The organism is Psychrobacillus sp. FSL K6-2843, from assembly GCF_038626375.1.
GTDB classification, from domain to species: Bacteria; Bacillota; Bacilli; order Bacillales_A; family Planococcaceae; genus Psychrobacillus; species Psychrobacillus faecigallinarum.
On sequence record NZ_CP152021.1, the window covers coordinates 3,056,206 to 3,113,876 of the forward strand.

Here is a 57,671-nt window from a genome sequence, read left to right on the forward strand (position 1 = left end):
CTTTAACGTTTGTCCTGTAGATACAATGTCGACGATACGATCGGCAAGGCCAATCATTGGAGCTAGCTCAATAGAACCGTTCAGTTCAATGATCTCCACCTGCTCCCCTTTTTCCTTATAAAAATTGGTCGCAATCGTTGGATATTTAGTAGCAACACGAGGAGCTATCTCATTCATAACAGTATTCGGCAACCCTGCTGTCGCAATATAGCATTTACTAATATGCAAATCTAATAGTTCATGCACGTCCCGATGCTGCTCTAGCAAAACGTCCTTCCCCGCTATTCCAATGTCGGCAACCCCATGCTCCACATAAACCGGAACATCCATGGGCTTTGCCAGAATAAATTGTATCCTCTCATCCGGTGCCTCTACGATCAACTTACGAGAATCACTAATTTCGGCTGGTAAGTTAAATCCTGCGTCGATAAATAATTGATATGCTTCTTCAAAAATACGACCTTTAGGCATTGCAATCGTTAATTCATTCACTTGCAGAACCACCTTCTACTACCTTAATTATTTCATGAAAACTATCTTGATAGGCTTCTATGTCATGGACACTGTCCTTATATTGAAGGGTGACACGCTCTCCATTATTTCTTCTTGCCTCCGCTAGCACATTAGCCTTCAGGAATGAGCCCTTATCAAATAAAAGAAGCGTATGCTTTTCATCAGTTGCCTTTTTAGGCAATACTTCTAACAAGCGATCAACCCGTATTCCAAAGCCCGTAGCTCCCACGCTTTGTTCAAATTGCCTAAACAGCTCGTCATATCTTCCCCCATTGCCAATTGGAAAACCACTTCCTTCTGCATGAATTTCAAATAACATACCTGTGTAATAGCTCATATGACTCGCCAATGAAAAATCAAACGAGTAAATAGCAGGATCACTCAGTTGTACTTCTAAAAGCTTCTTTAGTTGTTCAATCTGATCCAATAAATACTGTTGTTCGTCTGTCAAAAGCTGTCTAAAATCTTCCCATGATTTAGACTCTAGCGTATAATCTACAAGCTTTGTCAAATTCTCCTTTTGTGTGTCTGTCAGCTTCAAGTCATCTAGCATTTGTACAAATCCTACAAAGTTCTTTTCTACTAGGAGCAGTCTAAGTGTTTCGACTTGCTCTAGCTTGCTAGTATTGTTAGAAAGAATTGCTGTCAGTATTCCAGCATGACCAATAGTAATTTGGAAGTTCTCCACGCCTAACGCTTTAATGAGTTCTACTGCGGTATAGATAATTTCACTGTCTCCATAAGCACTAAAATCACCAATCAGCTCTAGGCCCAGCTGTTCAAATTCCGCTGGTCTTCCGCCTTCACGTTGCTGTGCACGAAAGACGTTAGCATAATAAGCTAAACGTAATGGATTTTTTTCCTTTAAAAGCTTTGATGCTGCAATTCTAGCAATCGGTGTTGTCATATCAGGTCTAAGAACAAGCATCTCACCTTGATTGTCCACCAACTTAAATAATGAGGATCCATCGATTGCAGATGCTTTCCCAATGGTTTCAAAATACTCTACCGATGGCGTTTTGATAAAGTCATATCCTTTGTTTCGAATAAATTCTCTCGCTATAGATCTTATGTATTCTTTTTGCTCATTAACCTCTGGAAATGAGTCTCGCATCCCAAGCGGCTTTTCAAACATTTGAATTTTACTCAATGGTTTCACCTCTTATTTTAAATACTTTACTATGCTAGAGTGCTAATATAATAAATTAAGTAAATTTTATACTATTTCATACTATTCGTCAACTTCAGAACGTTATCGAAATCAGTAGGATTTTGAACAAGCTTACAGCTTCATTCAATAAGTAATAAAAAGCTTGAGATTGGAGGACAATCTACTATTTATATTATTTGTACTAATGCTTTGTGAATCGCTTCCGAAGACTGATTTGTAGTGTAGAGATACTAAGAGCTTGCTCAACTCAGCTAAAATATTTGAAAAAGAAAAAAAGTACCTGCTTAATGATTAAGCAGATACTTCTTAGATTTTATATTTCCAATACTTCTATTAAATATACCTAACGATTTGTTCAAGAGGAAGGCGTGAAGATCCGTATGCAGGAGCAGCTGCTTCTCCTATAGCAATAAGTAAAATTGGTACTTCATTTGGAAGTAAGTTAAATTTTTCAGCGAATTTGACTTTATCAAAGCCACCCATTGGGACTGTGTCGTAGCCCATATCTTTAGCTAATAACATAATTTGCATGGATATAAGTCCTGCATCAAAATGTACAATATTTTTCATTGTTTCTTGAGGTAAGTTTCCGTACAAGGCAAGAGAATTTTTTATCATTAAATCAGCTAATTCTCTCGGCATAAATTTTTGTTCATAGTTAGCGTCATATATTTTTTCTGCATTTTTGTACATTTCTAAATCTCCGAGTACAGCTATTATTGCTGATGAAGTCTCCACTTGTTCCTGATTATTAGCAATCACACGTAACTCTTTTTTTACCTGTTGATCTTCAATTACTATAAAACGCCATGGCTGCATATTACTTGAAGAAGGCGCTGTAATCGCTTTTTGTAACAAAGTTTGTATTTCTTCATGAGGAATAACGACATTTTCTTTATATTTACGAACTGACTTTCTTTCGTGGATTAATCGGTCGATTGTTGTTTGTGTTTTTGGCATCTTAGATACCCCTTTCAAATGAATTATTTCGAAGTTTCAAGGAATGTCGTGTATTTTTCCTTTTAACTATTTAGCATTTCTGTGTTATCAATTAACTTTTTCACTAATATTTGAAGTTGCTTTATCTCTTGATCTGTAAATCCATTAAATAATTCATCAATAAATTGATTTTTATCTAAATCACAGTTCTCTAAAGTGCTTATACCGGCATCTGTAATCTCTACAATCACTTCTCTATTATTTTGCTTATTTCGATTGCGAACAACAAAGTTCTTCTCTTCCAGTATTTTCAAGTGTCTTGTAATTGCTGCTTGATCAATTTTCAACGTTTGCTGTAACTCTATTTGGGAAAGCTGTGCTCGTTCGAATAATGTGTGTAACATTTCATACCTGGTGAAACTAATACCAGTTCTTTTTTCAAAGTTTTGCGCTACTCGTCTATCAATACTTTGAAGCATAAGCAATGTTTGTTTTATTTCTTTAAAGGATTTAGTCATCGTTCCCCTCCTTACCCCTTGACGAATCAACTCTTGACTAATCAATCATTGACTCGTCAATTATATCTCAGTAAAAATATTAATCAAGTATTTTGCTTGAGAGAATTAGTTGGTAGTTTTTATCATATAAAAACTACACCTCCCCTTGTTAGTAAAAATCTAACAGTGGAGGTGCAGCTCTTTTCTAACATTAAATAGTTTTTTACTTTGCATTACGCTCTAGCATTTGTTCCTTCGTATAAATAATACTCATTGGGTTGCCTCCTACGAAGCAGCCCTCTGGCACGTCAGCATTTACTAGTGTTGCCGCAGAGATAATAGCGTCATTTCCTATTGTTATCCCAGGTAAAATAGTGGAGTTAGCGCCTATTAATACGCGATCTCCGATAATAACATCGCCAATTCGGTATTCATCAATTAAATATTCATGTGCCAATATCGTTGTGTTGTATCCTATAATCGTATTATTCCCTACTTTAATTCTTTCAGGAAACATAACATCTACCATAACCATTAAAGCAAAAGAAGTTTCCTTTCCAACTTCCATTCTTAAAAAAGTACGATAAAAAAAGTTTTTCCAGCTTAAAAAAGGTGAATATCTCGCTGCCTGGATAAAAATAAAATTTTTTATCACCTTCCAAAAAGGTACCGTATCGTATACATGCCACAGGGAATTAGCTCCCTTTACAGGGTATCTCTCCGTTTTTCTCATAAGAGCTGCCCTTTTTTTATTGAAAGTAAATCACTGATATGCTGTAGCATATAGGTTGGATCAAATGTTGCCAAGAATTCCTCACCCTTTATAGACCAAGCTACAGCGGCAGTATCTACCCCAGCTCGTTGCCCACCAACTATGTCATGAAAATTGTCACCAATCATGAGGGCGTCTTCCTTACTAACATTCAATCGTTCTAGGGCAAGCAGAATAGGTTCAGGATCAGGCTTAGTATTTGATACGTCTTCATATCCCACGATCGTGTCAAATAATGACTGACATCCAATAAGCCGAAGCCCTCTATCAATCATGGATCTTCTCTTAGTAGAAACGATTGCTAACTTATAGCCCTGATTCTTTAATTTTTGAAGGGTTTCGACAACCCCATCGAATGCTGTAACCATTTGATCGTGCTGTTCCTCATTCCACGCCCTGTATGACAAAATAAGTGACTCAGTTTGCACTGGATCAATTCCATCAAAGGTTTCCCGAAGTGATGGCCCTAAAAAAGGTATTACACTTTCTCTATCATATTTCCCAGGAAATTTATCTCCTAAAATATGTAAAAAACTTTCAATTATGAGCTCATTAGTATTTAACAACGTTCCATCAAGATCAAAAAGCAACGCTTTATAGGTTGTTCCGTTCATGTTGTAAGCACTTCCTTGGTTCTTTTCTGTTCTGATTTCCGCCAAATATAGGCGACAATAATCGTCAAGACAAAAGCCGTAATCAATCGAATGAGCAAGAGAGGTAAAATTGGAATTCCTAATGGAACAAAAATTAACGTATCCTCTACAACGGCGTGACATGCCACTAAAAAGATGAATGCTAAAGTTGCGTCCTTCTTACTTACTCCGTCCTCCTGAACCGCTTGAATCATTACTCCTGCTCCATAAGCAAGACCAATCACTAGACCAGCGACTAGAGTCATGGAAGCATTCGGCTGCACACCAATTACTTTGGTGAAAGGTGCCAGTTTATCTGAAAACTTTTGTAAGTAATTTCGGTCCTTTAAAAATTGGATGATTACCATAAGTGGAATAACAATTAGAGCAAGCTGCAAAACACCAAATGTAGCTTTTTGAAGACCGAGTAAAATAATTTCCAACCAGCCATCCGGTATGTTTTGTGTTGCAGTAACTACCCCATACTTTGCTACCTCGCCACCACCTTGCCATACTAGGTTAATAACAACCGCTGAAACTATAGCGAGTCCGAATCGGACAACTAATACGATCCATAGCTTCACTCCAACCTTTAAAGCAACTCCTGTTTCAATAAAGATATTATGGGAGAACGATAGCATGGTTGCTAATATAAATACTTCCTTCACGGATAACTCTAGAGACAATATTCCTGCTATACCTGCATAAAGATTTAATGCATTTCCTAGGACAAGTGGAATAGCTGCTTCTCCACGTAAGCCTATTAACCCCATAAAAGGCTCTATAAATTGTATTATCCATGGCAAAACAGGAGTGTGTTGCAAAATCACTACTATTAATGTTATTGGAAAGATAACCTTACTTAACGTCCACGTTGTTTTTAGACCGGCAGACAATCCCCTTTTAAGAGTCCCCATTTCCATACCCAATCCCATCTTTCTTACTTGTCTTGATAACGCACAACTGGCTTAACCATTATTCTTCTATAAACAAATATAATAATTGCTACTGCAATAGTCACTAGTGATACAACCTGTGCAGTACGCAAATCACCTATTAAATATAAACTATCTGTACGCATTCCCTCGATAAAGAAACGTCCAACTGAATACCATGTTAAATAGAAGAGGAACATTTCTCCGCGACGCAAGTTCACCTTACGAAGGAACAGCATAATAATGACTCCAATCAAGTTCCAAATAGACTCATAAAGGAATGTCGGGTGATAATATTTTCCCTCAATATACATTTGCTCTATAATCCAGTTTGGAAGGAATAGGTTTTCTAAGAAAGTTCTCGTTACCTCTCCACCATGTGCTTCCTGGTTCATAAAGTTACCCCAACGGCCAACTAACTGACCAATCAAAATACTTGGTGCCAATATGTCTGTAACCTTCCAGAAAGAACTCCGACGTTTTCTCGTAAAGAAGTAAGCAGTTAAGAACGATCCTATTAAAGCACCGTGAATCGCTATACCACCCTCCCATATTTTAATAATATTCTCTGGGTGCTGACTATAGATATCCCACTTAAATATTACGTAGTAAATACGTGCACTAATAATAGCGATTGGAACAGCCCAAAGAAGTAAATCGGTTAAATAATCCGGATGAAATCCTCTTTTTACCATTTCACGCTGTCCAACTATAAATGCAAGTACGATTCCAAATGCAATAATTATACCGTACCATCTTACTTCTAGCGGTCCTAATGAAAAAGCGACCGGATCAATTGCCTGTAGAATATTCATAAAAGCTCCTCTCAACCAAATATATTATTTAAAATTCTCCATTTTGGTTTATAACATCGTCTAATCGCTTTGCAAAATCCTCTGCTGCATTAACACCCATTTTTTTCAATCGGTGATTCATGGCAGCAACTTCTATGATGACCGCTAAATTTCGACCTGGTCGAACTGGGACCGTTAGCTTAGTCACTGCAGTATTAATAATCTCCATTTTCTCTTCCTCAAGACCTAGTCTGTCGTAAGTTTTCTTTTCATCCCAGATTTCTAGCTCGATTACAAGAGTGATTCGTTTATAGCTTCGAATGGCGCTAGCACCAAACAGTGTCATAATATCTATTATACCTAATCCACGAATCTCCAAAAGATGCTCAATCAATTTTGGGGCGCTTCCTACTAAAGTGTCCTCGCCCTCCTGTCTGATTTCCACGCAATCATCCGCAACTAACCGATGTCCCCTTTTCACTAATTCTAGGGCTGTCTCACTTTTACCTACACCGCTTTTTCCAGTGATCAATACACCTACACCATATATATCTACCAATACTCCGTGAACAGCAGTAGTAGGTGCTAGCATACTTTCCAAATAATTCGTAAGCATACTAGAAAATCTAGTGGTCGGCATGCTAGTAGTTAGAACAGGCACCGAGTTCTCGTTAGATGCTATAATTAACTCACTGGGAACCTCCATGCCATGAGCAACAATAATAACAGGTGTGTCCTGTGCACAAAGCTTCATCATCCGGTCAGATCTTTCTTTAGGTTTGAGTAATTCAAAAAAGGAAACTTCCGTTTTTCCCATTAACTGAATGCGATCGGAAGGATAGTGCATAAAGTAACCAGCCATTTCTATACCAGGTCTTGAAATATCACTTATAGAAATGTGTCGTCCAATACCCTCTTGTCCGCTAACTAAGGACAAATTAAATTTCTCTTGTATATCTTTTGTCGTAACATGAGACACATTTTCCACTCCTTTTACCCTCTGATAAACTTAGTTCTTATTTTAGCATGAATAAACATTGAATTAGTATCCATTTATCTTTTCTCTTCCTATTTATTAGTTAAAAGGAGTGAAGCGTATTGAGGATTATATTAGATGCAGGTCATGGCCCAGAAACAGCAGGAAAAAGAACCCCCGATGGTAAGATGAAGGAATTTGAGTTTAACAGTGCGGTCACAAGATTAGTTAAGAAAGAGTTAGATAACACCGGAATCGTAGTTATTTTTAGTCATTCTGATGATGTCGATGTACCATTACGAGAGCGAACTTCCCTTGCGAACAAATTAAAAGTACAAGCTTTTATTTCCATCCACGCCAATGCATATGGGAGCAATTGGAATGAAGTGAACGGTATAGAAACCTTCACGTATTTGAAGCCTTCCGCCGATTCTATTTTACTAGCAAAACATATTCATGAATCCCTCTGTATCTCTGTGGAACGGAAAAATCGGGGGGTTAAACAGAAGGATCTAGCTGTTGTACGAGATACTATCATGCCAGCTATTCTAGTGGAATGTGGTTTTATGACGAACAAAGAGGAAGCAAGGCTTCTGCAATCCGAAGAATATCGTTTAAAATGTGCACAAGGAATTGCCACTGGAATAAAGATTTGGGTAAAAAATAAAAACTAAAAAAAGTAGAAGGGTGTTTGTGAACATCCCCTTCTACCTTTTTCCTACCTATTGCACTTTCTTAAGCGAACCAACTCTATATAATTTTGAAGGACTTTATAAAGAAAAGACCAAGTCAACAAATGACTTGGTCTTAGTTGTTTATTATGCTTCCGTTGTATATCTAACTAAAACTGATCCTGTTTTAGCATCTCCATATACTCTTAACGGCTCTCCCTCAGAGTCTACTACTTTTGTGAAGCCTACTTTTTTATTGAGAAGCTGCTCAGATTGGTTTAACTGAGTTACATCAGAAAGCTGCACATCTATACGCCCTAACTGTGTAGAAGTTTCGCCTTTTAAAGAAACGTTTTTAGGTACATAAATTTCAACAGTACCTGCTACCGCTGTTCCTTCGATTTTACGTGCTTCTTTGTCTTTCGTTGTCAGAATTACATGTCCACTAACCGAAGAGCCTTCTATGTCCTTCAATTTTCCATCTACGTAAATGCGGCCATTCATCGTTTCTACCTCAACGGTGTCACCTTCAACATTTTGAACCTGGACTGAGCCATTTACAGTTTCTATGTCTGCTCTATGGAACTTACTATCTTCCAATTCCACCTTACCGTTTGTTGTCTTAATCTTAAAGGTTTTAGATTCTAGGTTTTTCGCAATGAAATCACCGTTAAACAAACGCGCAGAAATATGATTATATTCTTTTTCTGGTATATAAAGTGCTACTTGTACGGCTACCGTTTTCATATCACTATAAACACGTAATTTATTTCCTTCAGTAGTAAAGATAAACTCATTTTGGAATCTTGTTCTTGCTTCTTCCTCTGTAGAATTTTTAAAGGATTTTACCTTCACTGTTGCGTGGGTAAAAGGCTCCTCAGATGGATGAATTTCCACTTTACCATTTGCAAGATTAATCGCGATATCCTCAAATTGTATATCTTCTTTTACAAATTTTTCTTCAAACGTAACCGGATCACTTAATTTAACTTCAAACTCGAAATCCTTCATCTTATCTACAGTTCCTTGCATGAACTGCATGAAGCGATCTCCTACCATAGTAAAATCACGTTTCAGTTCTTCGATAAAATCAGTATTTCCTTGTCTCGTTTGATGCGTTTTTTCTTTTTCTTTTTCTTCAAACTTCTGTTCATTTACTTGGGGAGTGACTATTGTTGCTTGCTTACCGAGCTCTTCTAAAAGTGCTAGTGCTTCCTGTGCAGTAATCGTGCCGTTTTCAACCATATCTAAAATACGTTTACGTTCCTCTTGCATAGTGAAAGGCCTCCTCATAAATTAAAAGTGTATTGCAAATTTCTTCCTATTAGTTATACGTTCTATGAGTCAAAAAGTTTCATTGAAGCTTTTTGAGTTTTTTAACTTTTTGTAGTTGCTTTGTTAATGCCTTCTTCCATTCTTTTACGATCACGCTCTAATATAGTTTTTAAATACTTACCAGTATAGGAATTCTTGGCTTCTGCAATTTTTTCTGGTGTTCCAGATGCTAGGATTGTTCCACCTTTATCGCCACCCTCTGGTCCCAAATCAATTAAGTAATCAGCTGTTTTAATGACGTCCAAATTATGTTCAATGACTAGAACAGTATCTCCATTTTCAACTAAGCGCTGTAAAACAATAAGTAATCTTGCAATGTCATCGACATGTAATCCTGTAGTTGGCTCATCCAAAATATAAAATGACTTACCATTCGAGCGCTTATGTAACTCTGAAGCCAGTTTCACACGTTGCGCTTCTCCACCAGAAAGAGTGGTTGCAGGCTGACCAAGTTCCATATAACCTAGCCCCACATCAAAAAGGGTTTGTATTTTACGACTGATTTTCGGATGGTTTTCAAAGAAAGCAACCCCTTCTTCTACTGTCATCTTCAAAATGTCCGAAATGCTTTTTCCTTTATATAAAACTTCCAGTGTCTCTCGATTATAGCGTTTACCATGACATATCTCGCAAGGTACATAAACATCCGGTAAAAAGTGCATCTCGATTTTGATAATTCCATCGCCTCGACAAGCCTCACAGCGTCCACCTTTTACATTAAAGCTGAAGCGTCCTTTTTTATATCCTCTAATCTTAGCCTCATTAGTCGTTGCAAAGAGATCTCTTATATCATCAAAAACGCCAGTATAAGTGGCAGGATTTGAGCGAGGTGTGCGTCCAATCGGCGACTGATCGATATCAATCACCTTATCTAGCATTTCAATTCCCTCTATTGCTTTATGTGCACCTGGCAACGTTCTAGCTCGGTTAATGTTGTGTGCTAATGATTTATACAGAATTTCGTTGACCAATGTACTTTTCCCAGAGCCAGATACACCTGTCACAGCTGTAAATACCCCTAGTGGAATATCGACATTAACATTTTTCAGGTTATTTTCCTTAGCACCTTTAATCTTAATAAAACGACCATCCGGTTTTCTTCTTTCTAGAGGAAGAGGGATAAACTTTTTCCCGCTTAAATATTGTCCTGTAAGAGAATTTTTATCTTTCATTACCTCTTCAGGAGTTCCGGCAGCTACTATTTGTCCACCATGTACTCCTGCTCCTGGACCTACATCAATCAAATAATCAGCAGCCATCATCGTATCTTCATCATGTTCTACAACGATTAAAGTGTTTCCTATATCTCGCATATCCTTCAGAGTTGCTACTAAACGGTCATTGTCTCTTTGGTGTAGACCGATAGAAGGTTCATCAAGAATATAAAGCACACCCGTAAGACGAGAGCCTATTTGGGTCGCTAAACGAATTCGTTGAGCCTCTCCTCCAGATAACGTCCCAGATGCCCGATTCAGAGTCAAATAATTTAGTCCCACATTATCTAGAAAGCTAAGTCGTTCATCAATTTCTCTTAAAACTAATCGAGCGATTTGCATATCCTTCTCTGACAATGTCAGTTCACTGAAAAATTTATTTGCTTCCTCAATCGAAAATCTAGAAACTTGGCCAATATGCAATGAATCTATTTTCACCGCCATCGTTTCTTCCTTTAAACGGTAGCCCTTACAAGTAGGACAATCATGCTCTGCCATATACTTTTCCATTTGCTCACGAATATAATCAGAGGACGTATCTTTATAACGTCTTTCAATGTTAGCAAGTACACCTTCGAATTGAATCGAATTGTCCCTTACTTGGCCATATTCGTTTTGATAACGGAAACGAATTTTGTCCTTTCCTGAACCGTACATAATTTTGTTCCACTGATCAATAGGTAATTTCTCAACTGGAACATTCATTTTTATTTTGTAATGCTTACACACTGCCTCTAATAGTTTCGGATAGTATTGAGAGCTCGTAGGCTGCCATGCTACAATGGCTCCCTCTTCCAAAGTTAATGATTTATCTGGAACAACTAAATCTGGATTGACCTCTAACTTGGTGCCTAACCCATCACAATCTGTACACGCACCAAATGGACTGTTAAACGAAAACATTCTCGGCTCTAGCTCGCCAATGGAAAAGCCACATATTGGACATGCATGATGCTCGCTAAATAGTAGCTCCTCTTGTTCCATCACATCTATTAGAACTCGTCCATCTCCGAGTCGCAACGCAGATTCTAAGGAATCGCTTAATCGTGCAGCTATACCTTCTTTTAATACAACTCGGTCGATGACTACTTCAATATTATGTTTTTTATTTTTATCTAAGTTTATATCGTCATCTAAGTCTATTAAATCTCCATTAATGCGAACGCGTACATATCCTTGCTTTTTCATGTCTTCTAGTAATTTCACATGAGTTCCTTTACGACCAGAAACAATCGGAGCAAGAATCTGCATTTTAGTTCTTTCTGGATACTCGCTTAATCGGTCAACCATTTGCTCAATTGTTTGCGAGGATATTTCAATTCCATGGTTTGGACAAATTGGCTTCCCTACCCGAGCATATAACAATCGCATATAATCATAAATTTCTGTAACAGTTGCTACTGTAGATCTTGGATTTTTACTTGTCGTCTTTTGATCAATCGAAATGGCCGGTGATAGCCCTTCTATTGAATCAACGTCTGGTTTATCCATTTGGCCTAGAAACTGTCTTGCGTATGCCGATAAGGATTCTACATAACGTCGTTGTCCTTCAGCATAAATAGTGTCAAAGGCTAAGGAAGACTTACCAGAACCAGATAAACCTGTCATAACGACAAGCTTATCTCTTGGTATTTTGATACTTATATCTTTTAAATTATTTGTACGAGCACCTTGAATATTAATCTCTTGGTTTTTCACCAATCATCATCCTTCCAGCTTGAGCTCCAAAATTGCATCACGTAATTCAGCAGCCCGTTCAAAGTTAAGCGCCTTTGCAGCATCTTTCATTTCTTTTTCTAGCTTTTCTAGTAGTTTACCCTTTTCCTCTTTAGTTAAGACTTTTCCACTAGTTAATTGCTGTGCATAGCTTTCCTCTTCTTCAGCCACTTGAGAGGCTCTAATTACTTCTCTTATTTTCTTCACAATTGTTTTAGGTGTAATGCCATGCTTTTCGTTATATTCCATTTGAATTGTACGACGACGCTTTGTTTCATCGATTGCTTTTTTCATGGAATCTGTCATTTTATCTGCATACATAATAACTTCTCCGTTGGAGTTTCGGGCTGCTCGACCAATCGTTTGAATCAATGAACGTTCCGAACGTAGGAATCCTTCCTTATCGGCATCCAAAATAGCAACTAGTGAAACCTCTGGCAAGTCTAACCCCTCTCTCAACAGGTTAATGCCGATTAAAACATCATAAGTACCTAATCGAAGCTCTCGAATAATCTCAATTCGTTCTAAGGTTTTTACCTCAGAATGTAAATATTGCACCTTAATGCCTATTTCTTTTAAATAATCCGTTAAATCCTCGGACATCTTTTTCGTCAAAGTAGTTATCAGTACTCGTTCATTTTTTGCCGATCTTTCATAAATCTCATTGATTAAATCATCTATTTGACCTTCAATAGGTTTTACGGTAATGACTGGATCCAATAAACCAGTTGGGCGAATAATTTGTTCAACCATTTCTGGTGTATGCTCCAATTCATATGGTCCCGGTGTTGCTGATACATAGATTGCTTGTTTTACATGTCCCTCAAATTCCTGGAATGTTAGAGGTCTATTATCTAAAGCTGATGGCAAACGGAAGCCGTAATTCACTAATACTGATTTACGAGCCTGATCCCCATTATACATTCCTCTAACCTGAGGTAACGAAACGTGACTTTCATCTATTACGAGCAAGAAATCCTCTGGAAAATAATCTAATAATGTATAGGGGGTCGCTCCTGCTTCCCTTAATGTTAAGTGACGAGAATAGTTTTCTATTCCAGAGCAGAATCCCATTTCCTCCATCATTTCTAAATCATAATTGGTCCGTTGCTCCAATCTCTGAGCTTCTAACAACTTATCCTCGCTGCGAAGGATGGTTAGTTGTTCTTCTAGTTCTTGACGAATGTTGTTAATCGCTATTTTCATTTTTTCTTCTCTAGTTACGAAGTGGGATGCAGGGAAAATAGCTACATGGTCACGCTCTCCTAATATTTCTCCTGTTAATGCGTTTACTTCACGAATTCTATCTATTTCATCACCAAAAAATTCTACCCTTAGGCATCTCTCATCTCGGGAAGCAGGGAATATCTCCACCACATCTCCACGGACACGGAATGTTCCACGAGTAAAATTAATATCATTACGTTCATATTGAACATCTACAAGCTTTCTTAATAGCTGATTCCTATCGATTTCCATACCTGTTCTTAAAGACACAACCATCTCTCTATATTCTTCTGGATTCCCTAAACCATAAATGCAGGAAACTGAAGCGATGATAATGACATCCTTACGCTCAAATAATGAGGAAGTGGCAGAATGTCGTAATTTATCTATTTCTTCATTTATACTTGAATCTTTCTCTATATAAGTATCTGTTTGTGGTACGTATGCCTCTGGTTGAAAGTAGTCATAATAACTAACAAAGTATTCTACTGCATTGTTAGGAAAGAATTCCTTGAACTCACTATATAGTTGTCCTGCCAGTGTTTTGTTATGGGCCATTACAAGGGTTGGCTTATCGATTTGTTGAATTACATTAGAAATAGTAAAGGTCTTACCGGTACCTGTGGCCCCTAGTAATGTTTGATGCTTTTTACCTTTCTTTACTCCTTTAACTAGTTCTTTAATCGCTTCTACTTGATCCCCTGCCGGCTCATACGGAGATTGTAAATCAAAGATTTGTTCCATATGTTTGCCTCCCGTGTGCTTAATAAATTTAGTGTAACATAATCATTTTTCTAACACTATTAAAACGAACATACGTTTTAAAACTTTTTATTTTGAGTATGTTGGACTATTGATGTAGCAACGTTTGAATAAAATATTACTCCTTGTATTACTACCCTCTTTTCAAGAAAAAGCTACATAAGATTCTAATTTGTCAAAGAGTAAAGGAATAATTTTTATTTTTGTTTCTACACGAAGCCCTTACTATCTTAGAAAAATTGAAGTCCACTTATTTGAAGAAATCGTTTTAAACGATGAATCTTACTGCCTACATTGATTTACGCATTCTGCGCGATGACCATCATCCAAACAACTAAGTGAAACTTGTTCATTTTTAATGGCAAGGCTCTATTTATGAAATTAACTCATTTTTAAATTCAACTCCATAAATAGAAAAAAGCCGCTCTGCATAAGCGGCTTTTGTTTAACTCTTTAGTTGGAGCAAAACATTTGTATATTCGTTAAATGCTTTTCTGTCCTTACGATCCAACGCCTCATCTATCAACTCTAGTAATCGATAACTCCTTTGCTCCCGGTGGACAACATTTAAAAACATATCAAGATAAATTTCGTTTAACAATTTTTCTGCGGAGCTTTCTTTCCCTGTTTGTCCCATTGCTTTCATAAAATCTGTATATGAATATTGTTTGTCCATTATAATCACCCCGATGCCTTTTTTATATTATATAAAAGCTAAAGGCTACTTGCAATCATTTTAAGAAAATTTAGATTATATAGTAAACATCAAATATTTTAATAATTAGATATATTAACTTGATTTATTTCCAAATTTAACTATAATTTAAATTATATTATACTAAGGAGTGAAATTTTCTGGCAAAAAAATATGAGAATAAATCCCATCTTATTTCCTTTGAAACAGCGTCCCTTCAACCTTTAGTAGTAAATAACAAAGTTTACACGAAAGTTATTAATTTTTCTGGCGAGTCTTTCATTGTAAGTAAAAAGCCATATGAAATTGTTCGCTACTCCTGTGCTTTCTACGGTTCTTCCTTTCAACATGCTGTAAATTTGTCTCGAGAAACCATTGGTAACTACTTTAAGCTTCCAATTGTACTTGCGCATGACTATGGTTCGCCTTGTATTTTGCTTCCTATCCTTTCTCCTAAATCTGATTTAAATATCTGGTTTTCCTTTCAAGCAATTGAAGCATTCTACCCTACTCAAAAAGGCTCTACTATCGTCTTACCGAACGGTGACACAATTGATGTTCCTGTTTCTACGAATACTATCAGCCGTCAGATTGCCTATTCCAATATTTTAAGTACCCATTTTCTTAAAAGAATGAGCCATCTTTTAAACCACGGTTTTATAACTTCCAGACATGCAGTTCGAAAAACATTACCAATCGATTAGGAAATGGTTAAGTACATTGTAAGTAGTTCTTCTACGCGGTTACGAAGACGGACATTCAAATAACGTCGATGCTCCTCGTAGCCACCATGAAAAAATACATATTCTGTGAACATATCATCTCCTTCTCCTCGGAGCACTTTCATACTATGCCTCCTCATGTAAATATGTGTGTCTTTTAACTCTTTTTGTACCTGCTTCACTGCTTCTTCGACAATGTTTATATATGGTCTGTTTAATTTGAAGGGAGCCTTTTCAAAAATCGTCCGATCCTTTTCCAAGATGGTAAATACCATAGGAAGATAAATCATATTTTCAAAATAAGGAATCGCCTCTTCAGGTATTAATGGCATCTTAATCACCTTTCTTTTTAAGAACACTTGTTCTTATTATATTACAACTTATCAAAGAAAATGCAATGGAAAGAAAAGAAATTCAATAAAAAAACTGCCAATCCGAAAATTGGCAGTAGTATTATTGAGTAACTATTTCAGAAGCCCACCGACGGGCCTCCTTATAAAAGTTATTAAGTGAGGGGAAATCAATACCGATTGTCTCAGCACCTTCAAACATATCAGTCCAGCGTACCTCGTCATAAGCAATTGTTAAGTCTAAGAAAGCCGTCAGGTCTGTTTTAGTACCAGACAGAGTCGCTGCTACTTCATCTGAAAGAGGTAATTCTCTTACTAGTTGCTCCATTTCTCTATGCAATAATGTATCCATTAAGGAGAACATCCCTACCAATAAATATTCAGAGGAATTATGTAGACGCTTTTCTTTCGCTAACAGCTCACAAAATTTCGCTCTAAACAAGGATGCCTCTATAATAGCTAGTCCGTCTCCGTTATGTGTGTTATGTGCTTCACGTAGCATTAATACATGAATCCAATGATTGATTTCCTCAAGCCCGAGCATCAATACACCCTGCTTGATCGAGCGAACCTTGGAGCGAGTTTTAATAGCTGATGAATTAATCAATTTAAGCACCTTAAAGGTCAAAGAAACATCACGTTCAATTTCAATAGCTATTTCATCCAAAGTGGCTTCCTCATTGCGCAAAAGACTAATCAGTCTCAAATACTGCATTATATTACCTGGAATCTCCGTGGACTTAATGATTTCAGGTTTGGCAAAAAAGTAGCCTTGAAACAATTTATAGCCTGCTGCCTTTGCCTCATAGAAATCGATACGGGTTTCAATCTTCTCTGCAAGCAAAACTATATGAGGATAATTAGTTTGAACAATCTTTTCAACAGCATTTCGCTCCTCTATTGAGCTAGAAAGAAAGTCTATTTTGATGAAGTTAACAATACTAAATAATTCTTCATAGTAAAGAACATTATTTTTTAGTACAAAATCATCTAATGCCAAGAGAAAGCCCATTGCTTTTATCTGTCTAATATTTTGTATAATACTTGGCGTAATTATAATGTCCTCTAAAATCTCCACCACAATTCTGTTGGAAGGAAATCTTTTTAAAACTTCCTTATCGAGAAGACTTTCAGTAAAGTTGATAAAGCATAGCTTATCACCTGCAAGCTCATTTATACCTATAGTAAGAAATGAATGCGTTAGCACATCAATCGTAGCCATATCTGCATCCACTTCTGGGAAAGAATTGTCTTCGTTGTTTCTATATAACAATTCAAAACCGAATAACGATTCGTTTATATTAAAAATTGGCTGTCTTGCAATAAAGATATCCATTTTAATTCCTCTTGTTCTAAGAAATGTAATTTATAACTATTGTATCAAAAAAAGTAAGGAAAAACGACCTATTTTTTCCTTTAGTGACAGAATAATCATAAAATGATATGTTAAGATATGAGGAACTTATCGTATTTTAGGGGGAGATATAGTGGAAACCATTGCTTATGAACAACAAGGTAATATTGGATATGTGACATTAAATAGACCCGAGGCATTGAATGCATTCAATTACGACATGCTACGCGAGCTTGGTGAAATAGCCGAATCCATTCGCATTAATCCTGACATTAGACTAGTAATCTTTACAGGCTCTGGCGAAAAGTCCTTTAGTGTTGGGGCTGACTTAAAAGAGCGTCGAACATTAACAGAGCAACGAGTAAAGCGAAATATATATAAAATAGGTGAAGTATTTTCTATGATTGAAAACCTGCCACAGCCAACCATTGCCATGTTAAATGGTTATGCTTTTGGAGGTGGTACTGAGCTGGCACTCGCATGTGATTTCCGGATTGCAGCAGATGACATTCTAATGGGACTAACGGAAACAAGCTTGGCCATCATTCCTGGGGCTGGTGGGACACAGCGTTTGCCACGTTTAATTGGAGAGTCGAAGGCGCTGGAGCTTATCTTAACAGCTAAGAGATTAACAGCACATGAAGCATTCACATATGGACTTTTAACTAAAGTTGCTAGTCGTGAAACGTTAAAGCAGGAAACCGAGAGCTTCGCAGCCCTTATCCTTGCAAATGGCCCTGTAGCACTTCAGCAAGCGAAATTTGCCGTAAAAAAAGGAATGAACGTAGATTTACAAACCGGCTTACAAATTGAACGTAAGGCTTATGAGGTCACTATTCCAACCGAGGATCGTGTAGAGGCATTAAATGCATTTAACGAAAAAAGAAAGCCTGTTTTTAAGGGGAAATAATACAACTCCAAAAATCAAAATAAGATAATAATCAACTAAATTTTCCTTATAATTACTGATGAAAAACCACAGCAAAACAGCCAAAGAGATTTACTCCTTGGCTGTTTTATAAATCATTTTGACAAATTCATAGCTTCCTCCGTTAGTATCCTGTGAAAAATTACTAACCTTTTCAAAGCCTATTTTCTTATAGGTAGCTATAGCTCGCTTGTTAAAGGCAGCGACAGATAAAGTAATGATTGTCGGTTGAAATCTATTTAGTGCAAACTGCATGCCTGCTTGCAAAAAATCTAACCCTCTTCCCCTACCCGTTAAATCTGGACGCATGCCTAGTCCAATATCAATTTCCCCAGGGGATACGGAAGTAAAGCCAAAGAAGCCGATGATTTCATCATGCTCCAAAACGACAAAATAAGAATCACCGCGGCTTATCGGATTTAGAAATTCTTCCAAATCTTCTTTATCAGCCTCCATATTATAAAAGGAATATGGTTCCTCATAATGCCAGCTATAGGCAATAACATTTGCCTGATTTTGAGTCATTGGTTGAAGTGTATAGCTCAAGCACTTTTTCCTCCCCTCTTACCCTGTCTTAGAAAATAAATAATAGGGTTTAATAAACTCAACAAAGTTATAGCGAGGAACATAAAGGTTGAAACTATATCTCCTCCTAAATTAAGCTCATCTACTATAATTCCTTCTATATAAAGCATTTGGGCACACGCAACTATAGAAACAATAGAAATGCTAGAAATAGTGAAGCTCGTTAACCATTTTCTTTGTATAGGGAGAACTACTATTATAAATAACATCACAGCCAAAAGTAGAAACGTGATAAAGACAGGTCTCATTAATGTAAACGTGCTAAAAGCTTCAAAACTGTACATAAGCACTCCCCATTAGGAAATAGATAAGGAACAGCAACAAAAAGAATGTACATACTGCTCCCAACAATTTTTGATTTTGATAGTTTTTTCCTGCCTTCAATTTCTCAAGTAACACTATTAAATTTAAAAACCACCAAACCCCGAGCAACGGAATGATTATAAGGAGCCACATCATACCTTAATAATTAATCTTCCGTTTTCTTCTTGTGTAAAATTTCTTTTAAAGTGTTGTGGATGTTAGTGAGACTGATTATTATAAACCCTAGCATAACAAATGTAACAATTTCTCCTGTAAAAAATGAAACAACCCCTAACACAATAAAATACAAAATATATGTCCAATTATTCATCAAAACTATCTCCTTTTAACACTTTCCCCATAATGACATATGGTTCATCAGCTGGAGAAGGAATAAAATTTTCTTTTACCACTACCCAGCCTAAGCTTGTGTACAATGTCTGAGCGGCTAAATTACTTACCTGAGTAGTCAATATAGACGTTTTCCTATGAGAATTGTTTACCAATTTATCGGCCATTTTCCTACCGAAACCATTTTTCCGATAAGAGGGATGAACCGCTAACTCTACAAATTCAAAGCAATCACTTAACCACATTTCTATTTCATCAGAAGTTAACTCCTTTTCTAGAAGCTCACGGTAATATTGCCCCTTCTCCGACTTGTAGCCATAGGCAAATCCCACACACTCGTTTGTATCATTGTAAGCTACGATTCCTAAAAAACCTTCGTAATCTGCATGCCTTTGAATACGTTCGAAAAAGTCATCCTCTTCTTTTTTCCATATTGCTTGATAAAGCATAGCCATTTCCTCTGCGGTATGCACGCTATGATCAAATTGCTTAAAAATAATCATTTATTGTTCACTCCTTTAAACTCTTCATCACACTATCGCCAAAGGACCTTATATCCGCTAGAAAATCATGGTTTTCTGGAGAACCGTAGCTATTAACCATTCGGACTGCCACTATATCGCGATCGGGTATCACAAGCACTGCAACTCCTGTAAACCCTAAAATTTGATAGGAGCCACACGGGACCATTTCCCCAATCTCCGTCTGTTTCGCCAATAATTCCTTCACAAACCAAAGGAATCCGTGCTGAGGCAGATTCTTATCTATTGTACTTGGACTTATAAGGGAAGTGGATAGTTGAATAATTTCTTTTGGTATAACCTGCTCACCGTCTATAAATCCTAGCTTTAGATGAAGGTACCCCCAATAAGATAGGTTTCTTGCTGAAATGAACATATTGATTTGATCACCTTCTGCACTGCTTGTAGCTACTTTTTTTGGTTGACCGGTTTCACTAATTACTTCGGCGATTTTTGGACCGATTTCCGTATACCAGCCAGTCTCGTTTAACTGTAAAGGCTGAAATACCTGCTCCGTTAGTAAATCGGCTACTGTTTGCCCCGTCGTTATTTTTACTAATTCGGCAAGTAATTTAATATTAATCTGTCGATATGCCCAGCTTTCCCCGGATAAAAACTCTCGCACGATTTTCCCGTCCTGCTCAGTTAACCCATGCGTGTGTGTCAATAGGTGTCTAATCGTCGTTCCACGAAAAATCTCTTCCTCTAGATTTGCAATATACTTTGTCACTTCGTCATCAATCGAAGCGATATAGCCATGATGTACGGCATATGCTACCGCGAAACCTATGTAGCTCTTTCGAACAGAAGCTACATGGAATTGTGTATCTGCTTGAATATTTCTGGAATTAGTTCTAGTCGATTGAGTACCCCAATATTTTTCTAATACAATTTCATCCTTATAAATGACGATAGCAGCTGCTCCAGATGCAAAAACCGATTCATATGTATGCTGAACATGCTCCTCTACTAAACTGAATTGATTAGTTAGGTTATTTATTAGTTGCATTCCTCTATCCTCATTTCCATTTCAATGTATCTAATAGCTCTACATCTAAGTTGTGACTATCCTTCCAGCTAGTAAATATCTCTAAATGCCATTTTTCCTTTGCTCTCTCATATTCTGTTTCTTCTATTCTATTATGGAGTACGTTATAGGAATTAAATATTTCATGATTCGGTCCTCTATGTCTATATGATCCATATCTTTGAGGAGGAATTGTTAAAGCCATCATATCTTCTGGAACATTCACAAAATCCGTTACTTCTACACATACCCAATAACCATCCTCCTCCTCAGATTGAGCATCTACTATGAATGCCCCTATTTGGACTGATGGGTTCTTAACCAGTCGAATTTCTCCTATTCTTCGGTCTAGCTCTAGAGAAACTTTTGGGATTTCTTTACCAAATTCTTCTCCAGGACACAATACGCGAAGTCCGATTAACTTCAGCTCTCCTAAATCCTTAACCCATTCATGTACTATTGTCATCTAGATCCTCCTTTGAAAGCCCATATATTATCCCTATTCTATATACCTCGTACAAAGTCCTTTATGATATTCTAAAGGAGAGGTGGTAATATGAAAAATAAACCAATTTATGTAGAGACTACAATTTACACAGATATGGACAGATTATGGGAGGCATCTCAAGATCCCTCACTACATGAGCAATGGGATTTGCGTTTTTCCTCTATCACTTATTTACCTAAAGAAGATGATGAACCACAATTGTTTGAATATAAAACGAATATTGGATTTGGATTAGCCGTTGCCGGTTGGGGAAAAAGTGTGGGTACCTTTCATGCTAATGATGATTCTCGAACATCCTCCCTCCATTTCGGTACCGATCAATGGATCTCTCCTATTAGCGAGGGAAAGGGTTATTGGAAGTACATTCCAGAGAAACAGGGGATTACCTTTCTGACTCAATATGATTATGATGTGCGGTTTGGAGGACTAGGAAAAGTAATCGATCGGCTGCTTTTTCGACCAATGATGGGATGGGCAACAGCACTTAGCTTCGATGTACTAAAGAGGTGGCTAGAAAAGGGTGATGCACCATCTGGACAGTTTATACGATTTTTCAGTCACTGGATTATCACCATCTTGTTCTTTTTTGTGTGGGTATATCATGGTCTAATTCCTAAGCTAATCCTAATGCACCCTGAAGAAGTATCGATGACCCAAGGCTTGCTTCCCTTTACCTTCAATGAAGCGCAAAATATAGTAGCAACAGCTGGGGTAATAGAAATTGTATTTGGTCTCCTATGGTTACTATATAAAAATAAAAGAAGATTATTAAAAATCCAGTTAATCATTTTTCCTTTACTCACGCTTACTACAATAATAGGAGACGCTACAGTTTTCGGAGATCCATTTAACCCATTAACGTTTAACCTATCATTATTTGCGTTAACGATTATCGGTTTGTTCGTTAGCAACGATATACCTACAGCAAAAAACTGTAAACGTTCAAGACGAGGAGCTTAAAAATGTCCATCTACAAAGAAATGCTAGGAGAACAATTTCATAGACTCCATCCTATGCTTAAAAGTCGATATACTATTGCACCCCATACAATCTTTAAGGCTACAGGAGTGATGACGAAGATAAAGGGTGGGCCTAGATGGCTATCCCCCTTCTTTCTTTTAGCTACTCGCTGGAAGTTTTTATTTCCCGAGCAAGGAAAAAACATACCATTTCGAATTGTAAACAAAGGTCAAATTGGTCCAAATGGAGAGCAACAGGTCGTCTGGGAAAGAACATTTTTTTTCCCGAAAAAAACAAGATATTTTAATGCATTGATGAGCCTAGATCCAAATGGACTTGTAAAGGATTATCTAGGCGAGCCTAGCTTGTTCTACTCTGAACTTTTTTTCCTTGTAACAGAGGAAGGAAGTATGCAAATAGAATCTAGGAAACAACGCTTGGTTATTGGAAAACTAGAAGTTTCTTTACCTGAACTATTAAAAGGGAATGTTCTTGTGAAAGAAAGCTATCTAGAAAAACTAGATGCGTTTTCCATCCATGTTTTAATTACCAATCCTATACTAGGCACCTTGTTTGAGTATGAAGGAGTGTTTCAGGCAGATGACCTATAAATGGATCGCCATTCTACATACTATTTTATTTCTATTTGTCGCCATCTTTAGTGTAACTCCATGGTATTTTCTAATGTTGACCGTGGCACAAATTTTATTTGTACCACTTGTATTGAGATTAGTTTTAAGAACAGAGCAGAGAATTTATTTTTTAGTCATACCTGCTATTATTGCAGTTTCTTTGTTACAAATGACAGGTGAAACAAAGTTTGATATTCTACTAGCATTTATATATTTACTTTTTACTCTTGTAGTAGCTACCTATGGATTTAAACGCTTTGTTCAAAGAGGATTTTCCCACTTAGAAGAGTTTGCTATTGATATGGGGTTCATGTATTTATTTATCGGAGGCCTTTGGTTTTTTGCCTCTATAGTCGAGTTAGATACAGGATTTTCACCAATTTTGACTTGGCTGACAGGCATCCACTTTCATTATTCCTCCTTTCTTTTGCCTATTTTCATCGGGTTTTTAGGAAGAATATATAAACCAATTGGCTATAAACTACTCACTACGATTATTTTAATATCACCGATGGTAGTGGCGATTGGCATTACTTTTTCCACCTTAATAGAATTTGTCTCTGTCATTCTTTATATCATTGGAATTTACGGATTCATAATTTTGTCCTTAAAGACAACATATAAAAATAGCTTACAGAAACGTTGTGTCGTGACATCATTCGGAGCTTTAGGAATTACTATTATTTTTTCTCTTCTCTATACAATGGGAAATGCCTTTGGGTTATTTGGAGTCACGATTGACTTCATGTTGAAGTTTCACGGATTTCTCAACTGTGTGGTCTTTGCTGGGGTTGGAATCTTCGGATGGTCTATGTGGACTCCTCCTACCAAGCATTTAGGCTGGTGCTTTCCAGTAAGCAATATTAGGGGGAAATGGAATGTCGGAGAAAAAATACTATCCAACCATAAAGGAAACTCCAGCTATAGTGGCCTAGTAGACGATATGAATGTATATGTGGACAGCAAAGCACTACCTTCAAGGATTATCGACTTTTATGAAAACACTCAGCGCTATCGTTTGTTTTCTGAAGTCAGTTGGCATACATGGTTTAAGCCTTTTGCAGTTATTTACAAAGTCTTTAGTAAAAAAATGCAACAACTGAATCTACCGATTTCCTCTAAACAAATGGAAATGACAGGTAACATTGTAGCTATAGAAGATGGTCGTATGAAGACGAGAGCTTGGATTCGCAAAGTTGAACAGGATGTCATCTTTGTCGCTTTATATTCCTTACACCAAAAAGGCGACAAAAGCTATATGAATATTGCCTTACCACTCCCTTGGTCGACTATGATTGGCATATTGGAATTACATGAAAAGAATGGGAAGCTGCTGTTAACTAGTAAGAGAGCATCAACCTCTGATGCTGGAATTTACCTCGCCTTTGGCAATAATGTCTTTAAGCTTCCTCTGGAGGAACAATTTCTTTTAGAAGAAAAGAGTGATGTACTAACTGCAAGACATCAGATGCGAATCTTTTCAGTTCCCTTTCTGACAATCAAATATAAAATTATTTGGAAATAGTTAAAAGCGCAAGCTCCCTTTGACGGGTCAATACATGCTTAATTTCCACTTTATACGGACACTTTCCGTGGGGAGAGCGATAAGTCATCTCCGTCGCTATACGCGTTGTATGGTGATGTCTTATCTGCCTCACTCATCACATTGGAGTCGCCTGTCGCTTCAATTAATAAATAATAGAAGGTTGAGAATGAAAGACTATCTTTCTATATATTAACTTACTACTTTTCAAGTTCTTCATCGAATTGTAATTTGCTACATTTAATAATGAGAGTAGTCGGTATAAGCTGTGCTTTTTCAAATGAGTACCATCTATTCACATGGCGTTGTAAATCTGCCTCCTCCGAATACACCTCTTCTATAACTTCTTCGATTTTAAAACCAACGTTTATAAGCTTATTGATTATATGTACTAACTTTAAATTGTTGCATGATTGCTTGAGTATCCCAAAATTCATGGTCATACGGACCTTCCTCTTGATAGGATTTGTTGAAAATAAAGCTTCCTTCTTCATGTTTTACTCTACTATGTAAAGGATGCTCCCAGCTAAAAACAAAAATACCTCCTGGTTTTAAATAGGAATGGATATTCTCTAATGTTTTTTCTAAGTCTGTAGTCCAACCAATTGCAAAAATAGAATATACTACATCAAAATAGTTTAGTGGCAATCCAGGATTCGTTTCCATTGGTGACTGGAATAATCTCACTAAAAATCCTTGTGTCTTTAACAATGTTTTTGCAGCGTTAATTTGGTTTTCCGATAGATCTATACCCCAAAGTTCTCCAGCGCCTCTCTCTCCCATATACAGCAAGGAATGGCCACTTCCACAGCCAATATCCAATACTTTGAGATTTGCTACTTCTCCAAAAAGATTCATTTGCTCCTCACGCGGAGCCATTGGTCCATACTCTGGAAGAGGGTTTCTTCCATAAAAATGTTCTGCTGATTTTTCCCAGCTTTCTTTATTTATCTTCAATGACTCAATATTCATCTTGTTCCTCCATATAATCCAAGTTTTTTCTTTTAATATTCGCTATTTGCTCCTATTATCCTTTTGTTTGCATATAAAAAAACTGACGAACGTTAAAACGTTCGTCAGTTTTCCTAGTTCTCATACAGAATTATTTCTTCTTTTTCTTAGAAGTTTTTTTATAATAATTCGTTTGAGGGTTTGTTGTTGAATTACCAGTCGAAGCTTTAGTTTGTGGATCTGCTGCAACAATAATTTCCTCTTCTTCTGCAAATTCCGTATCATAGCTTAGATTTCTGTAAGCTTGACGATTACCGTCTTTGGAAGAACTCGTACTGTTTTGTTCGTCCTCTTGGGCAAATAGAAGTGGTATACATGCTATTCCGCTCAAGCCAACAAGTGCGTACACTACTCGAGCAAACGCAGAAGTTTGTCCACCGAAGATAGATGCTACTAAATCAAACTCAAAGAATCCGATTAAACCCCAGTTTAATGCACCAATAATAACTAATGCTAAAGCAATTCTGGATATTACTGACATGGACCAACACCTCCTTCATTTTGTGTATGTGAAGCTAGGTAATAAGAAAGGAAAAACGAATTCCTCCATTTGAATCTTAGCGGCGGTGTTCAACTAAATCGATTGCTCCTAACACTATATGTGCCAGGCCAAAACCTATAATTGAACTCGTTATTAATGGTGAGATGCTTCTATTGTTCCTCAACGCTACTCCAGTTGTAGTTACTGCTGTCCCTAATACTGTCGGGATTAATCCCTCGCGAATACTCTCCATAAAAACACTCCTCTCATTAATTGCTATGATTCGTTCTTATCTTTCGCAATAACTATCTGTTTATACAATTCATCGAATACGAGGGAAATTATGATTTTGAATATTTTTCATTGGCTCTAAAATTTTTACATCTTTTGGATTCTCAGTAAGTATCTATATGATATAATTGGACAAATAAATTCTCTATATGAGAAGAGTGACAGGTTTGGGCTTGTTGGTAATAATGGCATTGGCATACTTACCAATCTTTTATAGAATACATAGACGACTGGACAATTTAGAAAAAGAAGTAGAACGTTTCAGAACTGAGCGTTAACTAATAAAAAGGTGTGTGTATTATGTATGGAATAATTGCTTTATTTGATGAAGAAACCGAACAACAGATTATTGAGGTATGGAATGATTTGAAAGATCAAAACATCTCTTCCTATGCATCTGAAGTCAAAGACCGAAAACCACATATAACTATTGCCAGCTATAAAAATTTAAATGTTGAACAATATATAAAAGAAATGGATCGATATTTGCAAGAGAAGGTTTCATTAACTATTTCTTTTGAAACGATTGGGTCATTTATTAATTCTGGAGCACTTTTTTATTCTCCCCTAGTTACTAAAGAATTAATGGATTTTCATATGGACTATCACGAACATTTCAAAAAAATTCAAGAAGAAGACTCGTTATACAATCCAGGTCGTTGGATTCCCCATTGTACAATTGCTAATCGTTTGACTAAGGAAAAACTATTAGAGGCCATGCATCATTGCTCATATAACCAAACATCCATTTATGGTTTTATAAAAGAAATTGCCTTGATTGACACATCGACGGTAGGATACGCACCTATTCTATATTCCAAAAAATTAAAAATTATATAAAGAAAAAACCGCCAAGAGATAGTCTCAGGCGGATATATTATTCCTCTGTTTTCATCGTTTCATTCTGAACTAATTCCGAATCCACATAAACTTTTCGACTTTGAAGGGCAATGGAAACTCCTTCGCGTTCTAAAATTTCCATGATACTAAAGTTAATATCTTCTTTTACCTTTAAAAACTCAGCCCAAACTGTTGTATTAGTAAAGAAATATAAGAAAATATCATACCCATTTTCTTTAAATGCATCAAATTTTACGAAAATCGTTTCTGGGTGAACTCCTGAATGCTTACTTACAAGCTTTTCAATTTCTTTTACTATTAACTCTAATTTTTCCTTAGGCGTCTCTTGAGATACTCGTAGGTTAAAATTAATTTGTCTTTTACCCATTTTACTCCAGTTTGTAATAGGACCATTTGCAATAGTCGCATTCGGCAAGGTGACTACTGCTTGTGCAAAGGTCCGTATTCTTGTGCTTCGGAAAGTTATATCCTCCACTGTTCCCTCAACATCAGGAGTTAAAATCCAATCCCCTATTCTGAAGGGCTTTTCCGTGATAATAACAAAACCACCTAATAGATGAGAAAGAGCATCCTTTGCAGCAAAGGCAATAGCTACTCCTCCTAAACCTAGTCCTGCTACAAATCCACTTACGTTATAACCAAATTCCTCAGCAACAACACTAAAACTAATGACAACAATAATAACTCGTAAAGCCTTTGAAAGAAAAGGAATGAGTATATCATCGATATCGAGGTTATATCTATTTCTCATTTTAGTGAAGAAAGTAGAAGAATCAGATGACATATTATATAATCCCCAGCTTATAAGAATAATATAGGAAACTCTTATAAGCACCAGGAAGAATTTATTAGTTTCATCAAAGTGTGGAAAGAAGCTAGCTGCTACATAAATACCGACTGTAATAAACATCCACTGAATAGGCTTTTCAAAAGAACGAAAAAGATTAGTCAATGTATCGGTCGGAGTTTTATCGCTTAGCCTGATTAACAGGTTAAATACATATTTCGAGAAAATTTTCCTCAAAATAAGAAACACTAATAGTATACCAATAGATATACTAAGATTCTTCCAAAAAATATACGTGATAAAGATAGACCAATCCATAAAACATAATACCTCCTAACAAAATCAATCCATATCATAACACAAATTCTTACTAAACTTTAATGATTTGCTGTTATTAGATAGATTGAAAATGTTCCTTATATGGAGGTTCGCCTTTTTTTCAATAAGTTAAACTTTGTTTCTGAAATAACAATAGCTAATAGTATTAGTATCGCTCCCACAAGCATTTTAACTGTTAATATTTCACTTAATATGATGACCGAGAATACCATACCCCAGAATGATTCCGTTGATAATATAATAGCCGCTTTTGTTTCTGTTATGTACTTTTGAGCAACCGTCTGCATTAAATAAGCAATCGTTGTTGAAAAAACACCTAAGTATAACAAATAAAGAACTCCCTCTGTTTCAACAGAAAAAGTCGTCTCTCCCCTAAAGAATACAATAATCCAAGCAATTAAAGCCGATGTACCCATTTGTACTATCGTTAATACAACTGGATCCTCTTTCTGAACGAAGATAGCAGTGTAAAAAATGTGAAATGCAAAGGCAACTGCACAGCCTAGCGTTAGCAAATCTCCCACATTAATCTCGGCAGACAATTTTAAAGATAGAACTGCAACACCAGCTATTGCTAATATTGCCCCTGTTAGTTCATACATATCGATTTTCCGCTTGTATATTAAAAAACCGATAAAAGGTACAATTACAACATTTACAGCGGTTAAAAATGCATTTTTGGACGGAGTTGTAAATTGAAGCCCCACCGTCTGTAAAGCAAATGCAACATACAAAAATACCCCCAGCACTATTCCGCTTAACAAAGTACGCTTTGTAAGTCTTTTGAACTTTTTAGAAAACAAAACGCTTAATAATAATGCGCCCATTAAAAAACGCACGGCCAATATTTGATAGGGTGTATAGTGCTCCAACGATACCGCACTTGCTACAAATCCGCTCCCCCAAATAATAGCGGTAACAATCAACAATATTTCTCCTATGTATCTTTGCATTCTCTTCACCAACCTAACCAATTTCATACCTGTAAGTATATCGTATAGATTGAATAAATAACTATTTTACTTTAAAAAAACAAGTCAAGTTCTTGCAGGAATAGTTTACAAAAAAATGGTTGATTTCTATTTTAACCGGACGCGTTCCGTGGGGTTGTGATGGCTCATCTGTCTCACTCTGTACAGCTTGATGCAACAAATTCTTCTAATAAATGTTAAGCTCTTTACTTCAGAAAAATTTAAGATTTATCGTCTATAATAATTATATTTGCTAAGATTGACCTATATTTATAACAATTAATATTGAAATGGAGGCATTTTCACCTTGAAAACAAGAACAATACTAATTATCGATGACGAAACAGAAATTGCCCAACTTGTTTCGATTCATTTGCAAAACGAAGGATTCAAAACCTTACAGGCACATAATGGCCTTGAAGGTCTTGAAATATTTAAGAATAATCCTATTGATCTCGTCATTTTAGATATTATGATGCCTCATTTAAATGGTCATGAGGTGCTTACACAAATACGCCAAACACATCAAACACCAATCATTTTTTTAAGCGCCAAGCAATCAGACTTCGATAAAATTAGCGGGCTTGTCATCGGCGCAGATGATTATATGACAAAGCCCTTTAATCCTTTAGAGTTAGTCGCTCGGGTTAAAGCACAATTAAGAAGAGCCTTTCAGTGGAGTCAAACGGAACAGACAAACACGAAGGATATTATTCAACTTCAAAATCTCATTATCAAAGCAAGTGAAAGAACCATCACGGTAAATGATGAAAAAGTTGATTTAACCCCTAAGGAATTTGATATTTTATTATTGTTAGCAAGCTCCCCTAACCAAGTATTTAGTTCTGAGCAAATCTTTGAAAAGGTTTGGAAGGAGCAATATTTTGAAGGGGCTAATACCGTCATGGTTCATATTCGCACGTTACGAAAAAAATTAAATGATTCGAACAAAGCTAAAAAAATCATCGAAACGGTTTGGGGAGTAGGCTATAAAATCAATGAATAAATTTATACACAGCTTCCGCATGCGCATTATTTATTTGTTTATAAAAAGCTTACTCATTGCAGCATTTATTACATTTTCCATTTATAAGCTATTGCAGCTTTATTACCGAAAAAATGTTTATTACGGTGACACCTATATGTATTACCGTCAATTGATGCGACAAATCGGCGATGTCTATGTATTCATGGTCATTTATATACCGTTGGCCATTATCATTTTCTATTTGTTAACAAGAACGTACACAAAATATTTTAAGGAGATTTCTGAAGGCATCCGTCATTTAGCAGATGGTGACTTTTCCTACAAAACACAAATTTCCTCCAATGATGAATTCCAATACATTGCGAAAGATATTAATGAGGCAAGTACCCGATTGAAGCAAGCAATTGAATCACAAGCATTGTCTCAGAGTAGTAAAGAAACATTGATTGCCAATTTAGCGCATGATTTACGGACACCATTAACGTCTGTCATTGGTTATTTAAACTTATTGCAAAATCAACTCAACTTAACGCCTGCACAAATAGAAGAATACACAAAAATTGCCTATAATAAATCACAATATTTAGAGGAGCTCATTGAAACATTATTTGATATTTCTAAATTAGATTTATCTTTAACTTTAAACACAACGGAACAAACGACTATTAATATACAACAATTACTTCTTCAATTGATTAATGAAATGTATCCCCTCATTGATGAGAGGGATGCCAAAATCGAAGAAAGCATTGAACCGAATCTATTCACTATGGGGAATGGAAAGGAACTAGCACGTGTTTTTGAAAATTTATTAAGTAATGCCCTACGGTACGGTGACTTGACAGAGCCTATACAAATCATAGCCAAAAAAACTAGCAAGACAATCGAGATTCGCCTCAGTAACCACGGTAGACCAATTTCTGAGGATGACCTGCCTCACCTTTTTGATATGTTTTATACAGTAGATCAATCGAGAAGTTTACAAAAAAAGCAAACGGGGCTAGGTTTGTATATAGCCAAAACAATAGTGGAAAAACATCATGGGTCCATCCATGTTTGGAATGGAGAGCAGAGAATTCATTTTGAGGTAACGCTTCCTCTCGATTTAAGAAATATTTAAGCTTTTACCCACTTTCTATTTAAACTCTCTTCCTTAAGCTAGGAACTATTAGAAAAGGAGAGAGTTTACATGAAAAAAATATTAGTGGCCATTGTATTGATAATTATTGGTTTTCCATTCATTTTAAAGAATTCTCCAGCTCTAGAGCAGGAAATCCCGTTACATAATGAATCTGTCCATAACGGAGAGCTAATCTTAGTCAATAAAGAAACAAAACTACAGCAAGACCCAACTAACTTAGCTGTTATTCCATCAAACCTAGCGAGTAATGTCGTCGTAGATTCAGAGTACCTGCTTGAAAAGAAAGTCATAGAACCTTTACAGAAAATGTTTGAACAAGCTGCTAATGATGGTATTCATCACTTTAAAATCAATAGTGCCTACCGTAGCGGAAATCTACAACAGCAACTTTATGAGGAAAATGGTGCTAGTTATGCACTTCCTACTGGATATAGCGAACATCAAAGTGGCCTTTCCTTAGATATTGGATCCACTCAAGGTACGATGGAGAAAACGTTAGAAGGTGAATGGCTGGCAAAGAATGCTGCTGATTACGGCTTTATATTACGTTACCCCAAAAACAAAGTAGACGTTACGGGCATTGCTTTTGAGCCTTGGCATTTCCGCTATGTTGGTCTGCCTCATAGTGTCATGATGGAGAAAAAGAATTTTGCGTTGGAGGAATATTTGTTATTTTTAAAAGAAAAGCGACATTATAAAAAACAAATAAAAGGTATTACTTATTATGTCCAGTATGTTGAAAACATGGAGGTTGCTCACATACCAAATACTGATCAAGTTAATATTTCTGGAGACAATCATACTGGGTATATCATTACTTCTGTTATTAATTAATGCGATTCATGGTTATAAAATAAGGAAAGTGAAGACAAGCCAAAATCGGCTTGTCTTCACTTTTTTAAGAACCTTTAACATGCTTAAACAAACATATTTAATATTAAGACTCCTGCTAATCCAACTAAGGAGATAATCGTTACCATTACAGACCATGTTTTAATCGTTTTCCCGATAGACAGGTTAAAGTATTCTTTATAGATCCAGAACCCTGCATCATTTACATGAGAGAAAGTTACACTACCAGCACCTGCTGCTAATACCATAAGCTCTGGACTTACACCAGTAATTCCAACTAAAGGCGCTGCTATACCAGCAGCAGTCATACCAGCAACTGTAGCAGATCCAACTGAAATCCTTAAGATAGCAGCAATTAACCACGTCATTAACAATGGTGAAAGAGTAGAACCAGCCATTATATCTGAGATATACACATCAATTTGACTATCAATCAGCACTTGCTTGAACGCACCGCCTGCAGCAATAATTAGAAGAATCATAGCAATCCCACCAACTGCATCAGAAACAGATTGCATTATATCCTTCATCTTTTTGCCTCTGTTTATACCAAATGTAAAGAATGCAAAAATTACTGACAATAGCAATGCCACGTTTGCATTACCGATAAAATCAAAGAACGGCATAACAGCTGAGTCAGGTGCAATAATTTCAACCACTACCTGAGAGCCTATTAAAATAACCGGCATAAGAGAAGTAATAATACTTGTAACAAATCCTGGCATCTCTTCTTCCGTGAACTCTTTAGGATTAAATAAACCCTTTGGAATCTCTACCTCTAAAAAATCCTTTTTAAATAACTTTGTGTATAAAGGACCTGCTAGAATAATCGCTGGAATCGCAATTAAAATTCCATATAGCATTGTTTTACCTATATTGGCATCAAACACACTTGCCACAGCAGTTGGTCCAGGATGTGGTGGTACGAAGCCATGCATAGTAATTAGTGCGGCTATAACCGGCATACCAATGTATAAGACTGGTACTCCAGCGGCAGTTGCAATTGTAAATACTAAAGGAATCAGTACTACTACTCCTGTTTCAAAAAACAACGCAATTCCCACTACAGAAGCTGTAAGTACCGCAGCTAGCTGGACTCTCTTTTTACCAAAAGAGTTTATCAGGGTATTGGCTATTTTCTGAGCACCACCTGAATCCGTCATTAGCTTACCAAGTATTGCTCCAAATACAATAATCATAGTCAGACTTCCGAGTGTTCCCCCTAGCCCGCCTTGAACAGATGTCATAGCTTCTAAAGGGGTCATACCTTCTAATATCCCAACGACTAAAGCAACTAAAATCAATGAGATAAAAGCGTTCAACTTGAATACAATCATTAATAAAAGTAATAGGGCAACCCCTATACAAATAGATACTATTGGCATTGTAATCCTCATTTCTATAAATGTTATTTAAATTCTATTTATTTGAATCAATTTTAAAAGTCAGAATTATACAAAAAGATAATACGGAAATATAAAATAGAAATACATACTTTTTAATCATAAAGTATAATTGATTTTCGCTCTAAGCGGACGCTTTCCGCGGGGTGAGCGATAAGCCATCACCGTCGCTTACGCGTCGGGTGTGATGTCTCATCTGTCTCACTCATCCCGCCGGAGTCGCCGCCTGCCGCTACAATCAACCATGTGTTAAATAGTCATTTTTTATCAGTAAAGTACTCAGGTTAACTTAATTAAGATAAAATTTTAGAAATAGGTAAAGTACTACTTATGAAGTTTACAAACTTATTTATTTGCAAATAGACGAACAAATTTCGTCATTACTGGTTCCATTGCCTGTTGCATTTCAGACATAACAGTTGATAGATGAACCATATTTTTAGAAGCTAAGTAGTCTTGCATAAAAGAAACGGCAGCCATCGATACTTCAGTATTGACGTTCACTTTACATATACCAAGTTGGACTGCATCTTTTACTACAGCCTCTGGAGTACCAGAGCCCCCGTGTAATACTAAAGGAAGATCTACTGCTTGCTGGATTCTCTTTAGTAAGGGTAGATCGATCTTTGGCTCTCCCTTATACATACCATGCACCGTACCAATCGCTGCAGCTAGGAAATCTACTCCCGTAGCTTCCACAAACGCTTTGGCAGCCTTTGGATCGGTTAAAGTTCCCGTTCCCTCTTCCTCATCAGAAAATTCTCCTTTGGCTAAAGATCCTATTTCTGCCTCTACAGATACACCTGCCATATGCGCAATTTCAACTATTTCCTTCGTCAGGCGGACATTTTCCTCGAATGGATGTGCAGAACCATCAAACATTACTGAAGTGAAACCACATCTAATAGCGCGGATAATAGATTCTTTTTCATAGGCATGGTCTAGATGTAAAGCAACCGGCACTGTTGCTTTTTCAGCCATCGCTTTAACCATTGCTGCAAATCCCTCTACATCAACTGTCGGGAAGTATCTTTCTCCTAATGCAATGATGACAGGCTGATTTTCTTGTTCTGCTACCTTGATCGCTGCTTGGACTGTTTCTAAGCTATATACATTAAAGGCAGCAACAGCATATTGATCGCGTTGAGCATCCGTTAGTATTTTTTTTGTATCCACTATCATCTTTAGAATCTCCCCTTATCTATTCAACATGTCTACTGTCTCTTTTAGTGTTGTTACCGCTCCCACATTTCCTGGGAAAATAACGTAAGCTATTCCTGGAAATTTACTTTCTTCACCAGTGAGCCACACTGGAATACCTGGCTTGATTTGCCCAGCTACTGTAGCTCTTTTTACTTCTAAACCTCTTGTCCCAATATCACTCGAAGTAATACCGCCTTTAGCGATTATGAAGTTCGGGCGAATACTTAGACGTTGAACAATGCTAGTAACTGCATCTGAAATTTGAACAGAAAGTTTTAGCTCTTCTTCCTTTTTACCTTCGCCTAAATCTAGTCGTTCCCGTCTTGTATAAACTGTGACTGTCTTGCCTTCTTTAATAAGGCTCTCGGTTGTTTCAATCACACGATCAATTTCTTGTTGGAATTTATTTGCCTCTAAAACTAAATGGCAATCAAACTCGATAAATTCAATAGATTCGTTTGTTTTCAACACTTCTAATTGCTCGGTAGTTTTTTTCACATGAGATCCCACTAAAATTAACCCGCCATGATTTGTTTCTTCCTTAATCAATTCTTCTCTTGTTAAAAGTGATTTATCGCTAACTCCTCCAATAACCTTTGTGAGCGCTGCTGCACTTCTAAACATAAATTGCTTTCCAGCCTTCATAGCCTTCACTAGGGCTATAACAAAAATCTCGACATCTACGTAATCTACTGCATTTACGACTACCTTATCGAAATTTTTAACTTGTAGCAGTTGGTTTGTAATACCTTCTACATTCAATTCTCGTAAGCTAGTTAATGAAATATAAGTTGTTTTTTCAGCAGTATACTTACCTTCCGTTTTTTCTTCTACCCATTCACCTAAATGAGACTTTTTATATCCGAAGGTTCTATCTTTTGCGAACTCTGTCTCTCCCGCAGGAACCAATTGTTCGTCATATTGCACATAGTGAATATTGTCTGTTGTGAACCGCCCGCCCTCCTTGAAGAAAGGAAGGATTACCTCACCGTCATATTGAACATTAGAATTCTGTTCAACCGTATTTTTTAAAACTTCCGTTTCAAGTGGATAATGACCTCTTAGAGTGGAATCTCCTCGACTAATAACAATAAAATCTTTGTTTACTTTATTGGCTACCTTCACAATATTTTCAGCAATCTCTATATGAGCTTGTTCCGTTTCTGCCGCAGTAAAGCCTCGAGAATTGGTTAATAGAAAGAACATTGTATTGTCTTCCTTGAAGCCCATCTCAATACTTTCTATAGACCAATCTGTATAAACAGAAATTCCGTGTACGGTTTGAACACCGGTTGGATCATCATCTAAAACGATAATTTTTTTATTTAAATTACGTAATTCATCTTTCAGCATTTGTTGAACTAATTTTGTATCTACCGAAGGAATAGATGCTAATACCTCTTGTGTATTGCGTGCTTCTTTACTGTTTATCATCATTACGCTCTCCCTACTTCAACATTCGCAAGTTTTTCGTAATACTGAACAATTCCACCATGGTCATCTGCTGCTTTTCCATCTACTTTTAAAGCATGGAAAATTTCGACTAGCTGACTTGACAATGGAAGAGGAACACCAATTTCGTGCGCTGTTTCCATCACATTTGTCATATCCTTAAGATTAATGTCAATTCTTCCTCCAGCAACAAAGTTACGGTCTAGAATTAGTGGAACCTTTGCATCTAGCACTGCACTTCCCGCTAATCCACCACGAATTGCTTGGTACATTTTTTCTACATCGATTCCTGCTTTAGCAGCTAGCACTAATGCCTCGGACATTGCTGCAATGTTTAAGTTCACTATAACTTGGTTTGCTAATTTTGCAGTAGTACCACTACCATTCCCACCAACTAAAGTAACTTCAGCTCCCATTGCATATAAAACGTCCTTCACTTGATCAAAAGCTTCTTCTTTCCCACCAACCATGATTGCAAGTGTACCGTCGATTGCTTTTGGCTCTCCTCCACTTACGGGCGCATCTAACATTTCTACACCTTGTTTTCTCGCCTTTTCCGCAATCTCTTTAGAAACTACAGGAGAAATAGAACTCATATCTATAATTACAGAGCCTTCTTTAGCTCCACTAAGTACTCCATTTTCTCCTAGCACTACTTGCTGTACGTGATGAGATGCAGGAAGCATTGTAATAATCACTTCACTGTTTTCCCCAATGACCTTTGCTGAATCTCCCGCAGTTGCCCCGGCATCAATTAATGCCTGCACTGCTTCTTTATTTAAATCATTTACCATTACTTCAAAACCTTTAGACAATAAATTTATCGCCATTGGTTTTCCCATAATTCCTAATCCGATAAAGCCAACTTTTTTAGCCATAATATATATTTCCTCCTAGTGTTTTTGTAATAATTATTAAGTTTTTATAATTGAAACCGCTTGCAGGTTATTTCAATAAAGCTATTGTATACTCTTTTTTCATTTTTGTATACATTTTAGACACATTTGTATCCATTAAAAATCAAGATTTTTTCTAAACTATCTTTCTTTCTTTATTTTTGTTAAGTTTATGGTAGAGAATTAATGGACTTTAGGAGTGAATTAAATGGGAATGTTACATTCAAATAGTCGGACAGCTTCCCAGCAAGCATACGAGGAAATAAGAGATCGGATTTTAAATGGAGAAATTACTGGAGGCACAAAAGTAGTTGAAGAAAAACTTGCTACGGAAACAGGCTTTAGTCGCACTCCTATTCGCGAGGCTCTTCGTCAGCTAACGAACGAAGGCCTCATCGTAAACAAAAAAGTCGTTCAACCTTCCGAAAAGGACCTACGGAACCTTTTTCAAATGAGGATTCTATTAGAGGGCTTTGCTGCAAAGACAGCAGCTACCTATTTACCAGAGCAAGATTTGGAGACTTTAGCAAACTGTATTAAGGTTGGTAGGGAAGGAACTCCAGAAGAAATTATGGAGGCAAATGAACTCTTTCACCAAATTATTGTTAATTCTAGTGGTAATTCTCATATGATTGAAACAATTGATCGGATGAAATCTATTATTTATTTGTTCCGAAAAACTGTAGTATTATATAAGCGACCACAACTGATAGATGAGCATGAGGAAATTTACAAGGCTATTTCCCAGCAGGATACCGAACAAGCAAAAGAGTTGATGGAGAAGCATTTACAAGCAGATTTAGACTTTTGTCTCCATATTCTCAATGTTTCAAGAAATTAAAAAGGATGGTTGTGACAATGTCACACCATCCTTTTTCCATCAATTATCTAGCTCAAGTACCTCTTTATATATAATCAAGGCATATTTGTATATTTGAGCATTTATCTGCTCATCTAAATTTCTATATTCCTTATCGGCTTTTTCAATTATTTTTATGAAATCTGCTTCTAGACTTTCATAATTAGGACCTTCAAATCCACGGCTTTCTATTACCTCAAAAATATTCACCATTTCTTTCAAATAAGCCTTCTCAATCTCAGCGTAATCATTAGCACCAATCTGCTCCAACATTATAGCCAGTCGTCTTAAGTATTCGTGAGTACCCATCTGTTTGATTGGCTGTGAAAACCAATTGAGTAAGCTTTCATGTCCACCGCTTTCCATCTCACAAAAATAATTAAATAAAATATAGAAATCATTCATTTTTTCATTTTCTGTCGGAAAAGAGTAGTTTCCATAGGCGGCTAAAACTGCATTCCAAATGTCATCGTTAGTGAGTATCTCACTTCGCTTGATTTTCATGTTTGGAGCCCCCTGACTTGGTTTTGAACTATACTCCTCAAGCTTTACTTATACTCTTATATCCAGCCTATCAATATTTCGAATAGCAAGATACGCAACGGTTAGGCCAATCACTGCCAACGATAACGGAATTATAATTATATCGTTTAATGAAAAGCTACCATTATTGTTGGAAACAATCATTACTATTAAAATCGAAGTGATAATAGTAGTGGGAATTGAATATTTCTTCATTCCAAAGTAAAGCGGAATTAGTGCCATACATGAGGCAGAAATTGCATTCATCAATACACTCACACTATGTTCTTGCAAAAAGTCAGCTGTTAACGAACCTGGAATTAGCTGATAGTTTACGGTTAGATAGTAGTAGACAGTTGTAATAAAAACATTAGAAATAATAATCCATGTAAAGGTAAAAATAATTATAATTGTCAGCTTTGCTGCTATAAGTTTCTTTCTGCTTATTGGATACATAAATAAAGTAGTAATCGTTTTCTTTTTGAATTCTCCTATTATTAGCTTAGCTATTAGAGTGGAGGCAAAGATGATAAAGGTCGCTCGAACAAAGGATTCTATAACTCCTATAGCCTCCTGATAATTCACAAAGTCAGTATCTCCCTCCATTTTAGATATAAAGGAAATAAGAAACATAAAACCGAGAATAACAAAATTAGCAATTATCGCGTTGCGTGAATAGGAAGACAACTTAAACTTTTTCATTTCTAGCTTCATCAGTTTAAACACTTACTACACCTCCATTAATAAGCTTCATGAAATAATCCTCCAAAGAGCTCGTTTTTTTACTAATGGCCTCAATTTCTATATCATGTTCGTACAATACTTTGGAAATCATTTGTTGGGAGACTGACGATTCATATATTCGAATACAATGATCATCAACCATTTTAAAGTTAACTAGCTGTAATTTGTCGCTCAATAGAAAAGCGGCTTTTTTTCCATCCTGAACGACCAATTCTATATAGTCAGATTGACTTTGAGCTAACTGATTCATAGAGATTTCTTTTATTAGCTTTCCATTATTAATAACACCAATTGTATCTGCTAATTGTTCTATTTCGCCTAATATATGACTAGAGACGAGAATCGTAATTCCATATTCCTTACAAAGCATTTCAAATAATTCTCGCATTTCTTTAATGCCAATGGGATCTAATCCGTTTATTGGTTCATCTAAAATAAGCAATTCTGGCTTTGTGATGATGGCACGCGCAATTCCTAAACGTTGCTTCATTCCAAGGGAAAACTCTTTTACTCGTTTACCTCCTGTATGAAGATTCACCATTTCTAATACTTTCTCTATTTCCTTCTTGTCGTAAAAGCCCATGTACTCACAATGAAGATCCAATGTTTCTCTAGCAGTTAGTTTCTCATAAAATATAGGGTACTCAATTATTGATCCGATTCTTTTAAGTACCTCATATGACCGATCTGTTAGCTTTTCACCAAAAATCTCTATTTCCCCATTTGTTGGCTTTATAAGATTAGTAATCATTTTCATGACAGTTGTTTTACCAGCACCATTAGGACCTAAAAACCCATAAATCTCTCCCTTTTGCACATGCATGTTAACAGAAGATACAACTTCCCTTCCTTCGAATACTTTCGTCAAATGATTGGTTTTCAATATATACGACATTAGAACCCTCTCCCTATTTCTTACTATCCTTAGTATAGGAAATGAACCTCTCTTTTTTATTAATACAATCTTACGAATTTCTTAAGTTCTTCTAGCTTTTTTAATATGTTATTCGTTTCAAGGTAGCTGTAAAGACAGTCTTTTCATAAGGAATACTTGAGAGCTGAATAGAACCTCCCATTATTTCCAGAAGTCGCTTTGTAATCGTTAGGCCAAGACCACTGCCTTGGAAGGATTTGTTTCTAGAATCCTCCATGGTGTATGTTCTTTCAAAGACCCGATCCACATGGTATTCATCAATTCCTTTTCCTTTATCCCAAATATCAATGTAGATGTAAGCTTCGTCATTTCTCAAAGCTAATCCAATTATCTTGCCTTCAGCACCGTATGTTAGAGCATTAGATAAAAGATTGTTCAAAGCCCTATCAATTGCCTCTTCATTACCAAATGCATAAAGAGGGGCTTCTGGAATATCAATTTTAATATCCATATTCATCGCTGTTACCATATCGTAGAAGGTTAGAATGTTCTTACGACATATTTCGTTTATGTTTACCTTAGATAGTGGGTAGTGCTGGTCGCCCGCTTCTATTTTAGCTAAATCAAAAAATGTATGAATAATTTTAAGTACTTCATTTGTTTTAGTATGTAGTTTAAGAAGTAATTGTCTTCTTTCCTCCTCATTTAAGGAGTGGTCAATTTCTAGCATTTCAATATATCCAAGAATTACTGTTAACGGTGTTTTTAAATCATGGGATACATTTGAGAGCATCTTCCTCATGGACTCTTCTAACCTTGTATGGGTTACTAAAACCTTTTGTTTTTCAACTAATAGCTCATTAATCATATTTAACAATTGCATGAGCTCTTTATGTTCTGTATGTGCCAAGACTTTCTCTATAGTGTTTTCTTGAACAATCATTTGAAGCTTTTGGTGTGCGTAGGCAATGTTAGAGGTAAGGTTTCTTTTTTCTTTGTATTGGAAAAAAATGAGACCAATTAACAATGCAATTATGATAAATAATATAAGCACCATATCAGAAACCTTCCAACTTATAGCCAATCCCCCACAAAGTCTTTATATACCTTGGGTTAGAGGGTTCTACTTCAATTTTCTCCCGAAGCCTTCTCATATGCACATTAATAATATTTTCATCCCCATAATATTCATCTTTCCAAACTAGCTGATAAATTTGTTGTTTAGTAAATACACGGTTTTGATTGGCAGCAAATAACTTTAAGATAGCAAACTCTTTTGCAGTTAGTTTTAAATTTTCATTTCCTTTAGTAACAGTAAAATTCTTAACATCTATTTTTAAATCTCCTATTATAAGGACATCCTCGCTTACATTTAGCTCCTTTGAATATTTTGTGGCTCTTCTTATAGCAGCCTTAACTCTGGCAGAAAGCTCGAGTAACGAAAAAGGCTTGGCAAGATAATCATCTGCCCCTAATCCCAGTCCTAATGCTTTGTCCACATCGCTATCCTTTGCTGACATGATTAGTATAGGTACAGCGCTTTTCTCACGAATAATTCTCAGCACTTCCAAGCCATCTAATTTGGGCATCATAATATCTAAGATAACTAAGTCATAGGCTGACACCACATTTTGTTGGACTGCAGCTTCTCCGTTATTTACGGTAGTAATTAGAAAACCTTCACTTCTTAAATACTTTTCTACCATCTCACAAATAGATTCATCGTCTTCCACTAATAAAATACGTTTAGGCATTCCTTTACACCTCTTATATACGCTTTTTCTCTTAATCATATCTAATTAATGGAAGTAAATATATATATAAACTAATTTTTCTCCATGTTTATTTTAATAAGCTACTTCAAAATAAAGTAAAAAAATAATATAAATTTATCTATTGAATTGTATCCTACTTTCTATATAATAAATTCTTGTGTTTCAAAAAAATATGAAAAGGATGGGGATAAATGAAAAGAACCCTTACAGCAGTTTTAGCATCCGCAATGCTATTATTATCTGCGTGCTCAGAGAACACAGATTTACAAGCGGAGGTTAACAAGGAAGTAGACACAAAAGCGTCAGCCGAAACTACTGTGGCAGTTAAACCAACAATGATTAAAGGCGAAGACTATGATGAAATGGGCGGTGCTGATGCTTATGCAGAAGCAGGCGACAATGCAGAGTCTCGTTACTTCAAAGCACCTGAGTTTTATAACATGAAATCAGATGATCAATTACTACTAATCGAAAATTTTCAAACGATGCAGCAAACAACAGAATGGTCTTGTGGTCCAGCAACAGCTTTAATGGTTGCTAATCATTTTGGATATACGGAAATGACGGAGATGGATATTGCCGAGCAAATGAAAGCAATGACCGACTTAGACACTCCGGGGGCTAAACCTGGTTCAGCAAATAACTTCCCCGAATATGGAACCGACGTTAGCCAGCTTCACAACTTCTTTACTAGTTTAGAAGGCTTTGAAGTTGTTGAGACAAGCTATAAAGTGAATTATTCAACAGAGGATCTTATTCAAGAAACAGATGGAGCAACTGGAAACAATGTAGGAAACCTACCTGCTACCTTCACGTGGAATAGCTTATATGCTTCTGAAAACAGCGATACAACCGATGCTTGGGTTTCAGATGCAAAGGATAGCTATTTTGTTAAGTGGTTAACTAGCCACCTTTCCAACGATCGTCCAATTATGGTTGAGTGGGCAGATTGGGACGGACATTGGCAAGCAATCATTGGCTATGATAATAATGGTACACCTGGTATTGGTGATGACATGCTCATCTTTGCTGACCCGTATGATACATCAGACCATTGGCAGGATGGATATTACTTCTATCCTTTAGAAAGATGGTTTGGACAATGGAATGATCGTAATATTGCGCCAAAGCCATTCCAATTACAGCCTTACATCGTTGTAGATTATAAAAAATAAATAATAAAGAGAGCAATGACTACCGTCAAAGCTCTCTTTTTTTTGCTACCCCAACTTCCAAAATCAACATCAATACATCTATACGAAGGTCTTCCTACTAACCACTGAACAGTTTCTAAAAATCTGTCGATTGCTTTCATTATCCTGTTTTTATATGATAATAAAGCAAATAGACAACACATTGTTCAGTAATTAAGTAAAGGAGAATGTAAAATGAATAAAAAATATATTTTTATGTTTGGTTCATTAATTATAACTATTGGATTGATCCTTGCAGCCGTAATTACCAACGACGACATAGTGTCTTATCTAATGATATTCTTTTGTGTAGGATTAGGGCTAGCTTTACTGCGTTTATTAGTGAATAGTGCTATCAAAAAAATGAAGGGGAAAAGCATTTGGACTAAACTCCTATTCTTCGCTGTTCTCCTAGGGTTTGGTCTACCTTTCCAAAACTGGTTCCGCAAAGATGTGATTTTTGCCATGGATTCTGATTATATCCTTCGCTGCATTGTCATTACTGTTATGGGAGTTATTTTCATGACCTTCCTTTTCGGGATGCTGTTAGCTAAAAAACGTCAGACACAAGTTGAAATAGTCGAGTAAGCTAAAAAAAAGAAGCACCATCATCCAAATAAGTGAATGAAGGTGCTTCTACTATTTTTTAAAGGATTATGTGGGTCGTTAACTCCAAACTTCAACATTTACTATTTTCATGTTCAGAGCTTGTTATTTTTATAAATGTTTTAGTAAATACGTACAAAGTGGGTCTATATAATCGGCCTTTGGATGTTCACTTAACAACAATCTAGTTAACTCCGTACGGTTATATTTTATAGTTTCTAGTCTCTTAAACTCTGGAGTACTCCCTAAACTATATAAATCATTTTTGTATTTTTCATGTATTTCTTTTACTTCTTTAGAGGTTAAATCGATAGTTACTTGATATAGTAAAACCAATGATTTTCCTCCGCGTTTGATCAACCATGGTCTTAATGGAGATTTACATTTCGTTTTAGTTAGGTCAATGCCTAGCTCTTCTTGAATCTCCCTTTCAATGTTTTTATGTATATTGATATACCCTTCTTCTAAATCATTTTCGTCTAATCCACCAGGGGCAAATTGAATTCTATCTGGATTAGCTGTTCCTTCATTCATATGACCAAAAACTATATATTGGTCCGAAGTAAGGATGAGTGTAGCGGGGTAGACAACAATACAGTCATACTGAGATTGTAATTCCATTTTCCTACTATAAAGAAAATGGGCATAATCAGTATGGGTAAGGGAAATAAGTAGATTCTTTTCATTCTCTTGAACTTGTTCAATACTAAAAACCTTTCCTCGATTGAATATGCCTTTTCTGTTAATATTCTCCCAGTATTGATTTATTTTTGTTCTTATTTCTCCTGGTAAATCTACCTGCTTATCTAAAACATTTATCCTTATATTTGTAGGTATCTTTTCTAAATTAATATTATCGAAAACCTCCATATGTAACCTCTATTCTCAGTTATTTATTCATCTCTTGTAGGCTTTTTTATAGCCAAACAACAAACTAATCTCATCCAAAAATTTGAGCATCTTGATATAAACCGTTCTCATCAATATCTACTACTATCGTGTGTCCCCAAAATAAGTCTCCATCGTCATAATATAATTCTGCGTTTCCCTCACAAAAGATTAACATTCCCTGCATTTTAATTCGTTTTTTAAATTCATCCTTATTGGTCATTCTTCCTTCATTCCACACTTCGTTATGTAGCTGCAGTAAATCCTCTGCTATTTTTTCTTTATATAATTCCTCAGAGACTTTTATTGTTTCAAAGGTATTTTCAGCTACTTCAAATACTAAATCTTTATCAAATGACTCAACAGATATAGTTACATCTATAAAATAACCTTTCTGTATTTCGACTTTTCCCTCATAATTACCCCTATCTATATCAAAGGTTAGAACATCAAAAATACATTTATTTTCCATATTTTACCTCCCATTATTACTCTTCCCTATCTAACAGCTACTCAGTTTATGTATAACAATATTCTCTTTAATTCTACAAATACAGCACTAATACCTTTTTCAGTCATCCTTGAAATTTATTAATGCTAAAAAAGACAGCAAGCTCAAAATTATTGAGCTTGCTGTCTTTTGAATACATATTTTCTTATAAAACCTTTTCTAGAAATTCTTTTGCACGCTCCGATTTTGGAGAGCTAAAGAATTCATTTGGTGGCGTGTCCTCTACTAATACTCCACCATCCAAAAATAAAATACGATCTGCTACCTCTTTGGCAAAGTTCATCTCGTGTGTCACGATAATCATCGTCATTCCTGATTCAGCTAAATCCTTCATAACCGCCAAAACCTCTTTTACCATCTCTGGGTCTAGGGCAGATGTCGGTTCATCGAATAGCATCACAGAAGGGTTCATCGCTAAGGCACGGGCAATAGCTACACGTTGCTTTTGTCCTCCTGACAAGCGATTTGGATATTCTGAACGTTTCTCAAAGAGTCCAACCTTTCTTAAAAGGTCCTCAGCAGTGGCTGTCGCCTCTGCCTTTGATTTCCCTTGAACCTGCATTGGTGCATAAGTTAGATTCTCTAATACCGTTTTATGAGGAAACAGATAAAAATGCTGAAAGACCATTCCTACATTTTCACGTACCTTCATAATATTTGTTTTTTTATCCGTCACGACATCATTTCCAATACTAATAACACCGCTTGTTGGAATTTCTAAAAGATTCAAGCAACGCAAAAAGGTAGACTTACCAGAACCGGATGGTCCAATGATTGCAATTACTTCCTGTTCCTTTATTTCCGTGGAAATGTTCTTTAAGACTTCATTTTTTCCAAATGATTTATATAATTTTTCTACTTTAATCACTTCTACTCATCCTCTTTTCTAGCTTCTTGCCAAGGAATGATAAAATAAGTGTAAGAATATAGTACATCACTCCGGCAATCATTAATGCCTCTAAATAACGATAAGAAGAACCACCAACGACATAAGCACGACGCATTATATCTAAAGCCCCGATCACTGTTACAATTGCAGATTCCTTCGTTAAAGTTATAAATTCATTCATAAGAGCAGGCATGATATTTTTCATAGCTTGTGGCAGGATAATATCCTTCATCATCTTTGCGTATGGAATGCCTAAAGCTAATGAAGCTTCCAACTGGCCTTTATCAACAGCATTGATACCTCCACGAATAATCTCTGAGATATACGCACCAGAGTTTAAACCAAATGCAATTATTGCTGCAGGCATTGGCTCAATATTAATATCAAAAAGCTGAGGAATTGCATAATAAATAATCATCAATTGTAAAACGAGTGGAGTTCCTCGAAAAATGGACGTATAAAAGTCTGCAAACCATCTCAATGCGGTAATTTTACCAATTTTACATAGAGCCAATAAAATACCTAAAACTAATCCTATAATTGTGGCTCCAACAACTATTTGAAGTGTAACACCTATTCCTTTTGCAATATAAGGAATAGAGGGAACGACTGCAGAAAAATCTAACATATCGTTACCCTCCTTTCTATCTAACTATTATATTTTTTATGCTAAATTATTCTGCTTCTACTACAAACCATTTTTCTCTAAGCTCATCAATTTTTCCTTCTTCAATTAGCTCATTGATAGCATTATCAAATTTCTCTTTAAGTTCACTGCCTTCTGGAAATACAGCTGCCTTATAATCGATTTCATCTACTACTACTGGGAAGAATGTAAGGTCATCATTACGCTTTACATAGTTTTCTGCAACAATATCTTCAATGATTGCACCATCGAAACGCTTTGTCATTAATTCTTGAATAACCTCTGGTATTAAGTTGCGGCTCTCCACTTTCATATCTACTGTTTGCGCTACTTCATTCGCTAGCTCTTCTTGAATAGATGAAATTTGAACACCAACTGTTTTACCAGCTAAATCTTCCACTGATTTAATGCCACTATCTTTTTTAGTTACGACCATTTGCACTGTTTCGTTATAAGGAACAGAGAAGTCAACTACTTTGTCGCGTTCCTCTGTTGGTGTCATTCCTGATAATACGAAATCTAATTTACCTGCTTGAATCGCTGGGATTAATCCGTTAAAATCGATGTTTTCCACTTCAATCTCATATCCTAGTTTTTCCCCGATTAAATTTGCTAGATCAATATCAAAACCGATAATTTCTTCACCTTTTGCAGTGTCCACATATTCAAATGGTGGATAATCAGCTGAAGTACCCATTTTTAAAACTTGTTTTTCTTCTGAAGGAGATGATGCATTACCAGAATCTTTCGCCGTATCCTCTTTTGTTCCACATGCTGCTAGAATTGCTATAATCATTGCTAATATAACTAAAAGTAATTTATTTTTCATGATTGTTACTCCTTTTTCTATTTTATTTTGTTTCATTTGTATATCGAATAATTGCTTTTTCAAGCATTTTTAATCCATCATCAATTTGTTCCTTTGTTACTGTTAATGGAGGAATCATACGAATAACTTCGCCCACGTTTCCACAGAGATAGAAGAGCACGCCTTCCTCTAATGCGTAATCGAGAATTTTCATGACTGCCTGTCCATCTGGCTCTCCTGTTTCAAGGTTGGAGATTTCAATTCCGATCATTAAGCCGACAGAGCGAACATCACTAATTATCGCGTATTTTGCTTTTAGCTCATTTAATTTCTTCGTTGCATACGCCCCTACCACTTTAGAGTTTTCAACTAAGTTTTCCTCGTGAAAAATTTCTAATGTGGTCAATGCCACAGAACACGCTATCGGATTTCCACCGAAAGTAGTTCCATGCATACCAATTGGCCATTTCTTCATTAACTCTTTAGAAGCAACAGTTGCACTAAGTGGCAGCCCAGAGGCGATTCCTTTAGCGATGGCCATGATATCGGGAGTTACTCCAAAATATTGGGAAGCAAACCATTCACCAGTTCGACCAAATCCAGTTTGAACTTCATCAAATATTAATAGTATTCCATGTTCATCACATATCTCTCGGATTCTCTTTACCCAAGATTTAGGAGGGATAATGTAGCCGCCCTCGCCTAGAACTGGTTCTAAAATAACGCATGCAACCTCTTCAGGAGTTACCTGATGCTTAAAGAGCCGCTTGAAATCTTTTTCTAACTGCTCTACACAGTATACTTCCGGGTCCATACCCTCTGGACAGCTCTTCGCGTCTGCATAAGGAATTTGGTAGGATAAATGCGATGGCTGTAAAAATTTCCGATACTTGCTTTTGGATGTTGTAACGCTTAATGCACCAAGTGAACGTCCATGAAAACAGCCTGTAAACGAAACCACATAAGGTCTTTCAGTGACAAACTTCGCTAGCTTTAAAGCCCCTTCAATAGCTTCGGTTCCGCTATTTGCAAAAAAGAAACAATCTAAATCTCCAGGCAACACTTCACCAAGATTTTTGGAAAGCTGGAGAATGGATTCATACATGATGACACCTGACGGACCATGTACTAATTGATCGGCAGCATCCTTGATGCTTTGAACGATTTTAGGATGACGATGCCCAGTATTCGTTACGGCTATACCTGAAGTAAAATCTAAATATTTTTTACCGTCTGCACCAAAATAATAACAGCCTTCTTCCTTGACTATTGGGATATTAGGATGGTCCTTTGCCATACTAGGTGCCAGAAAGTCTTCCATATTATCATATAAATTCAACCAATTACTCATATTGCTCACCTTCGCTTTTCTTCTACTATCATTTTCCAGATAGAATCATAGAATATATATTTAAATATTTATTAGCTAATGGATTTTTCTAATATTTATATAATATATGCCTTTATGTATAATTATACAATAGTAAATTTATGCAAAATAAAAGTTTAAATATGTCGAATTTTCAAATTAAAAATAATTAGTATTTTCAAGAGTACACTCTCTTCTTACTGAAGAGAGTGCTTACCTCAAATATGCTCCGTAATTTCTCGTGTCAACAACCAACGTCCCTTTATCTCTTCCCAATCCTCTAACGTAAAAAAACGAGTTAACTCTTGTCCGTTCTTTTCAATAATCATCTCATAAAATACTACGAACCTACCTGCATCACGCTGTCTAATAATTCGATGTTCAAATCTTTTTTTGGCGCCCTGTAAGGCTTCCACTGTCTCCCTCATCCCCTGTACAGCTTCTGGACGGTCAAAGAACTCTGGCCTTTCAACATGACCATTAAAAAAAGTAACATAGTAATTTTGAGTCATAATTTCAAGACCTTCAGTTTTACCGGTAGACATTGCTACATTCCATGCTTGAATAAAGTCATCATGCACTTGTGTGAACTGTTCTACGGACGTTTGAAAAACATCTGCCATCAAATCCCCCCTATTATTTTGTCATCCTATCCCGGCTCAAACTGCTATAGAGAAAAGAGTCTCTCCAGCCGTCCTTCAATAAAATATTTTCTCTTAATAATCCTTCCTGTATCATACCTACTTTCTTTAAAACCTTTTCTGATGCAATATTTCGGACATCACAAGTAGCAGAAATACGGTTTAGCTTCAGCTCTTTAAATCCAAAATCAAGTAGTAAATGCGCAACCTGTGTAGCTATACCGTTACCCCAAAAGTTTGGATGTATTATATAGCCCATTTCTCCATTCTTATTGGCGTAATCTACATGAAATAGTTCTCCAGCTCCAATCATCTTATTACTTGTCTTTTCTACAACAGCAAACACATACCTAGTTCTTTTATCTTTCATAACGTCAGCTAAGACTTCCTTCAAGTAAGTTTTAGTGTCTTCGATACTATTTGGTCCCCAAGGCTGGTATTTGCAAACCTCTTCGTTAGATGCATAACCATGAATATCCATGAGAAAGCCATCTGTCATTTCAGTTAAGTATATGGTGTTGTTTTCTAGTCCATTCTCCATTTGAGGAATCTCCTATTTCTATTTACTTTCTTATGTTATTCTCCTTTATACGTTATTTTCCCTTTAATCTACCTAGCTAATTAGTTATTTGACGCATATGCTATTTATAATGAAAACGGGAGGTTGCTTCATGTCAAACAAATACCTAGATTTACTATCATATTTTGGAATTGGAAGTGCTCATCCAGGTGGGTTTGGATTAACACAATTTCTTTTAAGAAAAGAGAAAATTCAAGCGTCTGAGTCTGTTTTAGATATTGGTTGTGGAACAGGAAAAACCTCTGCTTTTTTGTCTACTAAGTATGGTTGCAGTGTAACAGCTGTTGATAACCATCCACTTATGATAAAAAAAGCTCGGGAGCGTTTGGATTTACTGGAGGGTACCATTCATTTAATCGAAGGGGATATCGAACACTTAAATTTAGAAGAGAATTCTTATGATGTCATTATTTCCGAATCAGTCCTTGTATTTACTAACATAGGCAATACCTTAAGTGAAATAGCTCGAATGCTAAAAAAGGATGGCAGGCTACTATTGATTGAAATGACTGGCACCTCCAATCTTTCGGAGCAAGTAAAGGAGAAAGTGAAGGAGCTCTATGGCGTTCAACAGCTATTTAGTGAGGAAGAGTGGAAAGATTGTTTGCAAAAGGCAGGATTTCAGCATATTGAAATGCTTGAGCCTCCAGTCAATATGGAACAAATAGACATCGACGACATAAATCCATCCAGCGAAATAGATATGTCACTTTATGATCTTTGGGATGAGCATAACCAATTTCTAAATGAATATAGTGACGTAGTAGGCTACCGGATTTTTAGATGTCGTCTATAGATATCTATTAACCTTTAATTGAAAAACTAGATCCTGCAATAATTTCCTTTGCTGTTTTCCGGTATAGTTCCCCGTTTGGGAATGGCCCCTGTTTTTTTACAAAGGAGTCCACTAAATGAAAGCCAATATGATACCCTATCCATTTTGGAAAGGGACTTCTAGGTTGGCCAAATAGAAAGATCTGATGATTTTTTATATCCCTTACTTTTAAAGAGGGAATAAAATGCTTTTTCCATATTTCTAGTGCTTCATCGTGTGAATAGAGTTCAATCCATGGGGCTAACCTTTTTGCTCCACAAACCTCTTTTACTGCATATTCCCCCAGACCTTCAATTATGAGAGAATCCTCCAAGGTTGTTTTTAAAGGAGAAAGGTTCAAAAATTGGAGCCTGCAAACATGATTATATTCATGTACCAGGGAAGCTTTGATTTCCTCATCAGAAAGATCTTTAGACACAAATAAAAACAATGCCTTTTTATATGCCACGCCATTTTTAACTGGTAAGGGCTCTCTTGCCTGGCCTGTGCCTCTTGTTTTAATAGGGAAGATATAAATCGGCACCTTGGGACCATTCCACAGTTTTCTTAACTGCTTATATTCATTATTTACTAGCTCCCATACTTTCCTTTCCTCCATTTTTTCTACAATGCTTTTCACTTCCTGCCATTCGTTTGGTTCAAATAATCCAAATCGTAGAAGTTCATAATGAATTGCTTCTCTATTTGTCTTAGGAAAAATATCCATCAGCGGCTCACATAGAAATTCACCCTGAAGCTGATAGACATCTTTCCTCTCTTCTTTTTCGCAGGATTCAATAAATTCATATAACCAACTAGAAGTTTTGATAACAGCCAACCTATCATTCCTTTCTCATTTCCTATTATCATTTCAGGTTTTGTATAAATCTTAAAACTATTAAGCCTAGTATTCATAGACGATTGTCTACTGTGAAAACTTCCATACGGCATATGTTATAGAACATACTTGTATGTAATTTTTTGAGAGAGGGGGACAAAAAATGAATCAATCACAAACATATGATTTATGCTGTAGATACCATGGAAAAAGAGTAAGAATTACGGACAACCAAGGTAGAACACATGTAGGACAAATTACAAAGGTTGATCGGGATATGGTATGGATTCGGCCTAACAATAACTTTGGAGGATATGGTTTAGGTTGGGGCTGGGGATTCGGACCAGGATTTGGTTACGGTATTGCATTAGGTGCAATTACTGGAATTGCTTTAGCTGGGGCTTTTTTCTGGTAATACTTCTTTTTTATACTTCTAAAAAAGGGAATGGGCTAGGACCTATTCCTTTTTCATTTTAGATTAAATTGTATTAAATGCCCGTTGCATGTAAAAGAAAATTCAGATTCTCTTGTGATAAATGCTTTCTACGCGCGGATTTATACCGATGGATTTGATGCCTGCCACTACAATTACATATTAATAAATGTTAGTGCTTTACCGGTAAAGTGCTGTTGACTCGAATACTCTTAATTAGTATGTCTTCCTGTTTGCCGAACAGTGATGTTGCTGATCTTAAGGCGTTTAAGATACAGATGTTCTTGAATTTAAAAAGCATACCACATAAGCGGTATGCCTTAATGTTATAGTATGCAATTGTCCAAATAAGTTACCTAGATAGCAGTAAATCCTCCATCAATTGGTACGACAGCACCATTAATGTATTTAGCCTCGCTCATCAATAAAAAGGAAACCAATTCAGCAACTTCCTCTGGTTGTCCTAAACGACGTTGTGGAATTGTAGCGGAAACTGCCTTAAATACATCTGGATTCATTTCTCTATATTGTTTAACCATAGGGGTTTCAGTAGATCCTGGAGCTACTGCGTTAATTTGAATTCCCTGATTTGCATATTCGGCTGCTAAAGATTTGGTAACACCGACTATACCATGCTTTGTTGCTGAATAACTTACTACACTTTCCTGTCCTACCAATCCAGCCGTAGAGGAAGTATTAACTATGCTACCTCCCCCATTTTTAATCATTTCCGGTAGTACGTAATATAGGCCGTATAAGGCACCTCTTAAGTTAATATCCAAAACAAGATCAATTTGCTCAATCGAATTGTCCAAGAATTTTTTACCTGGCCCTGAGATTCCTGCATTATTAAAGAACATATCTACCGAGCCAAAGGTGCTCACTGTTTTGTCTACGTACTGCTTAACCTCTTCAGCATTAGTAACATCTGCCTTGATAAAGATGCCCTTAGCTCCTTTTTCTTCAATCAAACGAACAGTTTCGTTCCCTTGCTCCTCTGACACATCAATAATGCTAATATTGACGCCTGACTCTGCAAGTTTTAAGGCTGTTGCTCGACCCAGCCCGCCACCGCCACCTGTAATGATTGCTGTCTTACTTGTACTCATATACATAACTCCCTTCTTACGTTAGCTTTCACTTATTAAATTCCCTAAACTAAACTCATAAAACATTATTTCAATATAGTAGGGAAACTATAAAGTCTCTCGTATTATTATGATATAAAATTCCTTCATCATACTTGAGTTAATTTCATAACACCTATTTTTATGAAGACATACGAACAATTAAGAAGAGAACAATTATATATGCAATATTTTCTAAAATTATAATTTAATTAATTTCTTGGCAAAGTGCTATAAAAAAACCCCGTAAAAATTAGATTAGTGTCTAACTTTTACGGGGCAGTTCATAACAAAGGTGGTGTGTTTTTTTATTTACTTAAGCTAATGCTTGCTCTAAGTCCTCAATTAAATCCTCTACATCCTCGATGCCTACAGAAATACGAACTAACCCATCGGTAATGCCCAATTCTGCTCTGCGGTCACTCGGTATTGATGCGTGAGTCATACGAGCAGGCACAGAGATTAAACTCTCAACTGCTCCTAAACTTTCGGCCAGTGTAAAGTATTGAAGCTTCGCTAAAAGTTCATCTGCCTTTTCAGCACTTCCGACATCAAAGGAAATCATTCCTCCAAAGCCAGTAGTTTGTTTTTTCATTAGTTCATGCCCTGAATGGGTAGAGAGTCCAGGATAAAATACTTTCCCAACCGCCTCATGCTCACTTAAAAATTCTGCAATTCGCTGGGCACTTTCATTGTGCTCTTCCATGCGTAGCCCTAATGTTTTAATACCACGCATCAATAGCCATGAATCCTGTGGACCTAATACTGCTCCAACTGAGTTTTGAACAAAATGCAGTTCGTTAGCTAACTCTTCAGAATTAACTACAGCTAGGCCAGCCACTACGTCACTATGACCGCCTAAATACTTTGTAGCACTATGCACAACAATATCGGCACCAAGAGAAATTGGTTGTTGGAAATAAGGTGTCATGAACGTGTTGTCGACAATAGTTAACAGCCCTTTCTCCTTTGCATATTTTGCGACTGCCTCTATGTCAGTAACCTTAAGCAAAGGATTTGTTGGGGTTTCTAAGAAAATAGCCTTTGTATTATCTGTAATAGCAGCCTCCACATTGGCAAGGTCTCCAGTATCGACGAATGTTGCGTCAATTCCAAAACGGTTCAATACTTTAGAAATAACTCGAAAAGTCCCACCATAAACATCATCTGTTAATATGACATGGTCTCCCTTGCTAAAGAGCATCATTATAGAGCTTGTTGCTGCCATGCCTGAGGAAAAAGCAAAACCTGCTGCCCCTCCCTCTAAATCACTAATCAAGACTTCTAATGCATGACGAGTCGGATTACCAGTACGTGAATATTCGTATCCCTTAAATTTACCTACTGCCTCTTGCTTATACGTACTTACTTGGTAAATCGGTGTAGACACTGCCCCTGTTGCTTCATCTCCAACGATCCCTGCATGAATAAGCTTTGTTTTTGCGCGCATATTTTATTCCTCCTTGAATAATTCATATACCTTCTGACTCAAATATCGTTCGCTAGAATCTGGGAAGATGGTTACGATATGGCTTCCTTCTTTAGCTACCTCCGCTTCCTTAATGGCTGCATAGAATGCTGCGCCAGAGGAACTTCCAACCAGTAAACCCTCTTTCTTCGATAGTCTACGTAACTCGGAAAAGGCATTCTTATCACTTACAGTATGAATTGCATTGAAGTAGGATGAATCCATAAACTTCGGTAAAAATTCCATACCGATACCTTCCGTTGTATGAGAACCAGCTTCTCCTCCATTCAAGATGGATCCAACTGGCTCAACAATTACTGTTTTTATTTTTTCATTCCGTTGCTTTAAAAAGATGGAAGTACCCATAAAGGTACCTCCTGAACCAGCACCTGCCACAAACACATCGATTTGACCTTCTAAATCCCTCCAAAGCTCTGGGCCCAGAGTTTGAACATAAGTGTTCGGGTTAGCTGGATTGGAAAACTGCGACGGTGAAAATGCATTAGCTGTTTTCTCTACCAACTCCTGAGCTTTATTAATGGCTCCTTGCATACCCAATGATGTATCCGTATTGATGACATCTGCACCTAGCGCCCGCATCAGCGTTTGCTTTTCTTGGCTGAATTTTTCTGGAACGACAAATACAACATTATATCCCTTTCCAATGGCAGCGAGTGCAAGTCCTATCCCTGTATTTCCAGCTGTAGGCTCAACAATCGTCCCACCCGGCACAAGTCTACCTGATTTCTCGGCATCCTCTATTAAAGACAAACCTAATCGATCCTTTATGCTTCCTCCAGGGTTTAAGTATTCTAATTTTGCAAAAATACGACAATTGTTTGGAATTGAAATGTTTGTTATTTCTATTAGTGGCGTATTTCCTATTAACTCCTGGACATTTCGATAAATATTCATTTATGCTTCCTCTTTGTAAATTTGTCGCCATTCGTCTTTTTTCGCTAGCATTTCAGAAGCAATTTCTTTTGCCCCTTCTAAGCTATGACTTGCAGCCCATCCACACTGTACCTCATTACAAGCTGGGACCTCGGTCGCCTGAAGAACATCCTCTAATGTTTTTTCAAGAATTTCTAAAATTTCATCGTAATTCTCATGGTTGATCACAGAGAGGTAAAATCCTGTTTGACAGCCCATTGGACTTAAATCCACCACTTGTTCCGTATGATTGCGAATATTTTCAGCCATCAGATGCTCAAGTGAGTGCAAACCCGGCATTTCCATATGCTCTTTGTTTGGTTGTTTAAATCGGATATCATATTTGTATATTTCATCTCCATTGATACCTTCTTTTTTTCCTGCTAGGCGTACGAATGGTGCGACTACTTTTGTATGGTCTAGGTTAAAGCTTTCTACGTTCATTTTTTTCATCATTATTCGCTCCTTATTTTTTCGTTGCGTCCATGATCCAGACATAATCATTCATCTTCGAGAAGTGTGCCTGAAATCCTGCTTCTTCAAATAATTTCGTTAAAATTGGAATGGTCGTATAGTATTCTCGTTCTAAATCATCCGCTACATTATGAAAATTTCTAGATCTTTCTTTTTTTATCTGGTCCTGCTTTGCTTCCTCTGTGATAAATGCGGTATCCGCAAACACGACCTTGCCATTTTCCTTCAGAAGCGCTGAATATAGCTTTAGAGCCATTCCTTTTTCTTCATCCGTCAGGTGATGAAATACAAAAGAGCTGACAATAGAATCCACATGAGATTTCCCTATTTCAAACTGTAATAGGTCACCATCAATTATTTCTCTTTTTGGGAAACGTTCTGCTGTCATCTCTCTCATTTTTTCGTTCGGCTCGATGCCAATGACAGAAAAGTCTTTTTCAACTAACTTTGCTGTCAAGTTACCAGTTCCTGTACCAAATTCAACGACAGAATTCCCAGAAACACGATTGACTACTTCATTTAAAATAGTGTCATAGCCTTCAAAAACATCACGATACTCAGGATCCTTTCCTGACACCGAAGCCTCGTATGAATCTGCCCATCCATCAAAAATATCTACAAATTCTCTACCCATTCGTTAAAACCCCTTTTAATAAGTATATTAAACCAAGTTGTTTACTTTGTTTTAACACTTTTATTTATATCATATTCAGAAGACGAATAAAAGGAAGATGTTTCTATTTTTATACCCCTTCTCTATACAAAAAAACAAAAAGAGCAAACCAGATAAAGGTTTGCTCTAGAATTTTTATAGAAATGTAAATTTATTTTAGCTATCGCTGACTGATGTTTTAAAACAATTTCAACAAACATCAACTCAAAAAAATATGCTAATCATTAAATATATCTATTTAGTTTTAATTCAAAGGTTGGGTTGGTTACATATTCCTTGTAAATTACTTTTCCTTCGAATTCTAGATAAGCTTGATATCTTAACCGAATTGCATCTGCAGTAATCATACTTAGTACCTCATTCTTCGGCACCCATGCTACCTCAGACGTTTCTTCAGAGGTACAAAGACTTCCACCAATTGGCTTACAAACAAAATCCATCATGATTTTAGTCGGAACATCTGTTACCCCATCATGCCATTTGTAGGTTCCTGTGTTGGAATATAGACCGTATAGCGTTAATACTTTCACATCTATACCGCTTTCCTCTTTTACCTCTCGGATTAAGCCTTCGATAACATTTTCTCCGTTTTCGATTTGCCCCCCTGGATAAACCCATCCACCATGCTCTGTTTTCACTAAAAGAATGTTGCCTTTTTCATCTTCTACAATTCCGCCTGCAGCTAAAATATGCGTTGG

65 protein-coding genes (2 of these 65 only partly in view) are annotated in these 57,671 nt (G+C 36.5%); 15 read left to right on the plus strand and 50 right to left on the minus strand.

All coding sequences use genetic code 11. From position 1 onward, the window contains the following. The 9 genes from hisG to hprK form a co-directional block, all read right to left on the minus strand. Window positions 1-492: the 5' portion of an ATP phosphoribosyltransferase gene (hisG, locus tag MKY94_RS15470; RefSeq protein ID WP_154310100.1), read on the minus strand. 138 nt of this gene lie to the left of the window's left edge; only the first 492 of its 630 coding nucleotides appear in the window; it begins with the start codon at window positions 490-492; its stop codon lies beyond the left edge, outside the window. Next, the gene (locus MKY94_RS15475) at window positions 485-1,672 is read right to left on the minus strand and encodes an ATP phosphoribosyltransferase regulatory subunit (RefSeq protein WP_342577331.1); all 1,188 of its coding nucleotides are present in this window, start codon (window positions 1,670-1,672) and stop codon (window positions 485-487) included. Before MKY94_RS15475 ends, hisG begins: the two co-directional genes overlap by 8 nt. Window positions 1,673-2,017: 345 nt before the next feature. After that, window positions 2,018-2,644 (minus strand): nitroreductase family protein, encoded by a 627-nt coding sequence (locus MKY94_RS15480; RefSeq protein ID WP_342577332.1) that lies wholly within the window; start codon window positions 2,642-2,644, stop codon window positions 2,018-2,020. Between the two features lie 62 nt (window positions 2,645-2,706). Beyond that, window positions 2,707-3,141 carry a MarR family transcriptional regulator gene (locus MKY94_RS15485; RefSeq protein ID WP_151113113.1) on the minus strand — a complete coding sequence of 145 codons (435 nt, stop codon included), beginning with the start codon at window positions 3,139-3,141 and terminating at the stop codon, window positions 2,707-2,709. A gap of 202 nt (window positions 3,142-3,343) precedes the next feature. Beyond that, window positions 3,344-3,853, minus strand: a complete 510-nt coding sequence (locus MKY94_RS15490) for an acyltransferase (RefSeq protein ID WP_144538987.1) — start codon at window positions 3,851-3,853, stop codon at window positions 3,344-3,346. Continuing rightward, on the minus strand, window positions 3,850-4,506 hold the full coding sequence (gene ppaX, locus MKY94_RS15495; protein WP_342577333.1) for a pyrophosphatase PpaX: 657 nt from the start codon (window positions 4,504-4,506) through the stop codon (window positions 3,850-3,852). The genes MKY94_RS15490 and ppaX overlap by 4 nt, the downstream gene beginning before the upstream one ends. Then, complete coding sequence (locus tag MKY94_RS15500; RefSeq protein ID WP_191697665.1) at window positions 4,503-5,441, minus strand: nucleoside recognition domain-containing protein; 939 nt, start codon at window positions 5,439-5,441, stop codon at window positions 4,503-4,505. The genes ppaX and MKY94_RS15500 overlap by 4 nt, the downstream gene beginning before the upstream one ends. A gap of 23 nt (window positions 5,442-5,464) precedes the next feature. Further along, entirely contained in the window at window positions 5,465-6,274 is an 810-nt protein-coding gene (lgt, locus tag MKY94_RS15505) for a prolipoprotein diacylglyceryl transferase (RefSeq protein ID WP_144538991.1), read from the minus strand. Between the two features lie 28 nt (window positions 6,275-6,302). Next, window positions 6,303-7,232, minus strand: a complete 930-nt coding sequence (hprK, locus tag MKY94_RS15510) for an HPr(Ser) kinase/phosphatase (RefSeq protein ID WP_144538993.1) — start codon at window positions 7,230-7,232, stop codon at window positions 6,303-6,305. 119 nt (window positions 7,233-7,351) lie between these two features. On the opposite strand from hprK, the gene MKY94_RS15515 reads away from it, so the two are divergent. Then, on the plus strand, window positions 7,352-7,903 hold the full coding sequence (locus MKY94_RS15515; protein WP_342577334.1) for an N-acetylmuramoyl-L-alanine amidase: 552 nt from the start codon (window positions 7,352-7,354) through the stop codon (window positions 7,901-7,903). 144 nt (window positions 7,904-8,047) lie between these two features. On the opposite strand, the gene MKY94_RS15520 is transcribed toward MKY94_RS15515, so the two are convergent. The 4 genes from MKY94_RS15520 to MKY94_RS15535 form a co-directional block, all read right to left on the minus strand. Further along, on the minus strand, window positions 8,048-9,175 hold the full coding sequence (locus tag MKY94_RS15520) for a DUF4097 family beta strand repeat-containing protein (protein ID WP_144538997.1): 1,128 nt from the start codon (window positions 9,173-9,175) through the stop codon (window positions 8,048-8,050). Between the two features lie 101 nt (window positions 9,176-9,276). Next, window positions 9,277-12,147, minus strand: coding sequence for an excinuclease ABC subunit UvrA (uvrA, locus tag MKY94_RS15525; RefSeq protein WP_144538999.1), 2,871 nt, complete (start codon window positions 12,145-12,147; stop codon window positions 9,277-9,279). A gap of 6 nt (window positions 12,148-12,153) precedes the next feature. Continuing rightward, entirely contained in the window at window positions 12,154-14,136 is a 1,983-nt protein-coding gene (gene uvrB, locus MKY94_RS15530) for an excinuclease ABC subunit UvrB (protein ID WP_342577338.1), read from the minus strand. A 463-nt stretch (window positions 14,137-14,599) separates the two neighbouring features. Next, window positions 14,600-14,830: an IDEAL domain-containing protein gene (locus tag MKY94_RS15535; protein ID WP_144539003.1), complete on the minus strand. Its 231-nt coding sequence runs from the start codon at window positions 14,828-14,830 to the stop codon at window positions 14,600-14,602. A 212-nt stretch (window positions 14,831-15,042) separates the two neighbouring features. On the opposite strand from MKY94_RS15535, the gene MKY94_RS15540 reads away from it, so the two are divergent. Continuing rightward, window positions 15,043-15,552, plus strand: a complete 510-nt coding sequence (locus tag MKY94_RS15540; RefSeq protein WP_229654114.1) for a competence protein ComK — start codon at window positions 15,043-15,045, stop codon at window positions 15,550-15,552. On the opposite strand, the gene MKY94_RS15545 is transcribed toward MKY94_RS15540, so the two are convergent. Together MKY94_RS15545 and MKY94_RS15550 are read right to left on the minus strand one after the other, a co-directional pair. Then, entirely contained in the window at window positions 15,549-15,902 is a 354-nt protein-coding gene (locus tag MKY94_RS15545; RefSeq protein WP_144539007.1) for a hypothetical protein, read from the minus strand. The two genes, MKY94_RS15540 and MKY94_RS15545, sit on opposite strands and share 4 nt — an antisense overlap. Window positions 15,903-16,023: 121 nt before the next feature. Next, a complete protein-coding gene (locus tag MKY94_RS15550; protein ID WP_342577339.1) occupies window positions 16,024-17,256 on the minus strand; it encodes an HDOD domain-containing protein in 1,233 nt (410 codons plus the stop codon). 151 nt (window positions 17,257-17,407) lie between these two features. Between MKY94_RS15550 and MKY94_RS15555 the strand changes: the two genes are divergently transcribed. Next, window positions 17,408-18,184 carry an enoyl-CoA hydratase-related protein gene (locus tag MKY94_RS15555; protein ID WP_144539011.1) on the plus strand — a complete coding sequence of 259 codons (777 nt, stop codon included), beginning with the start codon at window positions 17,408-17,410 and terminating at the stop codon, window positions 18,182-18,184. A gap of 90 nt (window positions 18,185-18,274) precedes the next feature. On the opposite strand, the gene MKY94_RS15560 is transcribed toward MKY94_RS15555, so the two are convergent. The 6 genes from MKY94_RS15560 to MKY94_RS15585 all read right to left on the minus strand — a co-directional run bounded on the left by MKY94_RS15560 (window position 18,275) and on the right by MKY94_RS15585 (window position 21,455). Further along, window positions 18,275-18,748, minus strand: a complete 474-nt coding sequence (locus tag MKY94_RS15560) for a GNAT family protein (protein ID WP_340844753.1) — start codon at window positions 18,746-18,748, stop codon at window positions 18,275-18,277. Continuing rightward, entirely contained in the window at window positions 18,745-19,071 is a 327-nt protein-coding gene (locus MKY94_RS15565; protein ID WP_342577340.1) for a hypothetical protein, read from the minus strand. The genes MKY94_RS15560 and MKY94_RS15565 overlap by 4 nt, the downstream gene beginning before the upstream one ends. A 185-nt stretch (window positions 19,072-19,256) precedes the next feature. Further along, window positions 19,257-19,421: a hypothetical protein gene (locus tag MKY94_RS15570; protein ID WP_195761981.1), complete on the minus strand. Its 165-nt coding sequence runs from the start codon at window positions 19,419-19,421 to the stop codon at window positions 19,257-19,259. Further along, entirely contained in the window at window positions 19,414-19,944 is a 531-nt protein-coding gene (locus MKY94_RS15575; protein WP_342577341.1) for a GNAT family N-acetyltransferase, read from the minus strand. The genes MKY94_RS15570 and MKY94_RS15575 overlap by 8 nt, the downstream gene beginning before the upstream one ends. Before the next feature lie 7 nt (window positions 19,945-19,951). Further along, window positions 19,952-20,971, minus strand: coding sequence for a serine hydrolase domain-containing protein (locus tag MKY94_RS15580; protein ID WP_342577342.1), 1,020 nt, complete (start codon window positions 20,969-20,971; stop codon window positions 19,952-19,954). 10 nt (window positions 20,972-20,981) lie between these two features. Further along, a complete protein-coding gene (locus MKY94_RS15585; protein ID WP_342577343.1) occupies window positions 20,982-21,455 on the minus strand; it encodes a GyrI-like domain-containing protein in 474 nt (157 codons plus the stop codon). Between the two features lie 90 nt (window positions 21,456-21,545). On the opposite strand from MKY94_RS15585, the gene MKY94_RS15590 reads away from it, so the two are divergent. From MKY94_RS15590 to MKY94_RS15600, 3 genes are read left to right on the plus strand one after another with little or no spacing between them, the layout of a single operon-like run. Beyond that, entirely contained in the window at window positions 21,546-22,457 is a 912-nt protein-coding gene (locus tag MKY94_RS15590) for a DoxX-like family protein (protein WP_342577344.1), read from the plus strand. Between the two features lie 2 nt (window positions 22,458-22,459). Continuing rightward, a complete protein-coding gene (locus MKY94_RS15595) occupies window positions 22,460-23,068 on the plus strand; it encodes a DUF4166 domain-containing protein (RefSeq protein WP_342577345.1) in 609 nt (202 codons plus the stop codon). Beyond that, window positions 23,058-24,614, plus strand: a complete 1,557-nt coding sequence (locus MKY94_RS15600) for a YndJ family protein (protein WP_342577346.1) — start codon at window positions 23,058-23,060, stop codon at window positions 24,612-24,614. The genes MKY94_RS15595 and MKY94_RS15600 overlap by 11 nt, the downstream gene beginning before the upstream one ends. Before the next feature lie 393 nt (window positions 24,615-25,007). Here the strand turns inward: MKY94_RS15600 and MKY94_RS15605 are convergent, their stop codons facing one another. The 3 genes from MKY94_RS15605 to MKY94_RS15615 form a co-directional block, all read right to left on the minus strand. Next, window positions 25,008-25,604 carry a methyltransferase domain-containing protein gene (locus tag MKY94_RS15605; protein WP_342577347.1) on the minus strand — a complete coding sequence of 199 codons (597 nt, stop codon included), beginning with the start codon at window positions 25,602-25,604 and terminating at the stop codon, window positions 25,008-25,010. A gap of 130 nt (window positions 25,605-25,734) precedes the next feature. Next, a complete protein-coding gene (locus tag MKY94_RS15610; protein WP_151113090.1) occupies window positions 25,735-26,124 on the minus strand; it encodes a DUF378 domain-containing protein in 390 nt (129 codons plus the stop codon). A 76-nt stretch (window positions 26,125-26,200) separates the two neighbouring features. Then, a complete protein-coding gene (locus MKY94_RS15615; RefSeq protein ID WP_144539033.1) occupies window positions 26,201-26,377 on the minus strand; it encodes an asparagine synthase in 177 nt (58 codons plus the stop codon). A 338-nt stretch (window positions 26,378-26,715) separates the two neighbouring features. Here MKY94_RS15615 and MKY94_RS15620 point away from each other — a divergent pair, with 338 nt between their 5' ends. Beyond that, entirely contained in the window at window positions 26,716-27,255 is a 540-nt protein-coding gene (locus MKY94_RS15620; RefSeq protein WP_154310086.1) for a 2'-5' RNA ligase family protein, read from the plus strand. A gap of 37 nt (window positions 27,256-27,292) precedes the next feature. On the opposite strand, the gene MKY94_RS15625 is transcribed toward MKY94_RS15620, so the two are convergent. Together MKY94_RS15625 and MKY94_RS15630 are read right to left on the minus strand one after the other, a co-directional pair. Continuing rightward, a complete protein-coding gene (locus MKY94_RS15625; RefSeq protein ID WP_144539037.1) occupies window positions 27,293-28,381 on the minus strand; it encodes a mechanosensitive ion channel family protein in 1,089 nt (362 codons plus the stop codon). A 98-nt stretch (window positions 28,382-28,479) separates the two neighbouring features. Then, complete coding sequence (locus tag MKY94_RS15630) at window positions 28,480-29,355, minus strand: DMT family transporter (protein ID WP_342577348.1); 876 nt, start codon at window positions 29,353-29,355, stop codon at window positions 28,480-28,482. Window positions 29,356-29,680: 325 nt separating this feature from the next. On the opposite strand from MKY94_RS15630, the gene MKY94_RS15635 reads away from it, so the two are divergent. From MKY94_RS15635 to MKY94_RS15645, 3 genes are all read left to right on the plus strand, one after another. Continuing rightward, the gene (locus tag MKY94_RS15635; protein WP_144539039.1) at window positions 29,681-30,379 is read left to right on the plus strand and encodes a response regulator transcription factor; all 699 of its coding nucleotides are present in this window, start codon (window positions 29,681-29,683) and stop codon (window positions 30,377-30,379) included. Continuing rightward, window positions 30,372-31,481 (plus strand): HAMP domain-containing sensor histidine kinase, encoded by a 1,110-nt coding sequence (locus MKY94_RS15640; protein WP_144539041.1) that lies wholly within the window; start codon window positions 30,372-30,374, stop codon window positions 31,479-31,481. The genes MKY94_RS15635 and MKY94_RS15640 overlap by 8 nt, the downstream gene beginning before the upstream one ends. Window positions 31,482-31,550: 69 nt before the next feature. Next, window positions 31,551-32,336, plus strand: coding sequence for a M15 family metallopeptidase (locus MKY94_RS15645; RefSeq protein WP_342577349.1), 786 nt, complete (start codon window positions 31,551-31,553; stop codon window positions 32,334-32,336). An 83-nt stretch (window positions 32,337-32,419) separates the two neighbouring features. On the opposite strand, the gene MKY94_RS15650 is transcribed toward MKY94_RS15645, so the two are convergent. The 4 genes from MKY94_RS15650 to garR form a co-directional block, all read right to left on the minus strand. Beyond that, entirely contained in the window at window positions 32,420-33,739 is a 1,320-nt protein-coding gene (locus MKY94_RS15650) for a gluconate:H+ symporter (RefSeq protein WP_144539045.1), read from the minus strand. Between the two features lie 363 nt (window positions 33,740-34,102). Next, complete coding sequence (locus tag MKY94_RS15655; protein WP_151113082.1) at window positions 34,103-34,939, minus strand: class II fructose-bisphosphate aldolase; 837 nt, start codon at window positions 34,937-34,939, stop codon at window positions 34,103-34,105. A 15-nt stretch (window positions 34,940-34,954) separates the two neighbouring features. Continuing rightward, complete coding sequence (locus MKY94_RS15660; protein ID WP_342578692.1) at window positions 34,955-36,394, minus strand: four-carbon acid sugar kinase family protein; 1,440 nt, start codon at window positions 36,392-36,394, stop codon at window positions 34,955-34,957. Window positions 36,395-36,396: 2 nt separating this feature from the next. Beyond that, window positions 36,397-37,290 (minus strand): 2-hydroxy-3-oxopropionate reductase, encoded by an 894-nt coding sequence (garR, locus tag MKY94_RS15665; protein ID WP_144539051.1) that lies wholly within the window; start codon window positions 37,288-37,290, stop codon window positions 36,397-36,399. Window positions 37,291-37,522: 232 nt separating this feature from the next. Between garR and MKY94_RS15670 the strand changes: the two genes are divergently transcribed. Continuing rightward, complete coding sequence (locus MKY94_RS15670) at window positions 37,523-38,149, plus strand: GntR family transcriptional regulator (RefSeq protein ID WP_144539182.1); 627 nt, start codon at window positions 37,523-37,525, stop codon at window positions 38,147-38,149. Between the two features lie 39 nt (window positions 38,150-38,188). Here MKY94_RS15670 and MKY94_RS15675 read toward each other — a convergent pair whose 3' ends face one another. The 5 genes from MKY94_RS15675 to MKY94_RS15695 all read right to left on the minus strand — a co-directional run bounded on the left by MKY94_RS15675 (window position 38,189) and on the right by MKY94_RS15695 (window position 42,061). After that, on the minus strand, window positions 38,189-38,671 hold the full coding sequence (locus MKY94_RS15675; protein WP_144539053.1) for a hypothetical protein: 483 nt from the start codon (window positions 38,669-38,671) through the stop codon (window positions 38,189-38,191). A 48-nt stretch (window positions 38,672-38,719) separates the two neighbouring features. Beyond that, window positions 38,720-39,415: an ABC transporter permease gene (locus MKY94_RS15680; RefSeq protein WP_191697622.1), complete on the minus strand. Its 696-nt coding sequence runs from the start codon at window positions 39,413-39,415 to the stop codon at window positions 38,720-38,722. Beyond that, entirely contained in the window at window positions 39,408-40,328 is a 921-nt protein-coding gene (locus MKY94_RS15685; protein WP_151113072.1) for an ABC transporter ATP-binding protein, read from the minus strand. The genes MKY94_RS15680 and MKY94_RS15685 overlap by 8 nt, the downstream gene beginning before the upstream one ends. Window positions 40,329-40,428: 100 nt before the next feature. Then, entirely contained in the window at window positions 40,429-41,364 is a 936-nt protein-coding gene (locus MKY94_RS15690) for a sensor histidine kinase (protein ID WP_154310081.1), read from the minus strand. Window position 41,365: 1 nt separating this feature from the next. Beyond that, on the minus strand, window positions 41,366-42,061 hold the full coding sequence (locus tag MKY94_RS15695) for a response regulator transcription factor (protein WP_154310080.1): 696 nt from the start codon (window positions 42,059-42,061) through the stop codon (window positions 41,366-41,368). Window positions 42,062-42,273: 212 nt separating this feature from the next. Here MKY94_RS15695 and MKY94_RS15700 point away from each other — a divergent pair, with 212 nt between their 5' ends. Both MKY94_RS15700 and MKY94_RS15705 read left to right on the plus strand, forming a co-directional pair. Further along, window positions 42,274-43,257 (plus strand): C39 family peptidase, encoded by a 984-nt coding sequence (locus MKY94_RS15700; protein ID WP_151113066.1) that lies wholly within the window; start codon window positions 42,274-42,276, stop codon window positions 43,255-43,257. A 213-nt stretch (window positions 43,258-43,470) separates the two neighbouring features. After that, on the plus strand, window positions 43,471-43,863 hold the full coding sequence (locus MKY94_RS15705; protein ID WP_151113064.1) for an MFS transporter permease: 393 nt from the start codon (window positions 43,471-43,473) through the stop codon (window positions 43,861-43,863). Window positions 43,864-43,992: 129 nt separating this feature from the next. Here the strand turns inward: MKY94_RS15705 and MKY94_RS15710 are convergent, their stop codons facing one another. The 8 genes from MKY94_RS15710 to MKY94_RS15745 all read right to left on the minus strand — a co-directional run bounded on the left by MKY94_RS15710 (window position 43,993) and on the right by MKY94_RS15745 (window position 50,174). Then, entirely contained in the window at window positions 43,993-44,751 is a 759-nt protein-coding gene (locus MKY94_RS15710; RefSeq protein WP_342577350.1) for a hypothetical protein, read from the minus strand. Window positions 44,752-44,821: 70 nt separating this feature from the next. Further along, window positions 44,822-45,241, minus strand: coding sequence for a DUF2262 domain-containing protein (locus tag MKY94_RS15715; RefSeq protein ID WP_144539069.1), 420 nt, complete (start codon window positions 45,239-45,241; stop codon window positions 44,822-44,824). Between the two features lie 184 nt (window positions 45,242-45,425). Beyond that, window positions 45,426-46,148 carry an amino acid ABC transporter ATP-binding protein gene (locus tag MKY94_RS15720; protein ID WP_144539071.1) on the minus strand — a complete coding sequence of 241 codons (723 nt, stop codon included), beginning with the start codon at window positions 46,146-46,148 and terminating at the stop codon, window positions 45,426-45,428. Then, window positions 46,141-46,797, minus strand: coding sequence for an amino acid ABC transporter permease (locus MKY94_RS15725; protein ID WP_144539073.1), 657 nt, complete (start codon window positions 46,795-46,797; stop codon window positions 46,141-46,143). Before MKY94_RS15725 ends, MKY94_RS15720 begins: the two co-directional genes overlap by 8 nt. Window positions 46,798-46,843: 46 nt before the next feature. Further along, window positions 46,844-47,644: a transporter substrate-binding domain-containing protein gene (locus MKY94_RS15730; protein WP_144539075.1), complete on the minus strand. Its 801-nt coding sequence runs from the start codon at window positions 47,642-47,644 to the stop codon at window positions 46,844-46,846. A 22-nt stretch (window positions 47,645-47,666) separates the two neighbouring features. Continuing rightward, window positions 47,667-48,974: an aspartate aminotransferase family protein gene (locus tag MKY94_RS15735; RefSeq protein ID WP_144539077.1), complete on the minus strand. Its 1,308-nt coding sequence runs from the start codon at window positions 48,972-48,974 to the stop codon at window positions 47,667-47,669. A 236-nt stretch (window positions 48,975-49,210) separates the two neighbouring features. Further along, window positions 49,211-49,615: a hypothetical protein gene (locus tag MKY94_RS15740; RefSeq protein ID WP_342577352.1), complete on the minus strand. Its 405-nt coding sequence runs from the start codon at window positions 49,613-49,615 to the stop codon at window positions 49,211-49,213. Window positions 49,616-49,628: 13 nt separating this feature from the next. Next, window positions 49,629-50,174 (minus strand): GNAT family protein, encoded by a 546-nt coding sequence (locus MKY94_RS15745; RefSeq protein ID WP_151113062.1) that lies wholly within the window; start codon window positions 50,172-50,174, stop codon window positions 49,629-49,631. 130 nt (window positions 50,175-50,304) lie between these two features. On the opposite strand from MKY94_RS15745, the gene MKY94_RS15750 reads away from it, so the two are divergent. After that, window positions 50,305-51,009 (plus strand): class I SAM-dependent methyltransferase, encoded by a 705-nt coding sequence (locus MKY94_RS15750; RefSeq protein ID WP_154310074.1) that lies wholly within the window; start codon window positions 50,305-50,307, stop codon window positions 51,007-51,009. 7 nt (window positions 51,010-51,016) lie between these two features. Here the strand turns inward: MKY94_RS15750 and MKY94_RS15755 are convergent, their stop codons facing one another. Continuing rightward, entirely contained in the window at window positions 51,017-51,865 is an 849-nt protein-coding gene (locus MKY94_RS15755; protein ID WP_342577354.1) for a DUF2268 domain-containing putative Zn-dependent protease, read from the minus strand. Window positions 51,866-52,028: 163 nt separating this feature from the next. Between MKY94_RS15755 and MKY94_RS15760 the strand changes: the two genes are divergently transcribed. Then, window positions 52,029-52,280 (plus strand): hypothetical protein, encoded by a 252-nt coding sequence (locus MKY94_RS15760; RefSeq protein ID WP_144539087.1) that lies wholly within the window; start codon window positions 52,029-52,031, stop codon window positions 52,278-52,280. A gap of 374 nt (window positions 52,281-52,654) precedes the next feature. On the opposite strand, the gene MKY94_RS15765 is transcribed toward MKY94_RS15760, so the two are convergent. From MKY94_RS15765 to MKY94_RS15790, 6 genes are all read right to left on the minus strand, one after another. Further along, the gene (locus tag MKY94_RS15765) at window positions 52,655-53,407 is read right to left on the minus strand and encodes an SDR family NAD(P)-dependent oxidoreductase (RefSeq protein WP_342577356.1); all 753 of its coding nucleotides are present in this window, start codon (window positions 53,405-53,407) and stop codon (window positions 52,655-52,657) included. A gap of 334 nt (window positions 53,408-53,741) precedes the next feature. Then, a complete protein-coding gene (locus MKY94_RS15770) occupies window positions 53,742-54,875 on the minus strand; it encodes a bifunctional cystathionine gamma-lyase/homocysteine desulfhydrase (RefSeq protein ID WP_154310072.1) in 1,134 nt (377 codons plus the stop codon). 3 nt (window positions 54,876-54,878) lie between these two features. Beyond that, a complete protein-coding gene (locus MKY94_RS15775) occupies window positions 54,879-55,808 on the minus strand; it encodes a cysteine synthase family protein (protein WP_144539093.1) in 930 nt (309 codons plus the stop codon). Beyond that, window positions 55,809-56,279, minus strand: coding sequence for an S-ribosylhomocysteine lyase (locus tag MKY94_RS15780; protein ID WP_144539095.1), 471 nt, complete (start codon window positions 56,277-56,279; stop codon window positions 55,809-55,811). 13 nt (window positions 56,280-56,292) lie between these two features. After that, on the minus strand, window positions 56,293-56,934 hold the full coding sequence (locus MKY94_RS15785) for a class I SAM-dependent methyltransferase (RefSeq protein ID WP_340844771.1): 642 nt from the start codon (window positions 56,932-56,934) through the stop codon (window positions 56,293-56,295). A gap of 263 nt (window positions 56,935-57,197) precedes the next feature. Next, window positions 57,198-57,671, minus strand: the 3' portion of a protein-coding gene (locus MKY94_RS15790; RefSeq protein ID WP_340844772.1) for an NUDIX hydrolase. Its footprint extends 9 nt past the window's final position; 474 of the gene's 483 nt are visible here — the last part of the coding sequence; its start codon lies off the right edge, out of view; its stop codon occupies window positions 57,198-57,200.

Coding starts and splice junctions, on each gene's coding strand:
- MKY94_RS15480 (WP_342577332.1), bottom strand. CDS start 2,644: ATGCCAAAAACACAAACAACAATCGACCGATTAATCCACGAAAGAAAG.
- MKY94_RS15485 (WP_151113113.1), bottom strand. CDS start 3,141: ATGACTAAATCCTTTAAAGAAATAAAACAAACATTGCTTATGCTTCAA.
- MKY94_RS15490 (WP_144538987.1), bottom strand. CDS start 3,853: ATGAGAAAAACGGAGAGATACCCTGTAAAGGGAGCTAATTCCCTGTGG.
- ppaX (WP_342577333.1), bottom strand. CDS start 4,506: ATGAACGGAACAACCTATAAAGCGTTGCTTTTTGATCTTGATGGAACG.
- MKY94_RS15500 (WP_191697665.1), bottom strand. CDS start 5,441: ATGGGGACTCTTAAAAGGGGATTGTCTGCCGGTCTAAAAACAACGTGG.
- lgt (WP_144538991.1), bottom strand. CDS start 6,274: ATGAATATTCTACAGGCAATTGATCCGGTCGCTTTTTCATTAGGACCG.
- MKY94_RS15520 (WP_144538997.1), bottom strand. CDS start 9,175: ATGCAAGAGGAACGTAAACGTATTTTAGATATGGTTGAAAACGGCACG.
- uvrB (WP_342577338.1), bottom strand. CDS start 14,136: ATGGAACAAATCTTTGATTTACAATCTCCGTATGAGCCGGCAGGGGAT.
- MKY94_RS15535 (WP_144539003.1), bottom strand. CDS start 14,830: ATGGACAAACAATATTCATATACAGATTTTATGAAAGCAATGGGACAA.
- MKY94_RS15545 (WP_144539007.1), bottom strand. CDS start 15,902: ATGCCATTAATACCTGAAGAGGCGATTCCTTATTTTGAAAATATGATT.
- MKY94_RS15550 (WP_342577339.1), bottom strand. CDS start 17,256: ATGGATATCTTTATTGCAAGACAGCCAATTTTTAATATAAACGAATCG.
- MKY94_RS15565 (WP_342577340.1), bottom strand. CDS start 19,071: ATGTACAGTTTTGAAGCTTTTAGCACGTTTACATTAATGAGACCTGTC.
- MKY94_RS15570 (WP_195761981.1), bottom strand. CDS start 19,421: ATGAATAATTGGACATATATTTTGTATTTTATTGTGTTAGGGGTTGTT.
- MKY94_RS15575 (WP_342577341.1), bottom strand. CDS start 19,944: ATGATTATTTTTAAGCAATTTGATCATAGCGTGCATACCGCAGAGGAA.
- MKY94_RS15580 (WP_342577342.1), bottom strand. CDS start 20,971: ATGCAACTAATAAATAACCTAACTAATCAATTCAGTTTAGTAGAGGAG.
- MKY94_RS15585 (WP_342577343.1), bottom strand. CDS start 21,455: ATGACAATAGTACATGAATGGGTTAAGGATTTAGGAGAGCTGAAGTTA.
- MKY94_RS15590 (WP_342577344.1), top strand. CDS start 21,546: ATGAAAAATAAACCAATTTATGTAGAGACTACAATTTACACAGATATG.
- MKY94_RS15595 (WP_342577345.1), top strand. CDS start 22,460: ATGTCCATCTACAAAGAAATGCTAGGAGAACAATTTCATAGACTCCAT.
- MKY94_RS15600 (WP_342577346.1), top strand. CDS start 23,058: ATGACCTATAAATGGATCGCCATTCTACATACTATTTTATTTCTATTT.
- MKY94_RS15605 (WP_342577347.1), bottom strand. CDS start 25,604: ATGAATATTGAGTCATTGAAGATAAATAAAGAAAGCTGGGAAAAATCA.
- MKY94_RS15610 (WP_151113090.1), bottom strand. CDS start 26,124: ATGTCAGTAATATCCAGAATTGCTTTAGCATTAGTTATTATTGGTGCA.
- MKY94_RS15615 (WP_144539033.1), bottom strand. CDS start 26,377: ATGGAGAGTATTCGCGAGGGATTAATCCCGACAGTATTAGGGACAGCA.
- MKY94_RS15620 (WP_154310086.1), top strand. CDS start 26,716: ATGTATGGAATAATTGCTTTATTTGATGAAGAAACCGAACAACAGATT.
- MKY94_RS15625 (WP_144539037.1), bottom strand. CDS start 28,381: ATGGATTGGTCTATCTTTATCACGTATATTTTTTGGAAGAATCTTAGT.
- MKY94_RS15630 (WP_342577348.1), bottom strand. CDS start 29,355: ATGCAAAGATACATAGGAGAAATATTGTTGATTGTTACCGCTATTATT.
- MKY94_RS15640 (WP_144539041.1), top strand. CDS start 30,372: ATGAATAAATTTATACACAGCTTCCGCATGCGCATTATTTATTTGTTT.
- MKY94_RS15645 (WP_342577349.1), top strand. CDS start 31,551: ATGAAAAAAATATTAGTGGCCATTGTATTGATAATTATTGGTTTTCCA.
- MKY94_RS15650 (WP_144539045.1), bottom strand. CDS start 33,739: ATGCCAATAGTATCTATTTGTATAGGGGTTGCCCTATTACTTTTATTA.
- MKY94_RS15655 (WP_151113082.1), bottom strand. CDS start 34,939: ATGATAGTGGATACAAAAAAAATACTAACGGATGCTCAACGCGATCAA.
- MKY94_RS15660 (WP_342578692.1), bottom strand. CDS start 36,394: ATGATAAACAGTAAAGAAGCACGCAATACACAAGAGGTATTAGCATCT.
- garR (WP_144539051.1), bottom strand. CDS start 37,290: ATGGCTAAAAAAGTTGGCTTTATCGGATTAGGAATTATGGGAAAACCA.
- MKY94_RS15670 (WP_144539182.1), top strand. CDS start 37,523: ATGTTACATTCAAATAGTCGGACAGCTTCCCAGCAAGCATACGAGGAA.
- MKY94_RS15675 (WP_144539053.1), bottom strand. CDS start 38,671: ATGAAAATCAAGCGAAGTGAGATACTCACTAACGATGACATTTGGAAT.
- MKY94_RS15685 (WP_151113072.1), bottom strand. CDS start 40,328: ATGTCGTATATATTGAAAACCAATCATTTGACGAAAGTATTCGAAGGA.
- MKY94_RS15690 (WP_154310081.1), bottom strand. CDS start 41,364: ATGGTGCTTATATTATTTATCATAATTGCATTGTTAATTGGTCTCATT.
- MKY94_RS15695 (WP_154310080.1), bottom strand. CDS start 42,061: ATGCCTAAACGTATTTTATTAGTGGAAGACGATGAATCTATTTGTGAG.
- MKY94_RS15700 (WP_151113066.1), top strand. CDS start 42,274: ATGAAAAGAACCCTTACAGCAGTTTTAGCATCCGCAATGCTATTATTA.
- MKY94_RS15705 (WP_151113064.1), top strand. CDS start 43,471: ATGAATAAAAAATATATTTTTATGTTTGGTTCATTAATTATAACTATT.
- MKY94_RS15710 (WP_342577350.1), bottom strand. CDS start 44,751: ATGGAGGTTTTCGATAATATTAATTTAGAAAAGATACCTACAAATATA.
- MKY94_RS15715 (WP_144539069.1), bottom strand. CDS start 45,241: ATGGAAAATAAATGTATTTTTGATGTTCTAACCTTTGATATAGATAGG.
- MKY94_RS15725 (WP_144539073.1), bottom strand. CDS start 46,797: ATGTTAGATTTTTCTGCAGTCGTTCCCTCTATTCCTTATATTGCAAAA.
- MKY94_RS15730 (WP_144539075.1), bottom strand. CDS start 47,644: ATGAAAAATAAATTACTTTTAGTTATATTAGCAATGATTATAGCAATT.
- MKY94_RS15735 (WP_144539077.1), bottom strand. CDS start 48,974: ATGAGTAATTGGTTGAATTTATATGATAATATGGAAGACTTTCTGGCA.
- MKY94_RS15740 (WP_342577352.1), bottom strand. CDS start 49,615: ATGGCAGATGTTTTTCAAACGTCCGTAGAACAGTTCACACAAGTGCAT.
- MKY94_RS15745 (WP_151113062.1), bottom strand. CDS start 50,174: ATGGAGAATGGACTAGAAAACAACACCATATACTTAACTGAAATGACA.
- MKY94_RS15750 (WP_154310074.1), top strand. CDS start 50,305: ATGTCAAACAAATACCTAGATTTACTATCATATTTTGGAATTGGAAGT.
- MKY94_RS15760 (WP_144539087.1), top strand. CDS start 52,029: ATGAATCAATCACAAACATATGATTTATGCTGTAGATACCATGGAAAA.
- MKY94_RS15765 (WP_342577356.1), bottom strand. CDS start 53,407: ATGAGTACAAGTAAGACAGCAATCATTACAGGTGGCGGTGGCGGGCTG.
- MKY94_RS15770 (WP_154310072.1), bottom strand. CDS start 54,875: ATGCGCGCAAAAACAAAGCTTATTCATGCAGGGATCGTTGGAGATGAA.
- MKY94_RS15775 (WP_144539093.1), bottom strand. CDS start 55,808: ATGAATATTTATCGAAATGTCCAGGAGTTAATAGGAAATACGCCACTA.
- MKY94_RS15780 (WP_144539095.1), bottom strand. CDS start 56,279: ATGAAAAAAATGAACGTAGAAAGCTTTAACCTAGACCATACAAAAGTA.
- MKY94_RS15785 (WP_340844771.1), bottom strand. CDS start 56,934: ATGGGTAGAGAATTTGTAGATATTTTTGATGGATGGGCAGATTCATAC.